This window comes from Agrococcus sp. GCM10030265 (assembly GCF_042666675.1).
Classification (GTDB): domain Bacteria; phylum Actinomycetota; class Actinomycetes; order Actinomycetales; family Microbacteriaceae; genus Agrococcus.
Genome location: NZ_JBHTCZ010000001.1, coordinates 666,718 through 720,581, shown reverse-complemented (window position 1 = coordinate 720,581; position 53,864 = coordinate 666,718). Strand labels below are relative to the sequence as shown.

Below are 53,864 nucleotides of genomic sequence, written 5' to 3'. Positions count from 1 at the left end.
GCTGCCCAACCTCCTCTCGGGCGTGCCGGGGCTCGGCTTCGTCGCCGGCATCTTCCCCGTCGTCGACGGGCTGTGGCCGATCTGGGATGCTCGTCGCCAGGCCATCCACGACAAGCTCGCCAAGACGTCCGTCGTGCGCGGCTGACCGCGTGCTGGTCGCAGCCGCCATCGGCGGCGTCGTCCTGCTGGGCTCGACGACGCAGCGCGTCGCAGGCATCGGCTTCGGCCTCGTCGCCTCGCCGATGCTCATGCTGCTGCTCGGCCCGCTGCAGGGCGTCGTCGTGGCGAACGTCTTCGGCCTCGGCACGGCGCTCGTCGCCTACCTCGGCGTCGTGCGACAGGTCGACTACCGCCGCATCCTGCCGATCGCGGCAGCCGCGATCGTCGCGATCGTGCCGGGTGCGCTGCTCGCGCGGTCGCTCGCCGGGCCGCATCTGTCGATCCTCGCCGGGTGCCTCGTGCTCGTCGCGCTGTCGATCAGCGTCGCCGCCCGCCGCATCCGCGGGCTCGACCGCTGGCCGGGGCTCGTCGCCGCAGGCGCCGCCGGCGGCGTCATGAACGTGCTGGCGGGCGTGGGCGGCCCGGCGATCACCGCCTACGCGATCGCGTCGCGGTGGGAGCACAGGGCATTCGTCACGAGCATGCAGGCGTACCTCGTCATCGTGTGCGCCGTGTCGCTCGTGACGCGCGGCGAGGTGCCTCGACTCTCGGTGCTCGAGTGGGTCGTGGCGCTCGCCGCGCTGGGCCTCGGCGCCGTCGTGGGCTCGTTCGCAGCGAGGCGCGTCGACCCGCGCGCCGGTCGCATCGCGTGCATCGCGGTGGCGACGCTCGGCGGCGTCGCCGTCATCGTCACGGGCGCCGTGCAGCTCGCGACCGCCTGATCGCGCGCCGTCACGAGCGCCGTGCAGCTCGCGACCGCGCGATCGCGCGCCCGGATGCGCACGCAGCGGCACCTCGCGTGCGCATTCCACGCGAAGGCCCGCTCCGTGCGCATCGCGGCGCCGCGACGCGACTCAGCGCTGCGGCGCGACGTGCAGCCAGTAGAACGACTGCGTGCCGAAGGTGAGCGAGAACCTGCCGTCCTCGGCGATCGTCGGGAACTGCCCGCCGCCGAAGAGGTCGTGCAGCTCGGAGCCTGCGAAGTCGGGAGCGTCGATCGTCACGTGCACCGGGTTGTGGCTGAAGGAGAAGACGCACAGCACGTCCTCCCGCTTCGGCCCGTGGTACGTGCCATCGCCCTCGTACGAGCGCACGAACGCGAGCACGCCCTCGTTGTCGGTCTCGAGCACGCGGATCGAGCCGAGGCCGAACACGGGATGCTGCCTGCGCACGTGGATGACGGAGCGCATCCAGTTGAGCAGGCTCGACGCCTGCGCCATCTGCGCCTCGACGTTCACCGACGTGTAGTGGTAGACGAGCGACTGCACGACGGGCAGGAAGAGCTTGCCGGGGTCGGCGCTCGAGAAGCCCGCGTTGCGGTCGGGCGTCCACTGCATCGGCGTGCGACTCGCGTCGCGGTCGTCGAGCCAGATGTTGTCGCCCATCCCGATCTCATCGCCGTAGTAGAGGAACGGGGATCCGGGCAGCGACATGAGGAGGGCGTTCGCCAGCTCGAGCTCGGCGCGCGAGTTGTCGAGCAGCGACGCGAGGCGGCGGCGGATGCCGACGTTCGACCGCATGCGCGGGTCGTACGCGTACCAGCCGTACATCGCCTGCCGGTACTCCTCGCTCACCATCTCGAGCGTGAGCTCGTCGTGGTTGCGCAGGAAGACGCCCCATGCCGAGCCCGGCGGCACCTCGACCTGCTCGGAGAGCACGCGTCGCAGCTCCTCGGCGTTCTGCGCTCGCAGGCTGTAGAAGATGCGGGGCATCGTCGGGAAGTCGAACGCCATGTGGCACTCGGGCTCCTCGGCGGTGCCGAAGTACTCGGCCGTCTCGGCGGGCCACTGGTTGGCCTCGGCGATGAGCACGCGCCCCGGGTACTCCTCGTCGACCATGCGTCGCAGGTCGCGCACGAACTGGTGGGTGGCGGGCTCGGACTCGCCGTTGCCCTCCTCCGACTCGTACAGGTACGGGATGGCGTCGAGCCGGATGCCGTCGACGCCGATGTCGAGCCAGAACCGCATGATGTCGTACACGGCGTCGTGCACGGCCGGGTTCTCGAAGTTCAGGTCGGGCTGGTGCGAGAAGAAGCGGTGCCAGTAGAACTGGCGGCGAACGCTGTCGAAGGCCCAGTTCGACGTCTCGGTGTCGACGAAGATGATGCGGACGTTCGGGTAGTCCTCGTCGGTGTCCCGCCACACGTAGAAGTCGCCGTACGGGCCCTCCGGGTCCTCGCGGGAGGCGAGGAACCAGGGGTGCTGGTCGGAGGTGTGGTTGATCGGCAGGTCGATCATGATGCGCATGTTGCGCGCGTGCGCCTCGGAGACGAAGTGCTTGAAGTCGTCGATCGTGCCGTACTCGGGCAGCACGGCCTCGAAGTCGGACACGTCGTAGCCGCCGTCCTTCAGCGGCGACTGGAAGAACGGCGGCACCCAGATGCCGTCGATCCCGAGCCACTGCAGGTAGTCGAGTCGCGACGTGAGCCCTTGGAAGTCACCGAACCCGTCGCCGTTCGAGTCGACGAACGAGCGCACCATCACCTCGTAGAAGACGCTCTTGCGGTGCCAGTCGGGGTCGAGCTGCAGGCCCGGCACGTGGCTGGCCCCGATGACGGGGATGGGTGCGGTGAACGACATGCTTCGATCCCTTCCGGCTACACGGCGGACGTCGTGCCAGCCAAGCACCCTCGGGGCGGGTTCGGCCAGCCGATGCGGTGGGGCTTGCGCTCGGGTGCGCCGACCGGTCACTGGTCGCTCGTGGGGCCCGACTGGTCGCTCGTGGGGGGTGACTGGTCGCTCGTGGGGCCCGACTGGTCGCTCGTGGGGGGGGGTGACTGGTCGCTCATTGCAACGAATGGCGACCAGTCGAGGCCCGCAGGTCGGTCGAGGCCCGCAGGTCAGTCGAGGCCCGCGGGTCGGTCGACGCGCTGCGCCCCGGGGTCCAGGCGGCGGGCGAGCAGCACCACCACGAGGCCGGCCACCACGAGCACGGCGAGCCCTGCCCGCAGGTCGACCGCATCCGAGAGCCCGCCGATGAGCGGGCTCGTGCCGAGGAAGCCGAGCCGCATGAGCCAGCTCACGACGGTGACGCCCGCGCCCTCGCTGAGCCCCGGGATGGATCCGGCGGCCGAGAAGGCGCTCGGCACGAGGGTCGCGCACCCGTAGCCCGCGAGCACGAAGCCGACCATGAGCAGCACGGGCTCCTGCGCGGCCACGATCGCGACGCCGCCGGCGGCCACGAGCGCGCCACCGATGCGCGCGACGGTGCCGCGCCCGAGGCGATGGATGAGCAGGTCGCCCGTGAAGCGCCCGATGCACTGGCTCGCGATCACGACGGTGAACGCGATGCCCGCGACCGACGCGTCGAGCCCTGCGAGGCGCACGCCGGACAGCGCGGCCCAGTTGTTCGCGACGTCCTCGACCGTGACGCCCGCGATCGCGATCACGACGATCGGCAGCACCACGACCGCCACGGCTCGCCAGCGCGCCCAGCCGCGGGGCCCCGCCTCCTCGTCGACGGGCGCCGCGGGCACGGGTCCGACGAGCCAGCCCGCGACCGCGACGAGGCCCACGCACACGGCGCCCGTGACGGCGAGGTGGATGCGCAGGTCGCCGCCCGTGGCGGCCACGGCGGTCGAGACGGCGCCGGAGCCCGCGGCGCCGAGGCTCCACAGCGCGTGCATCGAGCCGAGGATCGGCCGCCCGGCGCGCTGCTGCACGCGCAGGCCGGCGACGTTCTGCGCGACGTCGACGATCGCATCCGTGAAGCCGACGCCGAGGATGCACGCGGCGAGCATGACGCCGCTCGTCGACCAGCCGGCCGCCGCGACCGCGAGCGCGACGAGCACGGTGCCCGCCACGGCGACGGTGCGCGCGCCGAGGCGGCGGATGAGCGGGGCGGGCAGCGCGGACGACACGATCGCCCCGAGGGCGAAGCATGCGACCACGAGGCCGAACTCGAGCCCGCCGAGCCCGAGCCGGTCGGCGAGCTGCGGGTACCAGGGCAGCAGCGCCGCGAAGATCGCGCCGTTCGTCGCGAACATGAGGCCGGAGCCTGCGATGGGTCGGAGCGTCGATCGGATGGTCACGGCGTCACGCTACGCGGCAGGATGATCGCATGCAGCGATCAGAACGGCAGCGTTCGATCATCCGAGCGGTGGATTCGGGCCGCCGGACGATCGAGGATCTCTGCGCCCTCACGGGCGCCTCGGCCATCACGGTGCGCCGCGACCTCGCCGAGCTCGCCGAGATCGGGGCCCTCGCGCGTGTGCGCGGCGGCGCCGAGCCCATCGCGCACCGCGGCTCCGGCTTCCCGTTCGCGTTGCGCGCCGGCGAGCACGGCGGCGACAAGGCGTCGCTCGCGGCGGCTGCAGCAGCGCTCGTGCCCGACGACGCCTCGGTGCTCGTCGACAACGGCACCACCGCGGTCGCGGTCGCGCGCGCCCTGGCGGGTCGGCGCATCCGGGCGCTCGCGCTCTCGCTGCACGCCGCGGCCGCGCTGGGTGCCCGCCCGGGGGCCGAGGTGCGCGTGCCCGGCGGCACGATCGTGCACGACGACCTCTCGTTCGCCGGGGTCGGCGCGCTGCAGGCCGTGCGCGAGACGCGCTTCGACGTCGCGATCCTCGGCGCGTGCGCGGCGTCGCCCGAGTCGGGGCTCACCGTCGCGGGCTGGGAGGACGCGCAGGTGAAGCGCGAGGCGATCGCGCAGTCGAGGCGGGTCGTGCTCGTCGTCACGACCGACAAGCTCGAGCGCACGGCGGCGCACCGCTTCGCGACGTTCGACGACGTCGACGTCGTCGTGACGACCGCCGACGCCTCGGCCGACCTGCTGCACCCCATCCGTGCGGCGGGTGCCGAGCTCGTGCCCGTCAGGCCGGACCCGTCGAGCCACGGGCCACGAGCCGCGGCTCGATGAGCGTGTGCGACGTGTCGCCCGAGGGGGCCGCGAGGTCGGCGACGACCCAGTCGACGATGCGCTCGCCGTGCTCGCGCGGATCCTGGTGCACCGTCGTGAGGTCGAACGCCGCGGCGTACGAGTGGTCGTCGACGCCGACGACCGAGAGCTCCTCGGGCACGCGCATCCCGAGCGTGCGCGCCGCGAGCAGGATGCCCATGGCGATCTCGTCGGTCGCCGCGAAGATCGCGCGCGGGCGCGTCGGAGATCGCAGCAGCTCGACGGCGTGCTCGTGGGCGGCCGCGACCGTCGGGTCGTGCAGCCGCGTCGGCTCGGGCTCGAGCCCTGCGGCGCGCATCGCCCGCTGGTAGCCGCGCTCGCGGAGCCGCTCGGCGGCGAAGAGCGACTCGTCGAGCACGGTCGACCCTCCGACGTGCACGATGCGGCGATGCCCGAGGGCGAGGAGGTGCTCGGTCGCGATCGTGCCGACCCGCTCGTCGTCGAGGCACCACGAGCGCACGCCGGGCGCACCGTCGCCGAGCGCGACGGCGGGGATGCCGATGGACGCGAGCCGTGACACCTCGCGGTGCGTGAGGGCGAACGTCGTCGAGATCAGCGCGTCGATGTGGTGTCGCTGCAGGAACCGCTCGAAGACGCGCCCGCGCATCTCGGCACCGCGGCCGAGGTCGTAGAGCACGACGTCGAGGTCGTGCGCGAGGGCCGCCTCCGCGATGCCGCGCAGCAGCGTCGACACGTACCAGGTGTCGATCGCGGGGGCGAGCACGCCCAGCGCTCCCGACCGCCCGGTCGCGAGCGACACCGCGGCGGGCGAGGCGCGGAAGTCGAGCGCGGACGCGGCCCGCAGCACGCGCTGCCGCGTCGCATCCGCGACGGAGCCGCGACCCGAGAGCGCCCGCGACGCCGTGGCCTTCGACACGCCCGCGAGCCTCGCGACGTCATCGATGACGGCCATGGCGCTCCTTCGCGCATCCGGTTCCCGATCGCCGTCGGATGACGTGCAACCGGTTCCATTCTCTATCACGGGTTGGCAACGAACGCCTAGCAGCGGCCGCTCGCGCATTGCGGCATCCAGGGAGGTGAGTTAGCGTCAGGCTTGCTGTGGAACCGGTTCCGGTTCGGGCGAGGGCGCCCCAGTGGATGCCCTGCCTGTCTCGGGCGTCCGCAGCGCTTGCACCCATGGAGACAGGAGTTCCGATGAAGCGCTCCCAGCGCCGCCTGCTGATGCCGATCGGCATCGCGGGCATCACCGCGCTCGCACTCACCGGCTGCGTCGGCGACGAGCCGACCGGCGGCGGCTCCGGCGGCAACGCCGGCGGCGGCAGCGGCGACTGCAGCGACTACGAGGCATACGGCACGTTCGACGGGGCCGAGGTCAACGTCTACGGCACCATCGTCGAGACCGAGCAGGAGCAGCTCGAGGAGTCGTGGGCCGACTTCGAGGAGTGCACCGGCATCGACGTGGTCTACGAGGGCTCGACCGAGTTCGAGGCCCAGATCAACGTGCGCGTGCAGGGTGGCAACCCGCCCGACCTCGCGATCTTCCCGCAGCCCGGCCTGCTCGCATCCATCGCGTCGCAGCAGGGCGTCGCCTCGCCGCTGCTCCCCGCACCCGACTCCGTGGCCGAGAACGCCGCCGAGTTCTGGAGCGAGGACTGGCAGAACTACGGCACGGTCGACGGCACGCTCTACGGCGCCCCGCTCATGGCGAGCGTCAAGGGCTTCGTCTGGTACTCGCCGGCCATGTTCGAGGAGAACGGCTGGGAGATCCCGACGACGCTCGACGAGATGGACCAGCTCACCGCCGACATCGCCGAGTCCGGCGCCGCGACGCCGTGGTGCGTCGGCTTCGGCTCGGGCGAGGCCACCGGCTGGCCGGGCACCGACTGGCTCGAGGACTACATCCTGCGTCTGCACGGACCCGACGTGTACGACCAGTGGGTCAGCCACGAGATCCCCTTCGACGACCCGCGCATCGTCGAGGCCCTCGACCGCGTCGGCGACATCCTGAAGAACCCGGACTACGTCAACGGTGGCTTCGGCGACGTCTCGACGATCGCATCGACCGACTTCGGCGAGGCCGGCCTGCCCATCCTCGACGGCGAGTGCGCGCTGCACCACCAGGCCTCGTTCTACTCGGCCCAGTGGCCCGAGGGCACCGAGGTCGCCGAGGACGGCGACGTGTGGGCGTTCCTGACGCCCGGCGTCGAGGCCGACGCCAACGCCGTCACCGGCGGTGGCGAGATCGTCGCAGCCTTCTCCGACTCGGAGGAGACCGTGGCGGTGCAGACGTACCTCTCGAGCGACACCTGGGCGAACATCCGCGTCTCGATCGGTGGCGTGACGAGCGCCAACACCGGCCTCGACCCGGAGAACGCGCAGAGCCCGCTGCTGCAGCAGGCCGTCGAGATCCTGCAGGACGAGAACACGACGTTCCGCTTCGACGGATCCGACCTCATGCCGGGTGCCGTGGGCGCCGGCTCGCTGTGGACCGGCATGGTCGACTGGGTCGGCGGCGCCGACTCGCAGACCGTCCTGTCCACCGTCGAGGCCAGCTGGCCCTCCTGATGCACGACTGACGCCGGGGGTGGGTCCGCCCACCCCCGGCGTCATCCGCATCCGCTGACGAAGGGACGTCCATGACGACGCTCGACCTCCTCGGCAAGATCCTGCAGGTGCTCGCAGGGCTCGCCGGCTTCGCCGCCCTCATCGGGCTGCTGCTCGTGTCGCTCGACACGAGGCAGTCCGAACGACGCGGTGCCATCATCCGCACGCTCGTGATCGCCCTCATCGGCTGCCTCGTGCTCGTGGCGCCGCTGCTCATCCCTCGACTCGTGTCGAGCGCGCGCATCCCCATCCTCCTCGGCGGCGCGATCCTCGCGCTCGCCGCCGTGCTGTACGTCGCCGACGTCGTGCGGTCGGAGCGCACGGGCGCCGCCATCCGCGCCGGCGGCCCGCTGCTCGTGCTCGCGGTCGTGCTGCTCGTGCTGCCCGGCTACGTGTCGAGCGGCGTCGGGTCGTGGCTGTCGCCGCAGGTGACGCTCACGTTCGGCGCGCTCGCCGTCGTGCTCGCGATCGCGCTCGCAGCCGCCCAGCTCGTCGGAGGCCGTCTGCAGCGCGCGCTGACCGCCGGCGTGCCGCTCGTGCTCGTGGGCGTCGCGATGCTGCTCTTCCCCGTGCTCTACGGCGACGACGTGGCCCGCTGGCTCACGCCCGCCGCAGCCACGGCGATCGGCGCAGCCGGCATCGTCGCCGGCGTCGTCACCGCAGCCGTCGAGCTCGCCGCGCCCGGCCGCATCGCGCGCCACGTGCGACTCGTGACGATGCTCGCGCTGGCCGCCATGCTCGTCGTGCTCACCTTCGCGATCCCCGAGCTCGGCGCCTGGCCCTTCGCAGCCGCGATGCTCGTCGCCGTCGTCGGCCTCCTCCTGTACCTCGCCTCCGGCGACGACGAGTCGCGGCCGATGGTCGTCTTCCTCGTGCCCGCGGCGGCCCTGCTGGCCGTCGGCCTGCTGTACCCGGCCCTGCGCACCACGATGCTCGCGTTCACCGACAACACGGGCGCGTTCATCGGGCTCGAGAACTTCGTGTGGATGTTCACGCAGCGCGACGCGCTCATCACGCTCGGCAACACGGTCGCGTGGGTCATCCTCGTGCCGCTGCTGTCGACGGTGATCGGCCTCGCGTACGCCGTCTTCATCGACAAGAGCGCGGGCGAGAAGGTCTACAAGATGCTCGTCTTCCTGCCGATGGCGATCTCGTTCGTCGGTGCGGGCATCATCTGGCGCTTCATGTACGCCTACCGCGGCGGCGACCGCGAGCAGTTCGGCCTCGTCAACCAGATCATCGTCTGGTTCGGCGGCGAGCCGCAGCAGCTGCTGCAGAACGCCCCGTTCAACACGCTCGCGCTGATCGTCGTCATGATCTGGATCCAGACCGGCTTCGCCATGACGGTGCTGTCGGCGGCGATCAAGGGCATCGCGGTCGAGCAGCTCGAGGCGGCGGAGCTCGACGGCGCGACCCCGTGGCAGCGCTTCTGGAACGTGACGGTGCCCGGCATCCGCTCGTCGCTCGTCGTCGTCGTCACGACGATCTCGATCGCGACGCTCAAGGTGTTCGACATCGTCCGCACGATGACGGCCGGCAACTTCGACACGTCGGTCGTCGCCAACGAGATGTACACGCAGGCGTTCCGCGCAGGCGAGCCGGGACGAGGTGCGGCGCTCGCGCTCATCCTCTTCCTGCTCGTGCTGCCGATCGTCATCTACAACGTGCGCGTGCTGCGCCGGCAGAGGGAGATCCGATGACCCAGGCAGCCACCGTCCCCGACCCCGACATCCGCGACGTCGACGACGCGCTGAACACGGGTGGCCGCGCCGCCCGCGTGAAGCGCCGGCTGACGTCGCCGATCGCGACGGTCATCGCCCTCGTGATCGCCGTGCTGTGGACGATCCCCACGTTCGGCCTGCTCGTCTCGTCGTTCCGCCCGGCCGATCTCATCGCGACGACCGGCTGGTGGACGATCTTCCAGAACCCGGGCTTCACGTTCGACAACTACGCCGAGGTGCTCTTCTCGGGCTCCGGCGGGTCGCCGCAGCTGGGCGAGTACTTCGTGAACTCGCTGGCGATCGCGATCCCCGGCACCCTCATCCCGCTCGTGCTCGCCGCCCTGGCTGCGTACGCGTTCGCCTGGATCAAGTTCAAGGGCTCGTCGACGCTGTTCGTCGTGATCTTCGCGCTGCAGATCGTGCCGCTGCAGATGGCGCTCATCCCGCTGCTGCAGCTGTTCGTGACGTTCGTGCAGCCCGGCATGGAGTGGGTGTCGGAGATCTTCCCCGTCATCCCCGATCGGCAGTTCCTCTCGGTGTGGATCGCGCACTCGATCTTCGCGCTGCCGCTCGCCATCTTCCTGCTGCACAACTTCATCTCGGAGATCCCTGGCGAGGTCATCGAGGCGGCTCGCGTCGACGGCGCGGGGCACGGGCAGATCTTCCTGCGCATCGTGCTGCCGCTCGCGATGCCGGCGATCGCGTCGTTCGGCATCTTCCAGTTCCTCTGGGTGTGGAACGACCTGCTCGTGGCGCTCGTGTTCTCCACCGGCCAGCCCGACACGGCGCCGCTCACGCAGCGCCTCGCCGAGCTCGCGGGCTCCCGCGGCGAGGCGTGGGAGCGCCTGACGGCGGGCGCCTTCATCTCGCTCATCGTGCCGCTGCTCGTCTTCTTCGGGCTGCAGCGGTTCTTCGTGCGAGGGCTGCTCGCGGGCTCCGCCAAGGGGTAGTCGCACCTCGGAAGCGGGAGGAGGGGGTCGCCGTGAGGCGGCCCCCTCCTCGCTTCGCGTGCGGCGTGGGCCTGTGGATGGGCGATCCATCCACAGGTGGGCTGCGCGGGCCGCAGCCGAGCGAGGCTCCCCTCGTAGCGTCGCCGCGGCACGAGGAGGCCCCATGCGACGAACAGCCACGACGACCACCACCACCCACCCGCAGCGCGTCCGCGCGCGACGGCGAGCGGCCGGCGCGCTGCTCGCGAGCGCGCTCGTCGGCTGCGGCACGCTGCTGGGCACCGCGACCGCGGTGGCCGGCCCGCCTGCGCCGCCACCCATCCCGGGCCCGGCGACGACGACGCTGCCTGGCACGCTGCTCGAGGGCGGTGCGACCGACGCCGGCCGCACGACGCTGTTCGCCTACGCCGCGGCGGGCGACGAGGTCGTCGCGCGCATCGCGACGACGGGGCGCAGCCCCGCGGGCGCCCGGGTCGTCGTCACGGATCCATCGGGCGTCGTCGTGCACGACGACGCCGCACCCGCGGCGATCGCCGGCACGCACCTGGGCGGCGCCTGGACGGCGTCGGCCGACGGCGTGTGGTCGATCGCGGTGCTCGACGCGTCCCCGAGCAGCGGTGGCGAGGCCTCCCTCGCATGGGACGTGGGCGTCGTGCGCGGCGGCGCGTCGATCCCCGGTCGCGTGTGGACCGAGTCGCTCGCCGTCTACACGCCCGAGCCGACCACGATCGACGTGCACGCAGCGGCACCCGACGGCGCCGTGTACCGCGTGACGCTCGACGACTACGACGGCGTCGACTCGACGCTGCGCATGAACGACGTCGGCAACGCTCCCGTCGGCACGTGCGAGCCCGCGTTCCGCTCGGTGCCGATGCCGCACTCCCCCGAGGCCGAGGGCCTCGGCGCCGACCACTGGCAGCCGTCGGGTGCCGACTGCGCCGGGCTCTCGGCGTACCGGCTCTTCCTCGAGGCGCCGGCCGCCGACCTCCCGGCGTCGACGACCGCGTGGGCCGACGCCCGCACCGACGACACGTGGCTCTCGGCCACGTACGCCTCGCCCACGATCTCGTCCCTCGCGTTCGCGCGCGACGGCGCTGCGACGAACGCGGGCGTGCTCACGGGCGACCTCGTCGGGCAGCCCGGGCTCGTCCGCGTCGAGGTGGACGCGGACGGCGACGGCGCGTACGACGGGGCGGCCGACGTGGTCGACGAGGTGGCGGTGCTCGACCCCGGGCCCTTCGCCTGGTCGTGGGACGGTCTCGACGCCCGCGGGTCGCGCGTGCCCGTCGTCGCGTCGGGCATCGGGCTCCGCGCGTCGATGGCGCAGGTCTCGCCCGTGCACTTCCTGCGCATCGACGCGGAGGAGAGCGCAGGCGGCATCGAGGTGCAGGCGCTGCGTGGGCCCGCACCGGGGCCGGCGACGCTCCACTGGGACGACACGCAGCTGCTCGCATCGAGCGACGCACGCTCGTCGCGCACCCCGGCGCTCATCGGCAGCGACCCCGCGTCGACCTCGGCGGGCGGCGTGCACGGCTGGGAGCCCGGCAGCGGGCAGCCCAACCGCAACGACGGCGTGCACGGCTCGTGGGGCGACATGCGCGCGATCGACGACTGGGCGTTCGTCGAGGATCACGCCGAGGCGACCGTCGCGCTCGCGCCGCTCGCCGACCTGCGGATCGACAAGCGCGTCGACGCCGAGGTGCTCGTCGCCGACGACGGCAGCGCCGTGAGCGTGCGGTGGACGCTCGAGGTCGCGAACCTCGGCCCCGTCCCGGCGGCGCAGGCCACGGTCGTCGACGCCTACCCGGCCGAGCTCGACGTCGCCTCCGTCGTCGCGGATGCGCCCAGCCAGGGTGCGTTCGACGCGGCGACGGGCACGTGGAGCGTCGGCGACCTCGCACCGGGCGCACGCGCGACGCTCACGCTGCAGGGCACGGTGGCGACGACGCCCGGCACCAGGGCAGCGGTGGTCAACTCGGCCACCGTCTCGTCACCGGAGGCACCACTCGTGCCGGGCGGCTGCGAGCCGAACGAGGGCGTCGAGGCGGATGCCGACCGCTGCGACGTCGTCGAGACGCCCCTCGAGCCCGGCGCGGCGGTCCCGACGACGAGCCCGGAGCCGGCGAGCCCTGCATCGGCGACGACCGGGCCCGCGCCCGTCGCGCAGACGCCACCCACGGCGACGGGCACGGGGGGCGCGACCGAGGCCAGGAACCCCGCCGCGGGGCCGACGCTGCCCCGCACCGGCGGCGATGGCCCCGCCATCGCGATGCTGGCAGCCGCTGCGGCCGCGCTGCTCACGGGTGGCGCGGTGCTCGCCTGGCGCCGACGCGCACGCCGGCAGTGACGGCCGACGGCCCCGACCGCTCGGGTCGGGGCCGTCGACGCCGGGCGTTCGTCAGCGCGAGAACGTGCCGACGATGCGATTCTGCTCGAGGATGGCGTCGGCGTGCCGGTCGAGGAACGCCTCGCGCGTCGGCTCGCCCGAGATCGGCGACGAGAGCGCGTAGACCCACGCGTAGTAGCGGTGCGTGCCGTGACCGACCGGCGGCTGCGGCCCGTACCAGCCCGCCTCGCCGGCGCTCGTCGACGCGGCACGCCCGACCGACGGATCGAGCGGTCCGTCGACGGCGGGCAGGCCGTAGACCACCCAGTGCGTGAACCCGCGCGCCATCGGCGCATCCGGGTCGTGCACGACGAGCGCGAGCTCGACGGCATCCTCGGGCACGCCCGAGACGGCGAACCGCGGCACCTCGTTGCCGCCGTCCTTCGAGAGCCGGTCGGGCATGCGCCCGTCGGCCTCGTAGTCCTCGCTCGTGATGATCAGGTCGGCGACGTGCGGCCCCATGGCGTCCTCTCCGGTTCGACGTTCGGTGTGCGTCCATCGTGACTCGCGACGGGGATGCTCGCAGCGGGTTGCGCTCATCGCGTCGGGCTCTCCGACCAGCGGCTGCGCCGGCACTCCGAAGCGAGCTGCGCCGGCTCCGCAACCCCTTGGACGACGCGCGACGGATGAGGTTGGCTCTTCTCTCGACCGAAGGACCTCCATGGGCGTGTTCCACAACGGCGAGCTCGCCGAGCGACTCACCGACGACGACCTCGCGCTGCTGCGCGCCGTGGTCGCGGTGAAGCGCACGCAGGACGAGCCGTTCCTCGCATCCTTCGTCGACGGCGACGCCAACCTCGCTCGAGCGCACTGGCTGAGCCGCGCCTCGCGGGTGTGGTTCGAGTTCGACGCCCCGGGAGCGCACCCGGTCGACGGCTGGCATCTCGACCTGCAGCTCGCCGAGGCCGGCAGCGACCGCGGCGTGCACCTGCGCGTCTCCTAGCCCTGCGCGTCTCCTCGCTCCGCGTCTCGCGCTCAGGCTCCCGACGGGGCCCAGCCGTCGCTACGGCGTCGGCGTTCGGGCGTCGTACCGCAGGAACGATCCCTGCATCCGCGTCACGAGCACGACGAGCGCGACGATGCAGAGGCCACCGAGAAGCGGCGGGAACCAGAGCGCCACGAGCGATGCGGTGAGGCCCGCGTACAGGTCGCCCAGACGAGGCCCACCCGCGACGACCACCGTGAAGACGCCCTGCAACCGGCCGCGCATCTCGTCGGGCGAGGCCTGCAGCAGCATCGTCGACCGGAAGATCGCGCTGATCTCGTCGCTCGCGCCCATGCCCGCCATCGCGAGGCACGCGAAGGCGAGCGCGGGCCAGGCGACGCCGTCGAGCCCGTCGGTGACCGGCACATCCACCAGCGTCGTCACGAGCAGCACGACGCCGAGCAGCGCACCCGCGGTGCCGTAGAGCATGATCGCCCGCTGCACGGCGAGGCCGTGGCGATGCACGTGCGCCACGGGCCCCGAGAACAGGCTCGCGAGCAGCGTGCCGATCGCGCCTGCGGCCGTGAGCACGCCCACCGTGATCGCCCCGCCGCCGATGACGAGCGCGCCCACGGCCGGGAAGAGCACGTTCGGGCGGCCGAGCACCATCGCGATGACGTCGACCACGAACGACATGCGGATGTTCGGCGCATGCCGCAGGAACCGCATCCCGTCGCGCAGCGACTGCAGCCCGGGCTTCGCCACCTGGCCCTGCGGCGGCATCGCCGGCAGGCCGAGGATGCCGATGAACGCCACCGAGAACAGCACGGCGTCGACCGCGAACGTCAGCGGGAGGCCGACCGTCGCGGCGAGGACGCCGGCGAGCGCCGGGCCGATCGTCACCATGGCGCCGATCGCGATGCCGTTGAGCGCAGCCGCTCGCGTCAGCAGATGCGCAGGCACGATGCGCGGCGTGATGGCGCTGCGCGTCGCGCCCGACACCGTCGTCGCGACGGCGTTGATCGTGGCGAGCACGTAGAACGGCCACACCTCGACGCGCTGCCCCTCGCTCATCGCCCACGCGTCGTACGTCGACATGGCGACGATGCCGAGCACGGTGAGCCATCCGACGATCGCCGACACGAGCAGCACGCGCTTGCGGTCGAACGCATCTGCGAGCATCCCGCCCCACAGGCCCGCGACGATCATGGGGATGAGGCCGATGGGCCCGACGAGCGACACGGCGAGCGTCGACTCGGTGATGTCGTAGATCTGCAGGCCGACGGCGACGACCGTGACCATCGAGCCGATGCCGGAGATGGCGTTCGCGATCCACAGGCGGGCGAAGGCCGGGGATGCGCGCAGCGGCTCGAGGTCGACGAGGCGCTTGCGGCGCGGCTCCGCGGCGCGCGCGTCCGTGGGCTGCACGGGGCCGGGCTGGGCGATGGCGTCGGACGACGCCTCGAGGCCGGCGACCTGATGCTCGGGCTCCGCGGCGTCGCCGTGCGCGTGAGCATCGTCGCGCTGGGGGCCGGGGACGATGGGCACGCGTCCCGTCGTGGGGTCGCCACCGGAGTCCATCGTCACTGGATCGAGCCTAGGCCGTGGCGATGGGCCCCGCGCGTCGCGCCCGCGGCGCAGCGCCACGCAGGACGGCCCCGCACCCGAGCGGGGTGCGGGGCCGTCCTGCGGCGAGTCGGATCAGCCGACGGGCGCGACCGCCGGAGGCTCCACGAGCGTCGACTTCGGCTCCTCGATCTCGGGCAGGCGTGCGGCGACCTGCTCGCCGAGCCACGCATCCACGTTCGTCCAGTACGCGATCGCACGCTGACGGATCTCGGGGATGCGCGTCTTCGACACGTGGCCGACGATGTTGCCGACGAGCCGCTCGCGGGCCGCGTCGTCGAGCACGTCGCGCACGAGGGTGCGTGCCTGGCCGAAGTCGTCGTCCTCGGGGTGCAGCGTCGCCGCCGAGCGGATGAGCTCGCCGTCGGACTCCCAGCCGCGGTCGTCGCCGTGCGCTGCGGGGTCGGCGTGCGGGCCGCCGAAGGAGTTGGGCGCGTAGACCGGGGTGGCGGCCGAGCGGAAGCCGTGCCGCTGCGCGCCGTCCTTCGAGTACGAGTGCACCTCGGCCGCGTGCGGCCGGTTCACGGGCACCTCGGCGTGGTTCGTGCCCACGCGGTAGCGGTGCGCGTCGGCGTAGGAGAAGATGCGCGCCTGCAGCATCTTGTCGGGGCTCGCGGCGATGCCGGGCACGAAGTTCGAGGGCGCGAACGTCGCCTGCTCGATCTCGGCGAAGTAGTTCTCGGGGTTGCGGTTCAGCTCCATGCGTCCGACCTCGATGAGCGGGTAGTCGCCCTTCGGCCAGACCTTCGTGAGGTCGAACGGGTTGAAGCGGTACGACGCGGCGTCCTCGTACGGCATGACCTGCACGTGCAGCGTCCACGACGGGAAGTCGCGGCGGTCGATCGCCTCGTAGAGGTCGCGGATGTAGTAGTCGGCATCCGAGCCCGCGAGCTGGTCGGCGATCTCCTGCGACATGAACTCGTTGCCCTGGTCGGTCTCGAAGTGGTACTTGACCCAGAAGCGCTCACCCGCGGCGTTGATCCACTGGTAGGTGTGCGAGCCGAAGCCGTCCATGTGGCGCCACGAGGCCGGGAGGCCGCGGTCGCCCATGAGCCACGTCACCTGGTGCGCCGACTCGGGCTGCAGCGACCAGAAGTCCCACTGCATGTCGTGGTCGCGCAGGTTCGAGCCGGGCAGGCGCTTCTGCGAGCGGATGAAGTCGGGGAACTTGATGCCGTCCTTGATGAAGAAGACGGGGGTGTTGTTGCCGACGAGGTCGTAGTTGCCCTCGGTCGTGTAGAACTTCAGCGCGAAGCCGCGCGGGTCGCGCCACGTGTCGGGGCTGCCCTGCTCGCCGGCGACCGACGAGAAGCGTGCGAGCATCTCGGTCTCGGTGCCGGGCTGGAAGACGGCGGCGCGCGTGTACTGCGAGACGTCGTTCGTGACGGTGAAGGTGCCGAAGGCGCCGCCGCCCTTGGCGTGCACGACGCGCTCGGGCACGCGCTCTCGGTTGAACTGCGCGAGCTTCTCGACGAGGTAGTGGTCGGTGAGCGCGATGGCGCCATCGGCGCCGACCGACTGGGAGTGCTGGTCGCTCGCGACCGGTGCTCCGGAGTTGGTGGTGGTCCGCTGGGTCATGGTGTCCTCTGCTTCCTCGTAGGGGTCGTGGGGTCGATGGAGGGGTCGGTCGGCGCGATGCGGCGCGCCCGCCGTCGGCGCGCGACGGATGGGGTCAGCGCTCGTCGGCTGCGCAGTCGGCGCAGAGCCCCCAGAACGTCACCTCGGCCTGCACGATCGCGAAGCCCGCGGGCGCGGGAGCGTGGAGGCACGGGGCCTCGCCGGTGACGCAGTCGACGTCCTCGACGCGGCCGCAGCGCGAGCAGACGGCGTGGTGGTGGTTGTCGTCGACGCGCAGCTCGTATCGGGCGGGCGAGCGCGCGGGCTCGAAGCGACGCAGCACGCCTGCCTCGTGCAGCGCGCCGAGCACGTTGTGCACCGACTGCACCGAGATGCTCGGCTCGAGCAGGGCGACGCCGCGGTGGATGGTGTCGGCGTCGGCGTGCGGATGGGCCGCGAGCACGTCGAGCACGGCGAGCCGGCCGCGCGTGACGCGCAGGCCGCGCGTGCGCAGCATGCCCTCGTGGGCGACGCGCTGCGCGAGCACGGCATCCGACGCGTGCGCGGGTGCCTGGTCGACGAGCTCCATGACCCCATCCTGTCGCGTTAACGTGAACGACTCAAATCTACGGCGCGTCGCGCCTGTGGGTGCGGATGGGCGGTCGGTGCGAGACGGGCTGCGTCGCGGTGGGCTGCTCGCTGCGACGGCGCGCGAGTCGCGGCTCGACCATGAGCAGCACGAGGGCGACCGCGATCGGACCGTAGACGAGGGCATCGCTCGGCTCGACCGCCTCGCCGAGGAGCAGCGTCGACACGACGACGAGCAGCACGGGCTCGACGTAGGTGAGCAGCCCGAACAGCCCGAACGGCAGCAGCCGCGACGCCGACAGGTACATCCACAGGGCGACGCCGCTCACGACGCCCATGAGCAGCAGCACCGGCGCGTGCTCGGCGGTGGCGGCGAGCGCACCCGACGAGGCCGCGCCCGCGAGCACGGCGAGCGCGACGGGCACGAGCACCGCCTGCTCGAGCAGCGTCGAGCCGGGGCCGTCGAGCGCGAAGCGCCGGCGCAGGTCGAAGCAGACGGGGTAGCCGAGGGCCACGAGCGCGGTCGCGACGCCCACGGCCCCGCCGAGCACGAGCGCCGCGACGACGCCGACGGCCGCGGCCGCGACGGCCGCGCCCCGCAGCCGCGACAGCCGCTCGCCGTGCAGCACGACCCCCACGAGCACGAGCACGAGCGGCAGCAGCAGGTAGCCCGTCGCGGTCTCGAGCCCGTGGCCGGCGATGGGCGCCCAGCCGAAGAGCCACAGCTGCACCGACAGCAGCGCGGCATCCGCGACGAGCACGAGCGCGAGCGCAGGCCGACGCCGGATGCGCTGCACGACGCGCACGACGTCGCGCAGGCCGACGGTGAGGCCGAACAGCAGCACGAGCACGGGCAGCGTCGCGAGCACGCGCCACGCCACGATCTCGAGCCCGCCGAGCGGCGCGAGCATCGGCGGCAGCAGGAAGAGCACGCCGAAGAGCACCGAGGCGCCGACGGACGCGGCGACGCCGAGTGCCGTGCCGGAGGGCACGACGAGACGGCGGGTGGGCATGGCGGACCTTCGAGCGGGATGCGCGCGGCGGCGGCCGCAGACGCCCGCTCAGCCTACGAGCGGCAGGAGGCCGCGCATGCGAGGTGGTGGGTGGCGCGCGCACGGACGGCCGCCGCCCGACATGTCGTCGAGGGCGGCGGCCGTCGTGCGCGCGGCGTCAGCGCTGGGCGCGCGCGACGACTCCTGCGAGCACGAGCGCCGAGATGGCGACGCCGATGCCGAAGGCGAGCGGCTGCTCGTCGCGGAGCCTGCGGATGCGTCGGCCCACCGAGCGGGCGGCGTCGCCGATGGAGGACGAGTCACGCACCTCCTCGATGGCGTCGCGTGCCTCGCGGGCGCTGCGCTCGACGGTCTCGCGGCCGCGCTCGAGCACGTCCTCGGCGGGCCTGCTCGTGATGGGGCGCTCATCGGGCATGGTGCTGTCCTCTCGTCGGGGGTGGGGCTGGGTGGTGGTTCGGGCGCTCAGCGGGCGAGCTGCCCGGCGCGCGTGCGCGCGGCCTTCGCGAGGCGCCCGGCCTTCCTGCCGGCGTCCTTCCGCAGGCGCTTCGCCGTCGCGCGAGCGTCCTTCTGCAGCTGCCGAGCCTGCCGCTCGCGGCGCTTGCGGGTCTTCGGGTCGTTCCAGAGCCGCTCGACCTGGTGCCGCAGCGACTCGCGGGGCTCGAGCACGGGGCGGTTGGCTCGGGTGCCGAGCACGTAGCCGGCGACGGCGACGCCGGCGATGACGACGATCGTGGTGCGCATGATGGACGCCTCTCTGCCGTCAGCCGATGCGGCTGATCAGCTCGGTGATGAAGGGGATGATGTCGCCGACGCGGTCGACGGCGGCGTTGGCGGTGACGACGATCGGCCAGATCGAGCCGATGAGCGACGACACCCAGGCCGCGACGACGAACGTCCAGGAGAGCCAGGGGTACCGGGCGACCCCGGCGACGACGACGCAGCCGGCTGCGACGAGGAAGCCGACGACGATGGCGATCGCGATCTGCCCGACGGGGATCTGCAGCGCGCCCGGGACGACGGAGCCGGCCGCACCGACGAGGCCCATGACGGGCCCGAGCACGAGCAGTCCGTTGCCGACGACGAGGATGGCGCCGACGGCGGCGGCGATGAGACGTGGCGGGATGCGACGGCGCGCGGTGGATCGGCGCATGGGATCTCCTCCTGCGGGGAAGCGAACGGTGGGGTGCGGCCGCGCGGCGGCCTTCGGTCGGGCCATGGCCCGTGGTGTGTCGCCGATCGGTGCGAGCGCAACGGCGCTCGGCGTCAGGCGCTCGGCGTCAGGCGCACGGCGTCGGGCGCACCGATCGCGGAGCCGCTCATGCGACTCGCGACTCCTCGGCGTCATCGTCGTCCTGGCCGGGGATGTGCACGTCGGTCACCGTCACGTTCACCTCGGCGATCTCCATGCCCACGAGCTCGGTGATGCTGCGAGCCACGGCGCGACGCACGTCCTCGGCGACGACCTGGAGCCGCTCCGGGTACTCGACGACGATCGTGACGTCTGCGGCGACCTGCCGCTCGCCGACCTCGACCTCGATGCCCTGGCCCTGGTCGCGCCGACCGATCGCGTCGCGGACGCTGCCCACGAGGCGCGCTGCGCCGCCGCCGAGGTCGTGCACGCCGGGCACCTCGCGTGCCGCGATGCCTGCGATCTTCGCGACCACGGGGTCGGCGATGGTCGTGGTCCCGGTCGCTGCGCCCGCGGTGGCGGGGGTGGGGTCGATGGCCATGATGGCTCCTTCCGTCTGGTGGTTCGAGGTGCTTCGACGGTGAGACGTCGCGAGGAGGCGGATCGTCACGCTCGATCCCCCATCGATCTCGAAGCACCCCGGAGGACGCCCGGCAGCCTCAATGCCGAGCGATGGAGCGCACCGCGGGCGACGACGGCGAGCCGGGATGGCGAGGTCGACCTGACCGCCGGCGTCACCCGCGGCCGGCGACCTAGCGTCGTCGGGCTCGTCGCGCGACACGCCCGGGATGCGCGAATCCGCCCGTGCTGCAACCCCAGGCACCCGCATCCCCGATACGAGGGTGAAGGGGGCGCGTTGGGCGCCACCCGAGAGTCAGGAGAACCCGATGAAGGGAAAGCTCGCGATCGGCGGCGCTGCCGTCCTCGCCATGTCCGCGCTCGGTGCGGCACCCGCGCTCGCCGCCGAGGGCGACGCGACCGTGTCGGTGCTGCACGCCGTCCCCGGCCTCACCGTCGACGTCTACGTCAACGGCGCCGAGACCGTCCCCGACTTCCAGCCGGGCACCCTCACCGACCCGCTCATGCTCGCGCCCGGCGCGTACGACATCCAGGTCTTCGCCGACGGCGACGACCCCGCGACCGCGACGCCCGCGATCGAGGCCATGGACGTGCAGGTGCCGGCCAGCGCCAACGTCACGCTCGTCGCCCACCTCGACGCGAGCGGCGCACCGACGCTCGGCGCCTTCGTCAACGACACCGACCCCGTCGCCGCCGGACAGGCTCGCCTGACCGTGCGCCACCTGGCCGCCGCCCCGGCGGTCGACGTCCGCGCCAACGGCGCAGCCATCGTGCAGGCCCTCGAGAACCCGAACGAGGCGTCGCTCGAGACCGCTGCGGGCACCGTCGCCGCCGACGTCACCCTCGCCGGCACCTCCGACGTCGTCATCGGCCCGGCCGACCTCACGCTCGCCGAGGGCACGAACACGATCGTGACCGCATGGGGCAGCGCCGAGGACTCGACGCTGCAGCTCGCGGTGCAGACGGTCGAGGCGCACAGCGCACCCACCGGCGTGCCCTCGGGCCTCGGTGGCGCCGCAGACGACGCCGGCTCGACCGCCGGCATCCTGCTCGCCGTCGCGAGCGCGCTCGGCATCGCGGCGATCGTCGCCTGGCGTCGCACGGTGCTCGCCGAGGCGCGCACGCGCTGACGTCGCACGAACCAGCCCGGGCTCTCGCGTCCCAGCGCGGGGGCCCGGGCTCCTCACCGCCGGAGGTCTCCATGCGCATCCGCACGCGCCGCATCCTCGTCGCCGCCCTCGCGGTGGCTGCCGTCGCGCTGGCCGCGGTCGGCGTCGCCCGGCTCGCCGAGCCGGATGGGCAGCCGAGCACCGCGGCGACGCCGTCGACCGCTCAGCCGACGACCGCGAGCCCGAGCCCGAGCGCCAGCCCCGCACCGTCCGCGACGCCGACGCCGACCGTCGGCCGAGCGGATGCGGGGATCGGCGCGCAGCCCACCGCCACCGTCGACGCACCGGTCGAGGTGCGGGTGGCCGACGTCGGGCTCGACCTCGCCGTCGTACCCGTCGGGGTGCGCGGGGATGGGCAGATGGACGTGCCCGAGCTCGTGAGCGAGGTGGGCTGGTACCGCCACGGCCCCGCGCCGGGCGACGACGCGGGCTCCGCGGTGCTGTCCGCGCACGTCGACTCCGAGATCGGGCCGGCACCGATGGCGGCGCTCTTCGACGCGCAGCCCGGCTCGACCGTCGAGGTCGTCACGGCGAGCGGGCAGACGCTCGCGTACCGCATCGAGACCGTCGAGCAGCTCGGCAAGGAGCGGCTGCCGCTCGACGCGCTGTTCGCACGCGATGGCGACCACGTGCTGCGGCTCGTGACCTGCGCCGGAGCGTGGGATCCCGTGGCGCAGGCCTACGAGGACAACCTCGTGGTCACGGCCGTGCCCGCGAGTCCGTGAGCGAGGAGCCATGGGCTACGGTGAGCCCGTGACGACGGCGGAGGCGCTGGGCGACGACGCGGTCGCCGAGGCGTTCGTCGCGGGGCCGAGCGACGTCGGCCTGCGGCTCGCGTACGAGCGATGGGGCGGGCTCGTGCTCGCGCTGGCGCTGCGCGTGATGGAGCGGGCGGATGCCGAGGACGTCGTGCAGCAGACCTTCGTCTCGGCGTGGCGATCGCGCGACCGCTACGACCCGGCTGCCGGCCCGCTCGGGGCGTGGATCGTGCAGATCGCGCGGCGCCGCATCGCCGACCACTTCCGCGTCGCAGCCGTCACGCGTGAGCGAGCCGTCGATCCCGCCGACGCCCTCGACCGCGCCGATGCGGCCGGCGCGCCCGATCCGTCGGTCGTGGTGGCGGACGGCATCCTCGTGGAGGAGACCCTCGCCGCCATCGACGAGCCGCAGCGCACGATCGTGCGACTCGCCGTGCTGGAGGACCAATCGGCATCCAGCATCGCCGACCGCCTCGGACTCCCCGTAGGCACCGTGAAGAGCCACCTGTCGCGCACCCTGCGTCGACTGCGAGACCGTCTGGAGGGCACGCATGCAGCACATTCCGCATGACGATCTGGCCCTGCGCGCGGCGTCGCGCGTCGAGGGCGTCGGCGAGCTCGACGAGCACCTGCTCACCTGCGCGCAGTGCGCCGACGAGCTGGCGTCGCTGCAGCAGACGGTCGCGCGGGTGCGCGCCGAGAGCGTCGAGCCTGTGCCGCTGCCCGCTGGGCTGTGGGAGCGCATCGCCGCCGAGGTCGCCGACGACGAGCGCGCCGCGACGGTCGCCGCGGTGCCGGCCCCCCCGTCAGGGGGGCGCGACGAGCGCGTGGCGCCGGGCGACGCCGGGCTCGCGTCCGGCGCGGCCGATGCCACCGGCCCCGAGGCGACGCCCGGGTCCGGCACCCCCGCGCATCCACGCGAGTCGCTCGGCGCGCAGGCCTCCACGCGGGGTGCGCGACGCCGCAGGCTCGCACGCTTCTCGAGCCGTGCGCTCGTGGCCGCGTGCCTCGTGACGGCGCTCGTCATCGCAGGCGGCGTCGCGCTCGGCACGTGGATCGCGCAGCGCCCGCCGGCCGAGACGGTGCTCGCGAGCATCGCGCTCGACCCGCTCGCCGACGGGCTCGACGGCGCGTCCGCGCGCATCGTCGAGCGCGACGGGCATCGCGTGCTCGAGATCGACACGGGCGGCCTGCCGTCGGCCGATGGCGGGTACCTCGACGTGTGGCTCATCGACGCCGACGTCGAGGGCATGGTGAACGTGGGAATCCTCGACGGGGTCACGGGCGAGTACGTGCTGCCCGACGACCTCGACCTCGAGCGGTTCCCGATCGTCGACGTCTCGATCGAGCCGCTCGACGGCGACCCGACGCACAGCGGCGAGAGCGTCTGGCGCGGCTCGCTGGCCTGACGCATCCGGCGGCGGCGCGCTCGTCGACGCCCGCTCCCACCGAACTCCAAGCCACGCCAGTTGGCACTCTCAGGTCGAGAGTGCTAATCCTATGGACATGCCTCTCGGGGTCGCCCCGAGGGCGATCGCCACGACACCTGGTCCGGCGCGCAGGGCGACGGACCATCTGATCGACAGGAGGTGGTTGTCATGGCTCTGACCTTCGACCCGTTCCGCGAGATGGATCGCATGACGGCACGGCTGCTGACGGGCGGCGGCGCGCAGCGCACCGCATCCTGGATGCCGATGGATCTCTACCGGGCCGACGAGCACTACGTGGTGCACGTCGACCTGCCGGGCGTCGACCCCGGCTCCATCGACCTCGACGTCGACGCCACGACGCTCACCATCCAGGCGGAGCGCACGCTCGGAGCCGCGGATGGCGCGCACTGGCTCGCGCAGGAGCGCCCGGCCGGCCGGTTCACGAGGCAGCTGAGCCTCGGCGCCGACCTCGACCTCGACGCCATCCACGCCTCGTACGAGCACGGCGTGCTGACGCTCACCATCCCGGTCGCCGAGCGCTCGAGGCCGCGCAAGATCACCGTCGAGCACGCGGGCTCCGACCGCGCGATCACGCAGTCCTCCGCCGAGGAGCAGCCGCAGGATGCGTGAGCGCGAGCCGGCGACGACGCGCGAGGACGACGAGCTCGAGCCCGCGTCCGGCCGCTGGTCGCGGCTGATCGACTGCCGCTGACGACGCGTCGAGCCACGAGGGGCCGGGCAGCACCGCTGCCCGGCCCCTCGCGCGTGTCGACGCCGAGGCGACGGGCGCGACGCGACGTCGCCGCATCCGCTGCCAGGGCCTTGCACGCGGGCGGCGCGCAGCGCAGGCTCGTCTGCGGTGGAGGGAGCCCGCATGCTCGAGAGCCTGCTGTGGGGAGGCGTCGCGGCCGCGTCGCTGCTCGTCGGCGCGGCGCTCGCGCTGCTGCGGCGGTGGAGCGACGCCGCGCTCGGGTCGGTGCTCGCGTTCGGGGCGGGCGCCCTCATCGCGAGCATCGCGTTCGAGCTCGCCGAGGAGGGCTTCTCCGTCGGCGGGGCGGTGCCCGTCGCGATCGGGCTCGCGCTCGGCGCCGGCGCGTTCTTCGGCGCCGACCGGCTCGTGCGACGGATCGGGGCGCGTTCGTCGCAGGGCGCGGCCGGGCTGCCGCTCGCGGTCGGCGCATTGCTCGACGGCGTGCCCGAGCAGGCGGTGCTCGGCATCGGCATCGCCGCTGGTGACGGCGTGAGCGCGGCCCTCGTCGTCGCGATCGTCGTCTCGAACCTGCCCGAGGCGATCGGCTCCTCCGCCGACATGCTGCGCGCCGGGTCGTCGCGTGCGCATGTGCTGCTGCTGTGGAGCGCCGTCGCGATCGCATGCGTGCTCGCGACGCTCGTCGGCACGCTCATCGCGGATGCGGCGAGCCCGGCGGTGCAGGCGGGCATCGATGGCTTCGCAGCGGGTGCGCTGCTCGTCATGCTCATCGACGCGATGGTGCCCGAGGCGCGCGAGAAGGCGAAGGACTGGGCAGGCCTCGCGACGGTGCTCGGCTTCGCGATCGGCGCCGGTCTGTCGCTGCTCGGCTGAGCCACGGGCGCCGACGCGGCCGCAGCGGGTGCGGCCGCGCGAGCCTCAGCCCAGCGCGCCCGCCGCGAGCACCGCCAGCGGGCAGGCGAGCACGGTCGTCGTCAGCACGATGGTGCGCACGACGCCGCCGACCGACGTGTACGACGATGCGATGGCGTACATGTTCTGCGCCGAGGGCAGGCAGGCGATGACGACGAGCGCGAGCAGCTCGAGCCCGTCGACGCCGAGGAGCAGCCCGAATCCGAGCGACGCCGCCGGCAGCAGCAGCAGCTTGCCGATGAGCGGCAGCACGACGATGGCCGTCTCGGTGCGTAGCGGCGCGAGCGGCCGCGCACCGCGCAGCGACATGCCGAACGCGAGCAGGAGCATGGGGATCGACGCATCCGCGAGCAGGTCGAAGGGCATGAGCACGGCGTCCGGGATGACGGTGCCCGACAGCATGACGGCGGCACCCACGATCGCCGCGGGCACCACGGGGGTCGCGAACGGGCGCAGCGCGCGACGCCACCACGGCTGCCGACCGCCGTCGTGCGACGCGGCGGTGGCGATGCCCATCGTGACGGGCGCGAGCACGAGCACCTGCAGCAGGATCGTCGGCGCGAGGAACGACGTCGTGCCGAGGATCGAGGTCGCGAGCGGTATGCCGATGTTGCCGGAGTTCGTGAACCCGGTCGACGTCGCGAGCACCGCGACCGCCGTGGGCGAGCGACGCACGCGAGCCTGCGACAGCAGCGCCCCGGCCGTCACGACGATCGTGAGCGCGATGGGCGCGATGGTCGCGAGCGTGTACGTCGACAGCAGCACGCTCGGGTCGGCGCGCGCGAGCACGACGAACGTGAGGCCCGGCATGCCGACGAGCAGGGTGAGGCGGTTGAGGATGCGCTCGGCCTCGGGCCCGACGACGTCGAGGCGACGCACGAGGTAGCCGATGGCGATGACGACGGAGACGCCCGCGAACGCGAGGGCGGCGTTCGCCATGTTCTCGAGGTCCACGCGGGACGCCTCCGGTCCGTCGCGGGCTGGTGCCCCTCGATCCTGCCAGTCGGCGCGCCCGGGCCGACCGCGGTGGGAGCGACGTCGGCGCGGCGTCGGCTCGCGTCCGTGGGGATGCACGACGAAGGGGCCGGGCAGCGATGCTGCCCGGCCCCTCGTGCCTCCGCGACCGCGGGCGATGCCGCCGGCGGCGTGCGGATGGGGTCAGCGGCCGTCGACGCCCTGGGTGCGGTCGTGGCCCTTGTGGACGCCGGCCTTCGCGAGGCCGCGGCTGATGATGTAGGCCGCGGTCACGCCGGCGACGTACATCCAGGCGTGGTCGGCGCCGAAGCCCTGGCCGTCGTCGCCGTTGTCGACGACTGCGGCTGCGATGAGGATCGCGGCGGACACGACCAGCCAGACGTAGAACTCGGTCGTCTTCAGCGCGGACTTCGTCTCGCTCCAGCCGCGGTGCACGACGGTGTCGGTGCGGGCGGGGGTCGCTGCGGTGCTTGCCATGATGTCTCCTGATGCTCGGGGGCCGCGAGTGCTTCTGCGGCTCGTCCCTTAGTCTGACACCAAGTTGCTAACCAGGTTAGTTTCCTACATTCGGTTGCATCTCTCCGGGAGCCGTGTCACACTGCGGACGCGCATGGAATGCAGGCGAGGATCGTCCCTGAGCGCGACCGGATCGGAGCACCATGGAGGACACGACGCCCACCGGCCCGCTCCGGCCCATCACGCTCCGGCACGCACGCTCCGCCGCGGGAGCCGAGGCGATCGCGCACCTGACCTCCTTGAGCGCCAGCGTCCGAGAGGCTGACGAGCGTGCGCTGCAGGCGCTGCAGATGCGCTCCCTCGACGCGCTGGCGCTGTCGCACCTCGTCGAGGCCGAGCAGGCCGGTCAGCGCCTCAGCCCGTCGCAGCTCTCGCGCCTGCTGAAGGTCTCGACGGCAGCGATCACGAAGCTCGTGGATCGACTCGTGGCCGCAGGACGCGTCGAGCGCCGGCCGAACCCGCGCGACCGACGCGGCGTCGTCCTCGCCCCCGTCGGATCCGCGATCGAGGACGTCGCCACCGCGTACGGCCACGTGCACACGCCCGTCGTGGATGCGATCGACGAGCTCACCGACGAGGAGGCCGCCGTCGTGGGGCGCTTCGCGGCGCGACTCGCCGAGGCGCTCCAGCGCACGGCGCTGCAGACCTGAGCGGCGCGACCCGCCCGCCTGCCTCGCGACGACGCGCACGCTGGCCTCGAGCCGCCCCACGGGCGTACCGTGCCAGCATGAGCAACGCAGCCCTCCCCTTCGGCACGCCGTCCGAGCCCGGCCTCGACCCTCTCGAGGATGCGATCGAGCAGGCGCTCGCCGAGGCCGGCCTCCGCGCAGGCGGCGCGGGCGAGACGCAGGCGCTCGCCGGCGACGAGCCCGAGCCGTCGGCAGCGGACGCGGGCGACGTCGCGGCGCCCGCAGACGCCGACTGACGCGACCGCGGCGGACGCGATCCGCCAGCGCGGCGGACGCCATCCGCGCCCCGGGCGATCGGCGCGCCGGGTCAGAGCACCGGCGCAGCCTCCCCGGCCGCGATCCTCGCGGCATCCTCGCGCGAGAGGAGCACGAGCCCGCGTGGCGTGTTCGACATCTCCGCCAGCACGCGCAGCCATTGCTCGTCGAGCCGGTGCACCCGCGAGCTCGAGAACGAGTACTCGATGGGGATGGCGGGCGACGCCCACAGCGACACGCGACCGGATCCGGCGTGCAGGTCGACGACCCAGGAGATGAGGAAGCACTCGTGCCTGCGCAGCTTCGCGGTGGCCACCGCGCGCACGTGCGCCAGCAGGTCGTCGTCCATCTCGTACGTCGTGGAACCCGCGTAGATCAACCTGCCCATGATGCGACGGTACGACCGAGACGCCGAAGTGGTTCACGACGTGCACCATCTTCGGGCCGCCGCCGACCCGATCCTCCCCATCTCCTGGCGCAGCCGCTCCGAACAGATGGTTGGAGGGAGGCACGCGTGGGGACGTTCCGCTGCGACGGTCGCGTCGAGCCGATGCGCGACGTCGACCTCGCCCACCTCGAGCGAACCATCGTCGAGACGCTGCTCGAGCGCGGTCGCGTGCTCGTCACGGTCGTGGATGGCGACGGGCGCCATCCCGTGCCGTATCCCATCGGTCGTGCATCGGTGCTGCAGTTCGAACGCGACGCGCTCGTCGACGTCGACGTCGACGAGGATCGGATCGCGATCATGCGGCAGGTGGCGCGCGATGACGCGGGCATCCTCGCGCCGCGCGCCGGCTGAGCTCAGGAGGCCCGGTCCTGCTGGCCGTCCGCGAGCCGCTGCGTGCGCAGGTCGACGAGCTCGCACAGGCGCTCGAGGAAGGCGACGACGGTGTCGGCGTCGTGCTGCGACAGCTCGTCCGCCATCCGTCGGATGTCGTCGGTGAGGTCGTCGTCGCCGTCGAGGTGGTCGTTGCGGTCGACGGGCAGCAGGATCTTGCTGCGGCCGTCGACCGGGTGCGGGCGCACCGTCACGAGCCCCTCGGCGAGGAAGCGTGCGACGAGCGCGGTGATCGCGGAGCGCGACAGCCCGATGAACTCGCCGAGCTCGCTCGGCGTCGCCGGGTCGTCGTTGTCGGCACGCTCGAAGACGAACCGCAGCGCGGCGCGCTCGATGGGGCTCGGCTCCGCCGACGACTCCCGCCTGCGCTCGAGGCGGGCCTCGGCGAGTCGGAGCCGTTCCACGGCCTCGGCGACCGGGTGCAGCACGTGCTGTCGGCGCGGCGTCTCATCCATGGTTGCCTCCCTCGTCGAGCATGCTCATCGCAGGTCACCGCCTCTGCCCCGTGGCGCGGCGCACGCGGATGTGCATCACGCACGCCGGCACCCGCCCGCGATGCGCGCGGGTGCCGGGGCGCGGGCGGTCGCGCGGTCAGGGCACGAGCACGATCTTGCCGCGCACGGCGTTCGCGACGTTGAGACGCTGCGCCTCGACCGCATCCGCCAGCGGCATCACCTGTGCGATCTCGACGTCGAACGAGCCCTGCGCCATGCGCCCGAGCACCACGTCGTACGCCTCGTGGCGCAGCGCGATCGTGCGCTCCGAGAGCGGCTCGGGCTTGCCGCCGAGCCATCCCTGCACGCCGAGCGCGGCGGCCGCCTCGCTCCACACGATCGTGCCGATGCGGTGCGGATCGGCGACGAGCTGCGCCGACACCGCCATCGACTCCTCGCTGCCGACGCAGTCGTAGACGACGTCGACGCCGCCGGGAGCGACCTCGCGCACGCGGTCGAGCAGGCCCGGCCCGTACGCGACGGGCGTGGCACCCAGCTCGCGCACGCGATCGTGGTTCGCCTCGCTCGCCGTCGCGACGACCGTCGCCCCCTGCAGCACGGCGAGCTGGATCGCGGCCTGGCCGACGGCGCCGGAGCCCGCGTGGATCAGGAGCGTCTCGCCGGCGCGCAGCTCGAGCTCGACGAGCCCCTGGTACGCCGTCGAGGCGGGGATGCCCATCGCGGCGCCCTGCTCGAACGACACGCCCTCGGGCAGGCGATGCAGCTGCTGCGGGGTCGCGACCGTGTGGGTCGCGTACGCACCGGCGGCGCCCTGCACGACGACGCGATCGCCGACCGTCCAGCCCTCGACGCCCTCGCCGACCTCCACGACCTCGCCGGCCGCGTCGCCACCCGGCACGCGGGGCGTCGTGATCTCGCCGGACGGGCGAGCGCCCGAGCGCAGCTTCGAGTCGAGCGGGTTCACGCCGGCGGCGCGCACCGCCACCACGATCCGGCCGGCATCGGCGTCGGGCTGCGGCACCTCCACGAGGTGCATGACCTCGGGCTCGCCGAACTCGGTGTACTGGATCTGCTGCGCCATGGCGTCGCTCCTCGTCTCGGTGTCGGCACCAGTCTGGCGCGGATGCCGTCGCCTCGGCAGGGCGCCGTCGCGCTCGACGAGGCCGTCGGCGTCGCGGTGGGCGCCCTGCGGCGCGCACGAGCGAAGGGGCCGACGGCGACCGTCGACCCCTCCACCGCGTGGCACCGCTAGCGCTGCGTCTCCCCCTGCACGGCGTCGCGGGCGTCCTGCGCGTCGGAGCGCACGCTCTGCGCCTCGTCGGTCGCGGTCGAGCGCACCGACTCCGCCGCGTCGCGCGCCGTCTCCTGCACGGCCTGCGCAGCCTCCTGCGCGGGCTCCTTCAGGTCCTCGGCGAGGCCCTGGGCGACGTGCTTCGCCTCGTCGATCATCGGCTCGGCAGCCTCCTTCGCCTGCGCGGCGAGCTGCTTCTCCTTGTCGCTCGCAGGGACGAGCGAGGCGAGGAGGAGCCCGGCGCCGAAGGCGATGAGCCCGACGGCGACGGCGTTGCCCTGCGCCTTCTCGGCTGCCTTGCGAGGCGCGTCCGAGAGCGAGTCGCCCGCGGAGCCTGCGGCGCCGTGCACCGCATCCTTCGCGTCGGACGCCGCGCCGAAGACGCGGTCCTTGACGCCCTCGAAGCGGCCTCGCAGCTTCTCCTTCTCGCGGTCGACGACCTTCGAGGGCGTGACCTTGTCGGCGAGCGCATCGACGTCGAGGCCGAGCTCGGAGCGCGTGCGCTCGATGTTCGCGCGGATCTCGTCCGGATCGGACGTGTCGTAGGTGCTCATCGGTTCTCCTCGTTCTTCTTGACGGTGTCCGGGATCTTCTTCAGCGAGTCGACGGTCTGCGGCATGCCCTCGACCTCCTTGAGCTTCGAGCGCCCGACGGCGAACAGGATGCCGGCGACGATGCCCCAGAGGACGGCGACCACGACGCCCGACCAGCCGTTGCCGATCAGGGTGCCGAGCGCCCACCAGAGCGCGATCGAGAGGAACAGCACGGCCATGGCGCCGGCGTATCCGGCGCCGCCGAGCAGCCCGGCGCCCTTGCCCGCGCGGCTGGCGGACTGCTTCAGCTCGGCCTTCGCGAGCTCGACCTCCTGACGCATGAGCGTCGAGATGTCGCGAGAGACCTCACCGAGCAGGTCGCCGAGCGACGTGCTCGCGGCCTTCTCCTCGGAGGGGGTGTGGTGCGGATCCGTCATGGCCGCGACCCGTCGTCGAACGGCGAGCCCTGACCGGGTGCCGGGGGCGGGGGCACGACCGGCGTCGCGGGTGCCGCATGGGCTCCGCCTGCCGGAGGTGCGTACGTGGGCGTGCCACCGAGGCCCGAGCCGGGCACGGTGCCGCTCGCCTCGTAGCCCGACGTGGCGGGCACGGTGGTGGCACCGGCCGCGGGCACGGGGGCCGCTGCATGCTGCGCGGGCGAGCCCATCGCGGCGCTCGCCTCTCGCTCGTCCTTCGCCTCGCTCGCGAGGCTGCGGATGAGACGTCCGCCGACGAGGCCGGCGACGGCGCAGATCGCGATGAAGGTGCCGGGCTTGCGCCTGGCGAAGCGCTTCACGTCGTCGAGCACGTCGGCGGGCTCACGGCTCTCGAGCCACGAGGCCACGCCGCTCGCGCGGGTCGCCAGCATCGAGACGAGCTCGGAGGCGATGCCCTGCTGCTCCGACGACTGCGCCATGCGGTCGAGGTCGCCGCCGATGCCGTGGAGGCCCTCGGCAGCGCGTGCCTGCTGCGTGCTGGCCTGCTCCCGCAGCTGCGCCGTCGTCTCGGAGTAGAGCGCCTTCGCCTGCTGCTTCGCCTCGCTGGCGACGCCCGCCGCCTCGGCCTTCGCCGTGCCTGCGACGGTGCGCGCGGAGTCGGCAGCCGATCCGCCGAGCTGCGATGCCTGCTGCTTCGCGGTGTCGGCGACGTCGCGAGCCGTGTCGGCTGCGCCCGCGCCACCAGCACCCGGCTGCGGCGGGTGGGTGGAGGATGCGTCAGTCATGTCGTGTCCTTTCCGCATGTGGTGGAGCACGATCCGTCGCACTCCAGGGGGCCAAGACTGCGCCGGAGGCGCTCGTCCGGTCATGCCCGTGTCGCGGATCGCCCCGAGGGGCTACCATCGCCGCGCGACGCCGTGCGGCCGACGTCGCAGGTACCACACGGAGCCCCTGCGGCGCATCGGCCTTCTGCTGCCGGCGCCTGTCGCGGATCGTCGCACGTCGCAGGGCGAGCTGCGACGAGGGGACGACCATGGCCGAGCGACGCGACACGACGACCGACGACGCGAAGGCACGGCGGCGCGACGAGCCGTCGCCCGACGACGCTCGCAAGCCCGACGACCCCACCGACGTCGCGGCACCCGCATGGGGCTACGTCCTGCGGCGCACGCTCGCCGAGTTCTCGAAGGACCGCTGCACGCATCTCGCGGCGGCGCTCACGTACTACGCGCTGCTCTCGCTCTTCCCGGCGATCCTCGCGCTCGTGTCGACGCTCGGGCTCTTCGGGCAGAGCCAGCAGACGGTGGATGCGCTGCTCGGCATCGTCGAGTCGGCGGGCGGCAGCGGCGTCGCCGACACGCTGCGCGATCCCCTCACGCAGCTCGCCGAGTCCCCGGGTGCGGGGCTCGCCTTCGTCATCGGGCTCGCGGGAGCCATCTGGTCGGCCTCCGGCTACGTCACGGCGTTCGCGCACGCGATGAACGTCATCTACGAGGTCGAGGAGGGGCGTCCGATCTGGAAGCTGCGCCCCATCATGCTCGCGATCACGGTGCTGCTGCTGCTCATAGCGATGATCATGGCGCTGCTGCTCGTCATCTCGGGCCCGGTCGCCGAGTCGCTGGGCGACGCGCTGGGGCTCGGCGAGGTCGCCGTGACGGTGTGGAGCATCGCGAAGTGGCCCGTGCTCGTCGCGTTCGCGGTGCTGCTCATCGCGGTGCTGTACCACGCGACGCCGAACGTGCAGCAGCCGAAGATGCGGTGGATCAGCCCCGGCGGCATCGTCGGCCTGCTCGTGCTGGCCCTCGCGTCGCTCGGCTTCTTCTTCTACGTCGCGAACTTCAGCAGCTACGACCGCACGTACGGCAGCATCGGCGGCGTCATCGTGTTGCTGCTGTGGCTGTGGATCGTCAACCTCGCGCTGCTCGTCGGCGCCGAGTTCGACGCCGAGCTCGAGCGCGGACGCCAGCTGCAGGGCGGCATCGATGCCGAGGAGGACATCCAGCTGCCGCCGCGCGACACCCGCCAGATCGAGAAGCAGCAGCGCAAGGACGAGCGGCTCGTCGAGCAGGCGCGCGAGCTGCGCCGCACGAAGGGTCGGCAGCGCGACGACTGACCCCGCGGCGCGGCCCTCCGTCGCGACGCAGTGGCTCGACCGGCGACCTCCGCAGCCGCCGCGGCGCGTCGCGGCACGAGCGGGCCGCCGGGTCAGCCCGCGAGCGCCTCGACCACGGGCAGCACCGCCGCGGCGCTCCACGCCTGCGGGCGGCAGGAGGCGGGATACGCGACGGGCGCGGGCAGGTCGTCGCCGGAGAGGAGCTCGGGCATGCGCCACGAGAACGCCTCCGCCGCGTCGAGCAGTCGACCCGCGAGCGCGGCGGCCTCCGCGCGCAGCCCCGCACGCAGCATCCCCTCGATCACGACGCCCGTGTCGTGCGGCCACACCGAGCCGCAGTGGTACGACAGCGGCCAGAACGCGCCCTCGTCGGATGCCATGGTGCGCAGGCCCCAGGGGGTCGCGAAGGCCGGCGACACGAGCTGCGCGGCGAGCAGCGCCTCCTCGTCGGCGGTGAGGATGCCGGTGCCGATGCACTGCCCCATGTTCGACGTGCGCGAGTCGACGGGCACGCCCTCGCCGTCGAGCGCGATGGCCAGGAGGCGGCGGCCGTCGCGCTCGACCCAGAACCGGTCGCGGAAGCGCTCGGCGAGGTCGTCCGCCCATGCGCGCCACGCGTCGCCGGCGCCGTCGCCGTCGAGGGCGTCGAGCAGGCCGGCACCCAGCACGGCGGCCTCGTGCGCCTGCGCCTGCACCTCCGCGAGCGCGATCGGCCCGTCGGCGATGCGGCCGTCGTGGAAGCGGATCGAGTCGCCCGAGTCCTTCCACCCCTGGTTCGCGAGCCCGGTGCCGAGCTCGTCGCGGTAGTGCAGGAAGCCCGTGCCGCCCGGGTCGCCGCAGTCGCGCATCCACGCGAGGGCCGCCTCGAGCGTCGGCCGCAGCGCGCGCACGTCGTCGAGCGACACGGCGCCCGCCGCGCGCGCGCGCCCCAGCAGCACGACCCACAGCGGCGTCGCGTCGACGGTGCCGTAGTACACGGGCGGCAGCACGATGCCCTCGCCGGGCATCGTGAAGACCCCGTCGCGGATCTCGTGCAGGATCTTGCCGGGCTGCTCGGCGGATGCGGCATCCACCCGCCGCCCCTGCAGCCGCGCGAGCGTGCGCAGCGTGCCGAGCGCGAGCCCGCGGTCGACGGGCAGCAGCAGGCGGGCCGCGATGAGGGCGTCGCGCCCGAAGAGCGTCAGGAACCAGGGGGCGCCTGCTGCGAGGAAGGGCTCGTCGCCGTGCTCGGGGCGGGTCATGACGAGCGCGTCGAGGTCGGCGAGCGCGAGCCGCGCCCAGCGATCGAGCCTCGCGTCGCCCGTCGCGGGCACGCGAGCGAGCACCGCGTCGCCGCGATGCGGTGCGACGACCTGTCGCGCATCCGACATGCGCATGCGCAGCGCCACCTCGGTCGAGCCGCCCGCGGGCACGTGCACCGCCCACGAGAGCGACGCCGTGCGGCCGAGCACCGCGACCTCCGCGCCGGAGGCGTCGAGCTCGAGCGTGCGGGATGCGTGGGTCGCGACGACGGCGTCGGCGCGCGCCTCGACGGCCGGTGCGGCCGTGCCGGGTGCTCCGGACTTCACCGACTGCAGGTCGTCGGCGGAGAGCGCGACGACGAACGTCACGGTCGTGTCGACGTGATGGTCGAGCGCGTTGTCGAGGGCGACGTGCTCGACGACCTCGCCGGGCGTGACGACGCGTCTGCGGGCGACGCGCACGCGCGGATCCGGCGTCGCCCCGTCGTCGACGCCGCGTGCGACCGCGTGGAAGACGGCCTCGGATGCGGTCGCCGAGGCCCCGATGGGCTCGGGCACCTCGCCGCCCACCTCGACGTGCAGCGCGTCGACGAGCCTCGCGTCGCCGTGGAAGACGCCGTGGATCGGCATCGCGCCGAGGTCGCCCGTGGGCGCCGACCAGACCTGCGTGGGGGCGTGGAGCACGACGAGCTCCTCGTGCAGCAGCGGCTGCCTGCCGTGCGCGCTGTGGGTCACCGTCGACCTCCGGATGTCTGGGGCTGGCGTGCATGAGAGACCGTACGCTACGGTGCTTGGAACGATCAAATGGATCGATCGAATCTCCGTCGCGACGGCGGGATGCGATGCACGAGGAGGTGCGGGCAGATGGGAGCGACGCTCAGCGACGTGGCGGCGAAGGCCGGTGTCTCGCGACAGACCGTGTCGAACGCCATCAACACGCCCCGCATCGTGCACCCCGCGACGCTCGAGCGCGTCATGGCTGCCGTCGACGAGCTCGGCTACGCCCCGAACCTCCACGCCAGACGCCTGCGCACGTCGGCGGCCCGCACGATCGGCATCCGCCTCGAGCGCCACGACGACGGCATCCACGGCGTCCTGCTCGACCGATTCCTGCACGCCGTCACCGAGCAGGCCGCCGGCCTCGACCGCCACGTGCTCGTCTTCACCGCCGACGACGCCGACGGCGAGGTCGCCCAGATCCGCTCGCTCGCGCAGCGCAGCCTCGCCGACGCGTTCATCCTCACCTCCACCGACCACCGCGACCGCCGCATCGACGCGCTCGCCGCCGCCGGCATCCCGTTCGTCGCGTTCGGTCGGCCGTGGGACGAGGGCGCGGCCGAGCACGCATGGGTCGACGTCGACGGCCGCGCAGGCACGCGGGAGGCGACCCAGGCGTGCCTCGCGAGCGGCGAGCGCGTCGCCTTCCTCGGCTGGCCGACCGGCTCGGGCGCCGGCGACGAGCGCCGCGCCGGCTGGCGCGACGCCATGGAGGCCGCAGGCCTCCCCACCGACCTCGACCGAGCCGTCGTCGACGACCCGGGGCTGGCCCAGGACGCCGCGGCCGAGCTGCTCGCGGCCGGCGCGACGAGCATCGTCTGTGCCTCCGACACCCTGGCCCTCGGCGCCATCGGAGCCCTCGCGCGCGCCGACGCATCCGCACCCGTCGTCGGCTTCGACGACACGGGCGTCGCAGCCGGGCTCGGCTTCTCGAGCGTCGATCAGTCGCTGCCCGACGTCGCGAGCGCCGTGCTCGAGCTGCTGCACGGCGGGCCCGCCCACCGACTCGTGACCCCGCGCCTGCACCGGCGCGCACATCCACGCTGGGGACTCCCGGCACAGCGGTCGGCGCATGCCGACGGAGAGGTTGCATCATGATGCATCGCAGGAGGCAAGGACGCGCCCTGCAGGTCGCAGGGGTCGCCGGCATCGCGGCGCTCGCGCTCGCAGGCTGCTCGGGTGGCGGAGGCGGCGGCAGCAGCGACGAGCCGCTGCAGATCCTCATCGGCTCGTCGGGCGACGCCGAGACCGCAGCCGTCGAGGAGGCCGTCGCGGCGTGGAGCGAGGAGTCGGGCGTCGACGCCGAGGTCGTCGTCGCGTCCGACCTCGGCCAGGAGCTCGCGCAGGGCTTCGCCGGCGACATCCCGCCCGACCTCTTCTACATGTCGTGGGATCAGTTCCAGACGTACGCCGCCGACGACTACCTCGAGCCGTATGCGGCCGGCCTCGACAACGCGGGCGACTTCTACCCCGCGCTCGCCGACGCCTTCTCGTACGACGGCGAGCTCGTCTGCGACCCGAAGGACTTCTCGACCCTCGGCCTCGTCATCAACACCGACCTGTGGGCGGCGGCGGGGCTCACCGACGCCGACGTGCCCACCGACTGGGAGTCGCTCGCGACGGTCGCGCAGCGCCTCACGACCGGCGGCACCGTCGGCCTGTCGATGGGCGCCGAGTACGCGCGCGTCGGCGCGTTCATGGAGCAGGCGGGCGGCGGCCTCCTCACCGACGGCGAGGTCACGGCCGACAGCCCCGAGAACGTCGAGGCGCTCACCTACCTGCAGGGCCTGCTCTCCGCGGGCTCGCTCGCATGGCCCGCCGACCTCGGCGCCGGCTGGGGCGGCGAGGCGTTCGGCAACGGCCAGGCCGCGATGGTCATCGAGGGTCCCTGGATCGCGGGCGCGCTCGAGAACGACTTCCCCGACGTGCAGTACCAGGTCGTCGAGCTCCCCGAGGGCCCCGCAGGCCCCGGCACCTTCACCTTCTCGAACTGCTGGGGCATCCCCGAGGGCGCCGACACGGCCGAGGACGCGGCGAGCCTCGTCGAGTTCCTGACGAGCGACGAGCAGCAGCTCGCCTTCTCCGACGCGTTCGGCGTCATCCCGTCGACGGAGTCCGCAGCGGCGACCTACGCCGAGACGTATCCCGAGAACGCGGCATTCGTCGCCGGTGCCGAGTACGCCGTGAGCCCCATCGCCTTCCCGGGCGCCTCGGAGGTCGTCGGCGAGCTCAACACCGTCGTGCCGACCCTCGCGACCGCCGACCCGCAGGAGATCCTCACGACCCTGCAGGGTCAGCTCGAGGACGCCTACGCAGAGGTGGAGTGACCGCATGACCTCGCGTGCTCCCGCGACGGCGCGGGCGCGGCGTCGCGGGAGCACGCGCGGCGGCGAGACGGGTGCGGGCTGGCTGTTCGTCAGCCCCGCCCTCGTCATCGTCGGCGTGTTCCTGATCGCGCCGATCCTGCTCGCGCTGTGGGTGTCGTTCACCGACTGGAACGGCCGCAACTCGCCCCTGCTCAACGACCGCGTCGACGTCATCGGGCTCGACAACTACGCCGCGATCACCACCGAGGATCGCCTGACGCGCGACCTGTTCGGCAGGGCGCTGCGCAACAACCTCTTCTACGTGCTGCTCGTCGTGCCGCTGCAGACGGCGCTCGCGCTCTTCCTCGCCGTGCAGGTGAACCGGAGGCTGCTCAAGGCGAAGGGCTTCTTCCGCACCGCCTTCTACTTCCCCTCCGTGACGTCGTCGATCGCCATCACGGGCGTCTTCCTCTTCCTCTTCCAGGCGTCGGGTGCCGTGAACGCCGTGCTGTCGTGGCTGCAGGTCGACGGCCCGAACTGGATGGCCGATCCCCGCGGCCTCGTCCACGTCGTCGTCGGCGCACTCGGCGGCGGGCAGCCAGGCGGATGGGACGAGCCCGGATTCCTGGGCGTCAGCGCATGGGAGTGGGCGGCGGGCCCGTCGGTCGCGCAGTGCGTGCTCATCGTCATGGCGGTCTTCACGACGTCGGGCACGTTCATGCTGCTCTTCCTCGCGGGCCTGCAGTCGATCGGCGCCGAGGTGGGCGAGGCGGCGATCATGGATGGCGCGAGCCCGCGCCAGGCGTTCTTCGGCGTCACGCTGCCCATGCTGAAGCCCGTGCTCTTCACGGTGCTGACCCTCGGCCTCATCGGCACGTGGCAGGTCTTCGACCAGGTGTACCTCACGCGCGGCACGCCCGCGGCGGCCACGCTCACGAGCCCTGCGTACATGGCGTACGACCAGGCGTTCACCGAGAACGAGCCCGGCATCGCCGCGGCGATCGCCTTCGTGCTCTTCCTCATCATCATCGCCTTCTCGCTGCTGCAGCGGTTCGTGCTGCGCGATCGCGACGAGCCGTCGACGCCGTTCTGGCGACGCGGCCCCCGCACGATCGCGAGCGCCGACGGCGGCGTCGCGCAGGGCACCGCCCGGCTGAGAGCCGGGCCCACCGAGAAGGGGGTCGGAGGATGAGGCAGCGCCTCAGCGCCGGACTCGTCGCCGGCTACGTCGTGCTGGTGCTGCTGGCCGTCGCCTACCTGTACCCGTTCCTCATCTCGGTCGCGTCGTCGTTCAAGACGGATGGCGAGGCGGTCGCCGAGCCCCTGTCGCTCATCCCGCAGACGCCGACGTTCGCCGCCTACGAGCGGCTCTTCACCGGCACCGACATCGGGCTGTGGGGCGTCAACTCCGTCATCGTCACGCTGTGCGTGACGGTCGGTCGCGTGTTCTTCGACTCGCTCGCCGGCTACGCGCTGTCGCGGCTTCGGTTCCGGGGGCGCTCGGCGGTCTTCGGGCTCTTCATCGGCGTCATGGCCGTGCCCACGGTGGTGCTCATGGTGCCGAGGTTCCTCGTGCTGAAGGAGCTCGCGCTCTACGACACGTACGCGGGCATGATCATCCCGCTGCTCGCCGACGCGGCCGGCATCTTCATCATGAAGCAGTTCTTCGACGCCATCCCCGTGTCGATCGAGGAGGCGGCGCGCATCGACGGCGCCGGCGTGTTCCGCACGTTCTGGTCGGTGACGCTGCCGATGGCGTCGCCGGCGCTCGTCACGCTCACGATCCTCTCGTTCCAGGGTTCGTGGAACGAGTTCGCGCACTTCGTGATCTCGCGGCAGAGCCCGGAGCTCAGCACGCTGACGACGGGCGTCGCGTCGCTCGTGTCCGGCCAGCTCGGCGCCGGGAGCCAGTTCCCGTTGAAGCTGGCGGCCGCGGTGCTGATGACGATCCCCGTCGCGGTCGTGTTCTTCATCTTCCAGCGCCGCATCATGTCGACGACCGAGGGGGCGGAGAAGGGGTAGAGGCGGCCACGATCGCTCGTGGCCGCCTCTGGTCGTGCGCCGTCGCGGGTCAGCCGCGGCTGAGGGACAGGCTGTACGCCGTCCCGCCGTCGCTGCCGATGCCGCTCAGCTGCATCGACGCGAGGTCGGCGGCGCCCGTGTAGACGATGTCGACGAACGAGCCGTCGTCGCGGTTCTGGATCTCGGTGATCGTCATGGTGAGCGTGCCGTCGACGACGACCCACACGTCGGAGGGAGAGTCGAATGCGTCGCCGTTGAAGTCGGCGAAGTCGACGGTGCCGTCGGCGTTCAGCGTGAACGTCACGTCGGCCACCATCGGGTCGGAGCCCGTCCAGGTGGTGCCCGCGAGGGCCGTGTCGCCCTCGCTCTCGGTCTCGACGACGACGGACTCGGTGGGAGTGGACGAGGCGCTCGGGGTGCTCGAGGGGCTCGAGCACGCGGCGAGCGCGAACGCTGCGAGGGCGGCCGCGAGGATGGCGACGGGGCGTGCGATGGTCATGGTCGTGTGTGTCCTTTCGGTGCGCGCAAGGGAGGCGCCTGGGCGAGGCTACGAGCCCGATCCCGCCTGGATGCGGCGCTCGGCGACGATCGTCGACCGCAGGTGACACGGAGCCGGCGAACGCAGCAGCGGCGGTGGCGAATCCGCCACCGCCGCTGCTGTCGAACGGGTCGCTACGCGGTCGTCGATCGACGACGTGCCACGAGCGCGCCGGCGAGGATGAGCGCCGCAGCGACGGCGAGCGCGCCCACGAGCAGCTCGGCACCGGTCCGCGGGAGCGCGCCGGAGCCGCTCGACGCGGGGCCGCGCACGCCGGAGCCGCTCGATGCCTCGTCGGTCGGGGCGGGGGCGGTCGGCGTCGGGTTCGTCGTGATGGTGTTCGTCACCACGACGACCTCGAGCGCCTCCTCCGAGCCGATGACGACCGTGCTGGTCGACAGGCGTGCGGACTGCCACGTCGCCCCCTGGACGGCTGCGGGAGCCGCCTCCGTGAGGGTCACGACCGCCCCGATGGGCAGCGCGGGCGACGTCGCGACCGTGCCGTCGGCCGACAGGGTGAGCGAGCCGGATCCGGCGGCGAAGCCCGTGCCCGCCGGGTAGGCGTAGTCGAGCGTGAAGGTCGCGTCGTCGGCGACGAGCGCCGCACCGCTGCCGGTGACGACCTTCGACGCCGAGAACGTGCCCGTGCCGAGGGTGAGCTCGTTCGTCACCGTGACGGTCGCGCTCTCGCCCGTGCCGATCGTGAGCGTGGACGTCGAGAGCACGGGAGCGCTCCAACCCGCGTCCTCGACCGGGGCGGGCGTCTCCTCGACCAGGGTGACGACCGCGCCCACCGGCAGCGCCGGCGAGGTCACGACCGTGCCGTCGGCAGGCAGCGTGAGCGAGCCCGATCCGGCGGGGAAGCCCGTGCCCGCCGGGTACGAGTACGTGAGCGTGAACGTCGCGTCGTCGGGCACGAGCTCGGCGCCCGAGCCGGTGACGACCTTCGACGCCGAGAACGTGCCCGTCGCGAGGGTGATCGTGTTGGTCACCGTGACCGCCACGGGCGTGCCCGAGCCGATCGTCACCGTCGACGGCGAGATCACCGGCGTGCCCCAGGACGCGTTCGCGACGGCCGCGGGGGTCGCCTCCGACAGCGTCAGGACCGCGCCGATCGGCAGCGCCGTCGACGTCGCGACGGTGCCGTCGGCGAGGAGCGTCAGCGAGCCGGAGCCCGCGGCGAAGCCCGAGCCGGCGGGGTAGGAGTACTCCAGCGTGAACGTCGCGTCGCCCGGCACGAGCGCCGCACCCGTTCCCGTCACGACCTTCGACGCGGTGAAGGTGCCCGTCGCCAGCGTGATCGTGTTGGTGACCGTGACCGCCACGGGCGTGCCCGAGCCGATCGTCACGGTCGACGGCGAGATCACGGGCGTGCCCCACGATGCGTTGCCGATCGCCGCGGGAGTCGCCTCCGACAGCGTGAGCACCGCGCCGAGCGGCAGCGCCGTCGACGTCGCGACGGTGCCGTTCGCGAGCAGGGTGAGCGAGCCGGAGCCCGCCGCGAAGCCCGTGCCCGCGGGGTAGGAGTAGCTCAGGGTGAACGCCGTGTCGCCGGGCACGAGCGAGGCGCCCGAGCCGGTCACGACCTTCGACGCCGTGAACGTGCCCGTCTGCAGCGTCGCCTGGTTGGTGAGCGTGACGTTCGTGGTCGTCGCGCCGACGATGGCGAACGTGTTCTGCGAGTAGATCGGCGCCGACCACGTCACGTTCGACGGCGAGGTGGGCGTCGTCTCGGTGATCGTGACGATCGATCCCGTCGGCAGGTCGGCGCTCGTCCACGTGCCGTCCTCGACCACGCTGAAGGTGCCCTGCGTCACGACGCCCGATGGCGTCGTCGCGGTGTACGTCCCGGTGAAGGTCAGACCCGGCACGGGCGTGCCGCCGCTCCAGATGACGTCCTTCGAGATGCGGAACCGCCCGACGTTCTCACCCTCGCCGGTGCCGCCACCGCCCTGTCGGGCGACCGAGGTCGCGACCGTCTGGGAGGCCTGGCCCTCGATCGCGACGTCTGCCTCGTTCGTGTAGTCGGTGCTGCCGCCGTCGTCGGTCGTGTCGACGGAGAAGACGACCTTGTAGAACCAGCCGGGCTGCGACTCGAAGGTCGCGACCGTGTCGCCGTTGGCGTCGACGGACACCTGCAGGCCGGCCTGGGCCGGCAGGAACTGGAAGTTGATCGGACCCGTGGCATCGACCTGGTTCGTGCCCTGGAGTCGGACGCGCGGCGCGCCGCTCTCGAGGACCGGAGCCTGGTTCGGGCCGAGTCGGTCGACGACGGTCACGGTCTCGCCGCCCACCATGCCCGTCGCGGGTGCCTTCACGACCACGTACCAGTCGATCGCGTCGGTCGCGGCGAAGTACTCGCCGTACTTCGAGGTGCCGATGCCCGTGAACACGCAGTCGGGGCACGGGTTCACGGGGGGCGTGACGGTGACGGTCGTCGTGAGCCCCTGGCCGAAGTCGTAGGTGACCTGGGTGTTCTGGGTGACGGTGGTGTTCACGTACACGTCGAAGAAGAACGTGCCGCTGACGTTCAGCGGGTTCGCCGTCAGGTAGGCCGGGTCGATGTCGCAGTAGATCTGGGTGCCGGTGACGGTGCACTGGCCCATCGCGATGCCCTGCGGGTCGAGCAGGGGGAAGCTGTCGGTGAAGCCCAGCAGCGCGGGCGGCAGATCGACCGAGAAGCCTGCCGGCGACGGGGCGTTGTCGGGCAGCGACCAGGTGCCGGTCAGCTCGGCGCCCGCCTGGGAGGCGATCGTCGACTGCGTGAACGTGAGCGAGTCGACGCTCGCGGTCGACGTGTACGGCGGCGCGGCGACGGCGGCGGGTGCCGCGATCAGCGTCACGAACGCGACCGCCGCCGCGGTGATGATGGCGCCGACGCGAGTGCGCCAGCCTTGCAAGGTATTCACGAGCCTGCCTCCAAGGAGCTCAGCGCGAACGGATGCGCTCGCTGTCGATTGAGAAAGGTGAGGGGTCGTCACCTCTCGAGGACGATAGCGAGATGGAGCACGCGCTCCGCCCGAGCGTCAGACAGCGTCAACCACAGGTGACAAGAGACCCGCTGCGGCGTACCCCGAACCGTCGAAGCCCCGCGCACCGGAGCCGTGCCTCGCGACCTCGTCGAGCGCGGCGTCGCGAGCCTCGCGGACCGCGTCGCGCAGCCACCCGAGGGCCTGCGCGAGCATCGCGGCATCCCCCTCGGGGTCGAGCGCGAACGCCGCGTGCACCATGGCGGCATGCAGTCGCACGACCTGCGTCGTGCGGCGGCGATCGCTGTTGCCCATCGCGAGGTGCAGCGAGCGGGCCAGCGCCCACCACCACGCATCGCTGTCCTCGCCGCCGGGCCGGAGGTGCCGCATCGACGGACGGAGGCGGTACAGCGACGCGACCGCGTCGTGGAAGAGATCCTCGGACGCGACGTCGCGATGCTGCAGCAGCACGGCCTGGTTGATGCGATCGAGCATCCGCCTGCCGTTCTCGGCCCGGACGGCGACGATGATGTGCACGCGATCCGCGAAGTGCCGGTACACCGAGCCGATCGTCGCGCTCGTGTCGCCGTCGAGCAGGAGCCCGGTGGTGAACCGCTCCGCGCCGACGTCGCCGATGATGCGCTCGGCGGCCTCGACGATCTCGCGGCGCGACACGGCGGGCGGTGGGGTGATCTCGACGCTCACGATGGCTCCTCGACTCTGGCGTGCGCTCAGTGTCGCGACCGCGCCGCGGCCGGGAGGCGCTTCTCGAGCGGTTCATCAACCTCGGTTGACTACTGTGCCCCGCGTTCGTTGAGGAGGTTCGCGAGCTGCACGCGGTTGTCGACGTCGAGCTTCGTCATGACGCGCGACACGTACGTCTTCACCGTGTTGACGCTGAGGTTCAGCTCCCTGCTGATGTCGGCGTTGTTGGCGCCCGTCGCCACGAGGTTGGCGACGACGGACTCGCGATCGGTGAGCACGCGCCGCGTGCGGTGCCCGCCATGGGGAGGCGATCCGACGATGACGTCGCGCAGATGGCCCGCCGGCGCGGTCTTCGGCACGAACGCATCGGCGCCGGCGTTGCGTGCGTGGTCGCCGAACTCGGCGCCCACCGTGCTCGACATCAGCACGATCCGCACGTCGGGATGCCGGTCGCGGATCGAGGCGATCATCGCGACGCCGTTCAGCGTGCGCATCCGCACGTCGCTCAGGATGACGTCGACGGGCGTGCGCGCCAGCTCCGGCAGCACCTCGGCGCCGTCCGACGCCTCCGCCTCGACCGAGATCTCGGGCATGGAGCGGAAGAGCAGGCGCAGGCCGACGCGCACCAGCGGATCGTCGTCGACGATCATCACTCGAACCTGCGGCGCCATCGTCAGCGATCGACGGGGAGCATGAGGTTCACGGCGAATCTCGACTCGTCGGCGGTGATGGTGAGCTCGCCGCCCAGCAGCCGCGCGCGTTCGCGCAGCGCCACGAGCCCGATGCCGGTGGAGATGATGCACTCCCGGGGCACGAGCGGGCGATCGTTCACGATGTGCGCCTCGAGCAGGTTCGGCTCCTCCATCTGCACGGTGATCGACACCGTGCCGTCTCGGCCGTGCTTGAGCGCGTTCGTCGTGCACTCGGCGAGGAAGTCGCCGACCGTCACGGTGACCTCGGCCGGTGCCGCGGCCAGCGCACCGAAGTCGATGTCCTGCTCGAGCGTCATCGATGCGTGGCGCGCGGCGTGCGCGAAGCGCTGCAGCAGCGCGCCGAGGTCGCGTTCGGGCTCGCTGGCGGCGTCGGGCTCCGAGTGCAGCGTCGTCAGGATCTTCTCCAGATCCTCGGCGATGCCGTCCGTGGCCCGCAGCAGGTCGGTCGTCGTGTCGTCGATCTCCTGGTCGCTCAGCAGTCGCTGGTGCTGCAGCACCGACCCGTAGATGTGCACGACCGCCAGGTGGCGTCCGATGCTGTCGTGCAGCACGTGCGCGATGCGGAGCCGCTCCTGCGCGCGCACCTCGGCGACCTCCACGGCATGGTGCTCCTGCGCGGTCGCGACCTGGAGGTCGGCGGCCTCGCGGCGCGCGCTGATCCTGCCGAGCGCCGCACCCGACGCCGCCGACCCGACGACGGTCAGCGCGTAGACGAGTGCGATGACGGCGACGTCCCCCGCGGAGCGCTCGGGCCCCAGGAGGAGCACCCACACGCCGACCTGCACGACGCAGGTCAGCACGGCGCCGACGTTGATCGCCACCTGCTGCCGCGCGCTGCCGTAGACGCCCGCCAGGAACAGCAGGCTCAGCATCGCGGGGATGCCGACGAGCGACGCCGCGTTGCCCGCGAGGACGAGGACGGCCGCGAGGGCGAGCGACGAGCGATGCAGGGGCAGCGCGGCGGACGCCAGGAGCCCAGCTCCCAGCGCGAGCACCCACTGCTCCGGGGTCGCGGCGGCGTGGGTGAGGATCGTGAACATCGCCACGCCGAGGCCGAGGATGCCCACGACGAGCAGGGCGGTCGCTCGAGGCGACGTGCGATAGGTGCGGTCGTTGATGCTCAGCCCCCTTGCTGCGCGACCCTGCTCCGCCCGTTGCTGGGTTTTGCTCATCGTGCGGCCTCGATGACCACGTGTCAATGCTCCGTGCGAACTCCACTGTGCGCCTCGCATGGGCGCCGAGCCCGGCGCTCGAGCCGAACACTCAACCGAAGTTGACAGATTCGATGCTCGACGGCCGCCCGAGGACCTCCTCGACCTAGCGTCTGGCGCATGTGCGCATCCACGACGATGGGGGCCGGTGCCGACGCCGCCCTGGACGCCGACTCGCCCTTCACCGACTTCCTCGAGCCGCCGCGCTTCGACGTCAGGCTCCGAGGCTTCCGCGACCGCCTCATCGACGCTCGGCGCTCCCACCCGGACGCAGCGGGCTCGCTGGAGGACCTCGTGCGCGTGCTCGTGGCCTCCTACCGCGACGATGCGGTCTTCCGCGAGGCGATGTCCGTGCTGCCCCACGCGGTGAGCCTCGGCCACTCGCGCGCCGACGCCGTGCTCGCCGTCGTCGAGGGGTGCAGCTCGGGGCCCGTCGACCTCGCCGCCGCACGCCGCATCCTCGCCCTCGTGCACGCCGCCTTCTCGCCGTGCGAGTGGCTCGCGCCCGACGACCTGATCGCAGCGGCCGTCGCCGTCGCGCGCGACGCCCACGCGTCCGCCTTCCCCGACGCCCACGATGCGATCCGACCGACCCCTCCCTCCCTTCCCCGCACACCAGCACCAGGAGACATGTCCGCATGAGCACCAGCACCGACACGCGCGACCGCGCGCTGCCACCCGTCGCCATCCCGATCACCCGCACCCGATGGACGCCCGCGAAGATCGCGCTGTGGGCGGGCATCGCCCTGCTCGGCGGCGTCGCCTGGACGATGCTCGCGCTCGTGCGCGGCGAGACGGTGAATGCGATCTGGTTCGTGTTCGCGGCGGTGTGCACGTACCTGATCGGGTATCGGTTCTACTCGAAGGTGATCGAGCGGCGCATCGCGAGGCCGGACGATCTGCGGGCGACGCCTGCGGAGCATCTGGCGAACGGGAAGGACTTCGTGCCGACCGACCGTCGGGTGCTGTTCGGGCATCACTTCGCGGCGATCGCGGGCGCGGGTCCGCTCGTGGGCCCGGTGCTGGCGGCGCAGATGGGGTACCTGCCCGGCACGATCTGGATCATCGTGGGCGTCGTGCTCGCCGGTGCGGTGCAGGACTACCTGGTGATGTTCTTCTCGATGCGACGCGGCGGCAGGTCGCTGGGGCAGATGGCGCGCGACGAGCTCGGCCGCGTCGGCGGGACGGCTGCGATCGTGGCGACGCTGCTCATCATGATCATCATCACCGCGATCCTCGCGCTCGTGGTGGTGAACGCGCTCGGCGAGAGCCCGTGGGGCGTGTTCTCGGTGGCGATGACGATCCCGATCGCGCTGTTCATGGGCGCGTACCTGCGGTGGATCCGGCCGGGCCGGATCACCGAGGTCTCGATCATCGGGTTCGTGCTGCTCATGGCCGCGATCATCGGCGGCGGCGCCGTCGCCGAGACCCAGTGGGGCCAGGACGTCTTCACCCTCGACCGCACCACCATCGCCTGGGGCATCATCGTCTACGGCTTCGTGGCAGCCGTGCTGCCCGTGTGGGTGCTGCTCGCGCCGCGCGACTACCTCTCCACCTTCATGAAGATCGGCGTCATCGTTGCGCTGGCTGCGGCGATCGTCATCGTGCGCCCCGAGATCGAGGTCCCCGCGTTCAGCGAGTTCGCCGGCGGCAGCACCGGTCCCGTGTGGGCGGGGAGCCTGTTCCCGTTCCTGTTCGTGACGATCGCATGCGGCGCCCTGTCGGGGTTCCACGCGCTCATCTCCTCGGGCACGACGCCGAAGATGGTCGAGAAGGAGCGCCAGACGCGGTTCATCGGCTACGGCGGCATGCTCATGGAGTCGTTCGTCGCGATCATGGCCCTCGTCGCCGCCCTGTCGATCGACCGCGGCGTCTACTTCGCCATGAACGCCTCGGCGGCGGCGACCGGCGGCACCATCGAGGGCGCCGTCGCCTTCGTGAACGGACTGGGCCTCACCGGCGTCTCGGTCACGCCCGAGCTGCTGCAGGGCACGGCGGATGCCGTGGGCGAGGAGTCGATCGTGTCGCGCACCGGTGGTGCGCCCACGCTCGCGCTCGGACTCGCCAACATCATGCAGCAGTGGATCGGCGGGGCGTCGATGATGTCGTTCTGGTACCACTTCGCGATCATGTTCGAGGCGCTGTTCATCCTCACCGCCGTCGACGCGGGCACCCGCGTCGCGCGCTTCATGCTGCAGGACTCCATCGGCAACGTCGCGAAGCGCTTCAAGGACACCTCCTGGAGGCTCGGCGCCTGGATCTGCACCGCCATCATGGTCGCCGGCTGGGGCGCCGTCCTCCTCATGGGCGTCACCGACCCCCTCGGCGGCATCAACACCCTCTTCCCCCTCTTCGGCATCGCCAACCAGCTGCTCGCCGCCATCGCCCTCGCCATCGTCCTCACCATCGTCGCCCGCCGCGGCACCTGGCGATGGCTCTGGATCGTCGCCCTGCCGTTGGCGTTCGTGACCGTCATCACCGTCACGGCGTCGATGCTGAAGATCTTCTCCCCCGTCCCCGCCGTCGGCTACTGGGCCAACCACATGGCCTTCCGCGACGCCCTCGCAGCCGGCGAGGAGTCCTTCGGCACCGCAGGCACCGTCGAGGCCATGGAGGCCGTCGTCCGCAACACCGCGGTCCAAGGCACCCTCTCCATCATCTTCGTCAGCCTCGCGATCATCGTCATCACCACCAGCGTCATCGCCGTCACCCGCGCCTACCGCACCCGCGAGATCATCGACCGCGAAGACCCACCCACCCCCTCCCACCGCTTCGCACCCGCCGGCATCATCGCCACCAAGGAGGAACGCGAGGTGCAGCGCCTCTGGGACGCGCTGCCCGAGGACCAGCGCCCGTCTCGCGGGCACTGACGACCAGCTGACGGACGCTCCGCGTCGCACGTCAGCCGCGATGCCGACCGCGTCGCGCGCGATGGCCTTCACGAGGGGGTCTGCCATCGCGCGCGGCGCGGTCGTCCGTCGTCCGTCGTCGACGACGCGGGCCGACGGCCCGCCCATGGACGTCTCGAGCGGACGTGGACGGCAGGCGGCGGCGCCGCCACGACGTGAGGCAGGGGGCGGTGCATGGCACCGCCCCCTGCGAGCACGGTCAGCGCGCGAGGTCTGCGCGCCCGTTCAGCGCGTCCGGTCAGCGCGCGCGGTCTACGTGCCCGTTCAGCGCGCCCGTTCAGCGCGCGCGGCGCAGCACCAGCACCGAGACGATCGCGACCACGGCGCCCAGGGCGATGCCGGGCAGCAGCCACGGCCGATCCGCATGCACGTCGGCGACGCGCTGCCCGATCGCAGGCCCCACCTCGTCGGCCGGCACGACGTCGCCCTCCGGCCAGTCCTCGGGATCCGTGGGCGAAGGCTGCACGCCCGGCACCTCCCGGTCGAAGTCCTCCGACACCGGCTCGGTCTGCGTTCGCGCGTCCTTCGGCTCGGACGTGGCGTCGTGCTCAGCCATGGTCGGCCCCTCTCGTGGCGGTGCTTCGTGTGTCACGAGGCTCGCGCCGGATGCCGTGCGGGTGCAGGGCGTCGACAGGAGTGCGCGCTGACGCTATGCGGGGTCGGGCGAGGCGACGACCGACCGCTGCGGCACGACGCATCGCAGCAGCATGCCCGCCTCGCTGCGCGCCTCCGCGAGCTGCAGGTCGAGGTGCCACTCGTCGAGCGGCGCGAGGTCGGCGTCGTCGTAGACGAAGCGGAGCGCCGAGCGTCGCGTGATCCAGTGGGAGCGGCGCGCGTCGCGGGCGTCGCCGAGGTCGACGAAGGTGGCGAGGAAGGGCTCGTCGACCGAGCGCTGCACGAGCGCCACCGCCTGCAGGATCTGCAGGTCGGCGTCGCTGAGCCGCTGCTCGGTGTCGCCGGCGTAGAAGATGCCCATGCGCCTCCCTCGATCAGGATGCGAGCCAACCTCAGTTTCATCCGAGACGCTCCAGGATTGTGGGAAGTGCGCAATCGGCTGCGGCCTCCAGCATCCTCGTGCTGACGCATCCGACATCCGAGGCGTCGGCACGGCCTCACCCGGTGAGCAGATCCTGCTCCTCGACCGCCTCGAGCGAGAGCACCTTGTAGCCCTGGTGCTCGAAGAACACCGTCATGCGGTCGTCCTCGATCGACATGACCGTGCCATCGCCCCAGCTGCGATGCGTGACCTGCTGCTCGAGGTCGAAGCGCCCCGACGACCCGGCCGAGGTCTCGGCCTCGCCAGCCGCAGCGCGCGCGGCGTCGGCGTCGTCGTCGCCCGCCCGACAGCGATCGCACTCGCCGCACGGCTCGGGGAGCTCCTGCCCGAAGTACTCGAGCAGCGTGCGCCGCCTGCATCGCCGCGTCTCGGCGTACGCCCGCAGCATCTCGATGCGCGACTCGTCGATCCGCTCCCGATCCCGCGCGCGATCCAACGCCGCCGAGACCGCCTCCCTGGCATCCACGCCCGTGCGCGCACGGACGCCGTCGCGATCCATGCGCACGGACGCCGTGTCGACGAGGAGGGACAGCAGCGCCGTCAGTCGACGCGGCGAGACGCCGGTCTCGTCGGCGAGACGGCGCCTCGAACGCGGGCGTCGACCGACGGCCGACACGATCGACGCGAGCTCGCGCCTGCTCGGCGCCTTCGTCGCGAAGTAGCGGCGCAGCGAGAGATCCTCCGGGCGGTAGTGCAGCGTGGCCGTGGCATCCGCCCCGTCGCGGCCGGCGCGGCCGACCTCCTGGAAGTAGGCGTCGATCGACTCCGGCACGTCGGCGTGCACGACGAAGCGCACGTCGGGCTTGTCGATGCCCATGCCGAACGCCGACGTCGCCACGACGACGTCGACGTCGCCCTCGTGGAAGCGCCGATGCACCTCCTCCCGCGCCTTCGCCGCCATGCCGCCGTGATAGACGAGGCTGCGCAGACCCCGCTCGGCGAGAGCCTCCGCGTAGCGCTGCGTGCCCGCGCGCGTCGACGCGTACAGCAGCCCGGGCGTCGGCAGCGCCGCCACCTGGTCGACGACCGCGGCGCGCTTCGCGTCGTCGTCGACGTGGCGCACGACCGACAGCGCGATGCCCGGGCGATCGAGGTCACCCACGAGGACCGACGCCTCCGGGATGCCCAGCCGCTCGACGATCTCGTCGCGCACCGGCGCGGATGCCGTCGCCGTGAGCGCGACGATCGGCGGGCGTCCGAGACGCTCGGCGACGGAGCCGAGCAGCAGGTAGTCGGGCCGGAAGTCATGCCCCCACGCCGCGATGCAATGCGCCTCGTCGACGACGAGCAGCGCGACCTCGAGCTCGGCGAGACCCTCGACGACCTCGGGCTTCGCGAGCTGCTCGGGCGCGAGGAGCACGTGCTGCGCATCGCCGTCGCGCAACCGCTGCCACGACTCCTGCCGCACACGCTCGCCGCCCGCCGAGTTCAGCACCACGGCTCCGTCGAGCCGCGGCGCCTCCTCGATGCGGAGCCGCTGATCCTCCTGCAGCGCGATGAGCGGCGACACCACGACGGTCACGCCCGGCCGCATCGCGGCAGCCACCTGGTAGATGGCGGTCTTGCCCGAGCCGGTCGCCCAGATCGCCAGCACGTCGCCGCCCGCCACGACGAGCTCGATCGCCTCCAGCTGCTGGGGATGCAGCGCGTCGATCCCGAGCGACTCGCGCGCGATGCGCTCGATCTCCGACCGTGCCGCCGTACCCGCTCCGCCCACGCTGCCTCCTCATCCGGTGCACCCACTCCATCGACACCGAGCCGCCCACGGCAATCCGGGCCGAGGGGGTTGCGAGGTCGAGCCACGCGCGACACGCGACCCGCGACGGCAGGCGCCGAGGGTTCGCAAGCGCATCCCGGCGGGGAAGTCCAGCCCTACCTCGCACGGATGCCGGAGACGAGGATCCGAGATGAGGACGGACGATCCACGATGGAAGGCGACTGCGATGACCGATGCACGAGACCACGAGCCCTTCGGCTCCGACACGGGCCCCGAGGGCGCGACGATCGCCGACTGGACCGACCTCGGCCGCGAGATGTGGTCGTACCTCACGGGCCGCAACGCGGTCGTGAACTACACCTTCGACGACATGCTCATCGAGGTGCCGCGCGACATCGGGCCCGACTCGCCGCGCGCGACCTGGCGCGTGCACGGCACGCTGCGCGTGACGACGAGCGACGACGCCTCGGGCTCGCAGCGCTCGGAGTGAGCGGCTCGTGATCCGATTCGACATCGACCTCTCGGTCGAGCAGCAGGGCGAGGGCGACGACGACGGACTCGTCGCCACCGTCGCCGCCGCGGGCACCGAGATCGTGGTCACGGTCGACGACGCGTCGCGGCTGCCGAACGGTGGCCGGCGGATGCTGCACGACCTCGCGGCCTTCGCCGACGACCTCGCCGGCCAGGGCGTGTCGGTGCGGATCGACGGCCCCGACGGCATGCTCGTGGCGTTCGGCGACGTGCACGCCAACGCCGTGCAGCGCCTCGTCACCGGGTCGCAGCACGTGCGCGTCGGGAGCCCCGCGGCCCTCGTCCGCGTCGGCCGCGGTGCCCGGCAGCCGACGATCGCGGCACCGCCGACGACGATGCTGCCCATCGCGCCGACGCTCGGCCGCCGCATCCGTCGCCGCCCGACGACGACGCATGCGGCGCCGGGCTCCGGACGTCCGCGGCTCGTCTTCGCGGTCGGCACGGGCACGTGGGACGACGCGGTGCCGTACGAGCTCGACCTCACGAGCGAGCGCACGCGCGTCGGCTCGGGACCCGACGTCGACCTGCGACTGCCGGGCCTCGAGCCGCTGCACGCCGAGATCGTGCACCGCGACGACGACGAGTACGTGCTCGTGGCCCACGGACCCATCGGCGGCGGCGCCGCGTCGCGCGACTCGGCAGCGGCAGCCGAGCGGATCCTGCGCACGGGGGCCCGCATCGAGATGGGGCCGTGGCGCCTCGCGTACCTGCGCGAGGAGTGGGCCGACCACGGCCGCCCCTACGGCGGCAGGCAGGGCGGCGAGCTGTCGTACCAGCGCAGGCAGCCGCCGCGGCGCACGGCGGGCGACGAGGGGCGCTGAGAGCATCGAGCGGCGGCGTGCGAGCCGCGACCGGCCGCGGCGCCGCGGAGTTGCCCCGCACGCCGCGGGCGCGGGATCGTAGGGACGTGCGCCCCATCCGGATCGCGACGTCGAGCGTCGCAGCCCTCGCGGCCCTGACGCTCGTCGCGTGCGGCGGCGGCTCGGACGAGCCGGGGCCCACCGCATCCGAGCCCACCGCCGGCCCCGAGCTGCGGATGCTCGTCGACGGCTCGCCCGCCGAGGTCGATGCGCTGCAGGAGGCGGTCGACGCGTGGAGCGACGAGTCGGGCTCGCCCGTGCGCATCGTGCTCGCGAGCGACCTCGAGCAGCAGCTCGCCGAGTCGTTCGCGAACGCGAACCCGCCCGACGTCTTCGCGCTGCCGACGACCCGCCTCGAGCGCTACGAGGGCTACCTCGAGCCGTACGGGCCGTTCGCCGACGCCGATGCGCTGCACCCCTGGCTGCTCGACGTCGTCGGCGACGGGGCCGGGCTGCAGTGCGTGCCCCGCTCGGTCGACGCCGTGACGCTCGCGATCGACGAGCAGGCGTGGGCGGATGCGGGGCTCGGCGACGCCGACCTGCCGACGACGCACGAGCAGCTCGAGGCCGTGGCCGAGCGGCTCGCCTCCGACGAGCAGCCGGGCGTCGTGATCGACCCCGACGCGGCGCACCTGGGCGTGCTGCTCGCGCAGGCGGGTGGTGCGCTCGTCGACGAGACGGGAGCCGTCGCCGACTCGGAGGCGAACGCCGCAGCGCTCGAGGCCGTGCAGCGGATGCGCGGCGCCGGCTCGCTCGCATGGCCCGCCGACGTCGGTGCGGGCTCGGCAGCCGAGGCGTTCGCACGCGGCGACGCCGCCATGGCGTACGTCGGGCTCGACGCGCTGCTCGCCGCCGAGGCCGCGGCGCCCGCACCCAGCGAGACGTCGGCCACGCCGGAGCCCGAGGAGGCGGAGCCGTCGGAGCCTGCCGACCCGTCGACCTCCGCCGACCCTGCCGGCCCCTCCGCCTCTGCCGACCCCTCGGCCTCCGCCGACCCTACCGACCCCTCGGCCTCCGCCGACCCCTCCGCCTCGCCCGACGCCTCCGCATCGGCCGAGCCGGATGACGCGTCAC

General features: G+C 72.8%; 57 protein-coding genes (2 of these 57 only partly in view). 28 read left to right on the top strand and 29 right to left on the bottom strand.

Features of this window, described 5'->3' with window-relative positions; all coding sequences use genetic code 11:
• Both ACFQPP_RS03525 and ACFQPP_RS03520 read left to right on the top strand, forming a co-directional pair.
• Positions 1-145, top strand: the final stretch of a protein-coding gene (locus ACFQPP_RS03525; RefSeq protein WP_376915132.1) for an RDD family protein. It extends 674 nt beyond the left edge of the window; the window shows 145 of its 819 coding nt (coding positions 675-819); its start codon lies off the left edge, out of view; its stop codon occupies positions 143-145.
• Between the two features lie 4 nt (positions 146-149).
• The gene (locus ACFQPP_RS03520; RefSeq protein WP_376915131.1) at positions 150-881 is read left to right on the top strand and encodes a TSUP family transporter; all 732 of its coding nucleotides are present in this window, start codon (positions 150-152) and stop codon (positions 879-881) included.
• Between the two features lie 132 nt (positions 882-1,013).
• Here the strand turns inward: ACFQPP_RS03520 and treS are convergent, their stop codons facing one another.
• Together treS and ACFQPP_RS03510 are read right to left on the bottom strand one after the other, a co-directional pair.
• Positions 1,014-2,738 (bottom strand): maltose alpha-D-glucosyltransferase, encoded by a 1,725-nt coding sequence (gene treS, locus ACFQPP_RS03515; protein ID WP_376915130.1) that lies wholly within the window; start codon positions 2,736-2,738, stop codon positions 1,014-1,016.
• Positions 2,739-2,998: 260 nt separating this feature from the next.
• Positions 2,999-4,189 (bottom strand): MFS transporter, encoded by a 1,191-nt coding sequence (locus ACFQPP_RS03510; RefSeq protein WP_376915129.1) that lies wholly within the window; start codon positions 4,187-4,189, stop codon positions 2,999-3,001.
• 29 nt (positions 4,190-4,218) lie between these two features.
• Between ACFQPP_RS03510 and ACFQPP_RS03505 the strand changes: the two genes are divergently transcribed.
• Positions 4,219-5,016, top strand: coding sequence for a DeoR/GlpR family DNA-binding transcription regulator (locus ACFQPP_RS03505; protein ID WP_376915128.1), 798 nt, complete (start codon positions 4,219-4,221; stop codon positions 5,014-5,016).
• On the opposite strand, the gene ACFQPP_RS03500 is transcribed toward ACFQPP_RS03505, so the two are convergent.
• Positions 4,970-5,968: a LacI family DNA-binding transcriptional regulator gene (locus ACFQPP_RS03500; protein WP_376915127.1), complete on the bottom strand. Its 999-nt coding sequence runs from the start codon at positions 5,966-5,968 to the stop codon at positions 4,970-4,972. The two genes, ACFQPP_RS03505 and ACFQPP_RS03500, sit on opposite strands and share 47 nt — an antisense overlap.
• Positions 5,969-6,210: 242 nt before the next feature.
• Here ACFQPP_RS03500 and ACFQPP_RS03495 point away from each other — a divergent pair, with 242 nt between their 5' ends.
• From ACFQPP_RS03495 to ACFQPP_RS03480, 4 genes are all read left to right on the top strand, one after another.
• Positions 6,211-7,581, top strand: a complete 1,371-nt coding sequence (locus ACFQPP_RS03495; RefSeq protein ID WP_376915126.1) for an ABC transporter substrate-binding protein — start codon at positions 6,211-6,213, stop codon at positions 7,579-7,581.
• An 833-nt stretch (positions 7,582-8,414) separates the two neighbouring features.
• On the top strand, positions 8,415-9,320 hold the full coding sequence (locus ACFQPP_RS03490; protein ID WP_376915297.1) for a carbohydrate ABC transporter permease: 906 nt from the start codon (positions 8,415-8,417) through the stop codon (positions 9,318-9,320).
• A complete protein-coding gene (locus ACFQPP_RS03485; RefSeq protein WP_376915125.1) occupies positions 9,317-10,291 on the top strand; it encodes a carbohydrate ABC transporter permease in 975 nt (324 codons plus the stop codon). The genes ACFQPP_RS03490 and ACFQPP_RS03485 overlap by 4 nt, the downstream gene beginning before the upstream one ends.
• A 163-nt stretch (positions 10,292-10,454) precedes the next feature.
• Positions 10,455-12,638: an LPXTG cell wall anchor domain-containing protein gene (locus tag ACFQPP_RS03480; RefSeq protein WP_376915124.1), complete on the top strand. Its 2,184-nt coding sequence runs from the start codon at positions 10,455-10,457 to the stop codon at positions 12,636-12,638.
• Between the two features lie 51 nt (positions 12,639-12,689).
• Here the strand turns inward: ACFQPP_RS03480 and ACFQPP_RS03475 are convergent, their stop codons facing one another.
• A complete protein-coding gene (locus ACFQPP_RS03475) occupies positions 12,690-13,139 on the bottom strand; it encodes a YbhB/YbcL family Raf kinase inhibitor-like protein (RefSeq protein ID WP_376915123.1) in 450 nt (149 codons plus the stop codon).
• 199 nt (positions 13,140-13,338) lie between these two features.
• Here ACFQPP_RS03475 and ACFQPP_RS03470 point away from each other — a divergent pair, with 199 nt between their 5' ends.
• Positions 13,339-13,620 (top strand): hypothetical protein, encoded by a 282-nt coding sequence (locus tag ACFQPP_RS03470; protein WP_376915122.1) that lies wholly within the window; start codon positions 13,339-13,341, stop codon positions 13,618-13,620.
• Positions 13,621-13,680: 60 nt separating this feature from the next.
• Here the strand turns inward: ACFQPP_RS03470 and ACFQPP_RS03465 are convergent, their stop codons facing one another.
• From ACFQPP_RS03465 to ACFQPP_RS03430, 8 genes are all read right to left on the bottom strand, one after another.
• Entirely contained in the window at positions 13,681-15,183 is a 1,503-nt protein-coding gene (locus ACFQPP_RS03465; RefSeq protein ID WP_376915296.1) for an MFS transporter, read from the bottom strand.
• Between the two features lie 120 nt (positions 15,184-15,303).
• Entirely contained in the window at positions 15,304-16,806 is a 1,503-nt protein-coding gene (locus tag ACFQPP_RS03460; RefSeq protein WP_376915121.1) for a catalase, read from the bottom strand.
• Positions 16,807-16,900: 94 nt separating this feature from the next.
• On the bottom strand, positions 16,901-17,302 hold the full coding sequence (locus tag ACFQPP_RS03455; protein WP_376915295.1) for a Fur family transcriptional regulator: 402 nt from the start codon (positions 17,300-17,302) through the stop codon (positions 16,901-16,903).
• 109 nt (positions 17,303-17,411) lie between these two features.
• Positions 17,412-18,386: an EamA family transporter RarD gene (rarD, locus tag ACFQPP_RS03450; protein ID WP_376915120.1), complete on the bottom strand. Its 975-nt coding sequence runs from the start codon at positions 18,384-18,386 to the stop codon at positions 17,412-17,414.
• Positions 18,387-18,543: 157 nt separating this feature from the next.
• On the bottom strand, positions 18,544-18,801 hold the full coding sequence (locus tag ACFQPP_RS03445) for a hypothetical protein (RefSeq protein WP_376915119.1): 258 nt from the start codon (positions 18,799-18,801) through the stop codon (positions 18,544-18,546).
• 47 nt (positions 18,802-18,848) lie between these two features.
• On the bottom strand, positions 18,849-19,127 hold the full coding sequence (locus ACFQPP_RS03440; RefSeq protein WP_376915118.1) for a hypothetical protein: 279 nt from the start codon (positions 19,125-19,127) through the stop codon (positions 18,849-18,851).
• Between the two features lie 19 nt (positions 19,128-19,146).
• Positions 19,147-19,536, bottom strand: a complete 390-nt coding sequence (locus ACFQPP_RS03435; protein WP_376915117.1) for a hypothetical protein — start codon at positions 19,534-19,536, stop codon at positions 19,147-19,149.
• Positions 19,537-19,702: 166 nt separating this feature from the next.
• The gene (locus ACFQPP_RS03430; RefSeq protein ID WP_376915116.1) at positions 19,703-20,116 is read right to left on the bottom strand and encodes an Asp23/Gls24 family envelope stress response protein; all 414 of its coding nucleotides are present in this window, start codon (positions 20,114-20,116) and stop codon (positions 19,703-19,705) included.
• 346 nt (positions 20,117-20,462) lie between these two features.
• Between ACFQPP_RS03430 and ACFQPP_RS03425 the strand changes: the two genes are divergently transcribed.
• The 6 genes from ACFQPP_RS03425 (at position 20,463) to ACFQPP_RS03400 (ending at position 25,093) form a co-directional block, all read left to right on the top strand.
• Positions 20,463-21,284 (top strand): DUF4397 domain-containing protein, encoded by an 822-nt coding sequence (locus ACFQPP_RS03425; protein ID WP_376915115.1) that lies wholly within the window; start codon positions 20,463-20,465, stop codon positions 21,282-21,284.
• 71 nt (positions 21,285-21,355) lie between these two features.
• Entirely contained in the window at positions 21,356-22,048 is a 693-nt protein-coding gene (locus ACFQPP_RS03420; RefSeq protein WP_376915114.1) for a class F sortase, read from the top strand.
• A gap of 28 nt (positions 22,049-22,076) precedes the next feature.
• Positions 22,077-22,652, top strand: coding sequence for an RNA polymerase sigma factor (locus ACFQPP_RS03415; protein WP_376915112.1), 576 nt, complete (start codon positions 22,077-22,079; stop codon positions 22,650-22,652).
• Positions 22,633-23,490: an anti-sigma factor domain-containing protein gene (locus tag ACFQPP_RS03410; RefSeq protein WP_376915111.1), complete on the top strand. Its 858-nt coding sequence runs from the start codon at positions 22,633-22,635 to the stop codon at positions 23,488-23,490. Before ACFQPP_RS03415 ends, ACFQPP_RS03410 begins: the two co-directional genes overlap by 20 nt.
• Before the next feature lie 189 nt (positions 23,491-23,679).
• Positions 23,680-24,141 (top strand): Hsp20/alpha crystallin family protein, encoded by a 462-nt coding sequence (locus ACFQPP_RS03405; protein ID WP_376915110.1) that lies wholly within the window; start codon positions 23,680-23,682, stop codon positions 24,139-24,141.
• A gap of 244 nt (positions 24,142-24,385) precedes the next feature.
• Complete coding sequence (locus tag ACFQPP_RS03400; RefSeq protein ID WP_376915109.1) at positions 24,386-25,093, top strand: ZIP family metal transporter; 708 nt, start codon at positions 24,386-24,388, stop codon at positions 25,091-25,093.
• A gap of 45 nt (positions 25,094-25,138) precedes the next feature.
• On the opposite strand, the gene ACFQPP_RS03395 is transcribed toward ACFQPP_RS03400, so the two are convergent.
• Together ACFQPP_RS03395 and ACFQPP_RS03390 are read right to left on the bottom strand one after the other, a co-directional pair.
• Positions 25,139-26,086, bottom strand: coding sequence for an AEC family transporter (locus ACFQPP_RS03395; RefSeq protein ID WP_376915108.1), 948 nt, complete (start codon positions 26,084-26,086; stop codon positions 25,139-25,141).
• Between the two features lie 204 nt (positions 26,087-26,290).
• Positions 26,291-26,584, bottom strand: coding sequence for a hypothetical protein (locus tag ACFQPP_RS03390; protein ID WP_376915107.1), 294 nt, complete (start codon positions 26,582-26,584; stop codon positions 26,291-26,293).
• Between the two features lie 329 nt (positions 26,585-26,913).
• Here ACFQPP_RS03390 and ACFQPP_RS03385 point away from each other — a divergent pair, with 329 nt between their 5' ends.
• Together ACFQPP_RS03385 and ACFQPP_RS03380 are read left to right on the top strand one after the other, a co-directional pair.
• Entirely contained in the window at positions 26,914-27,273 is a 360-nt protein-coding gene (locus ACFQPP_RS03385) for a MarR family winged helix-turn-helix transcriptional regulator (RefSeq protein ID WP_376915106.1), read from the top strand.
• A gap of 77 nt (positions 27,274-27,350) precedes the next feature.
• The gene (locus tag ACFQPP_RS03380) at positions 27,351-27,548 is read left to right on the top strand and encodes a hypothetical protein (protein WP_376915105.1); all 198 of its coding nucleotides are present in this window, start codon (positions 27,351-27,353) and stop codon (positions 27,546-27,548) included.
• Between the two features lie 71 nt (positions 27,549-27,619).
• On the opposite strand, the gene ACFQPP_RS03375 is transcribed toward ACFQPP_RS03380, so the two are convergent.
• Entirely contained in the window at positions 27,620-27,955 is a 336-nt protein-coding gene (locus ACFQPP_RS03375) for a hypothetical protein (RefSeq protein ID WP_376915104.1), read from the bottom strand.
• 162 nt (positions 27,956-28,117) lie between these two features.
• On the opposite strand from ACFQPP_RS03375, the gene ACFQPP_RS03370 reads away from it, so the two are divergent.
• Positions 28,118-28,366 (top strand): hypothetical protein, encoded by a 249-nt coding sequence (locus ACFQPP_RS03370; RefSeq protein WP_376915103.1) that lies wholly within the window; start codon positions 28,118-28,120, stop codon positions 28,364-28,366.
• Positions 28,367-28,368: 2 nt separating this feature from the next.
• Here ACFQPP_RS03370 and ACFQPP_RS03365 read toward each other — a convergent pair whose 3' ends face one another.
• Both ACFQPP_RS03365 and ACFQPP_RS03360 read right to left on the bottom strand, forming a co-directional pair.
• A complete protein-coding gene (locus ACFQPP_RS03365; RefSeq protein ID WP_376915102.1) occupies positions 28,369-28,860 on the bottom strand; it encodes a MarR family winged helix-turn-helix transcriptional regulator in 492 nt (163 codons plus the stop codon).
• A gap of 136 nt (positions 28,861-28,996) precedes the next feature.
• A complete protein-coding gene (locus ACFQPP_RS03360) occupies positions 28,997-29,941 on the bottom strand; it encodes an NADP-dependent oxidoreductase (protein ID WP_376915101.1) in 945 nt (314 codons plus the stop codon).
• A 42-nt stretch (positions 29,942-29,983) separates the two neighbouring features.
• Between ACFQPP_RS03360 and ACFQPP_RS03355 the strand changes: the two genes are divergently transcribed.
• Positions 29,984-30,112, top strand: coding sequence for a hypothetical protein (locus tag ACFQPP_RS03355; protein ID WP_376915100.1), 129 nt, complete (start codon positions 29,984-29,986; stop codon positions 30,110-30,112).
• On the opposite strand, the gene ACFQPP_RS03350 is transcribed toward ACFQPP_RS03355, so the two are convergent.
• Genes ACFQPP_RS03350 through ACFQPP_RS03340 form a run of 3 tightly spaced genes read right to left on the bottom strand, consistent with a single transcriptional unit; the run spans position 30,109 to position 31,906 of the window.
• On the bottom strand, positions 30,109-30,705 hold the full coding sequence (locus ACFQPP_RS03350; protein WP_376915099.1) for a DUF3618 domain-containing protein: 597 nt from the start codon (positions 30,703-30,705) through the stop codon (positions 30,109-30,111). The two genes, ACFQPP_RS03355 and ACFQPP_RS03350, sit on opposite strands and share 4 nt — an antisense overlap.
• Positions 30,702-31,121, bottom strand: coding sequence for a phage holin family protein (locus ACFQPP_RS03345; RefSeq protein ID WP_376915098.1), 420 nt, complete (start codon positions 31,119-31,121; stop codon positions 30,702-30,704). Before ACFQPP_RS03345 ends, ACFQPP_RS03350 begins: the two co-directional genes overlap by 4 nt.
• On the bottom strand, positions 31,118-31,906 hold the full coding sequence (locus ACFQPP_RS03340; protein ID WP_376915097.1) for a hypothetical protein: 789 nt from the start codon (positions 31,904-31,906) through the stop codon (positions 31,118-31,120). The genes ACFQPP_RS03345 and ACFQPP_RS03340 overlap by 4 nt, the downstream gene beginning before the upstream one ends.
• A 248-nt stretch (positions 31,907-32,154) precedes the next feature.
• Between ACFQPP_RS03340 and ACFQPP_RS03335 the strand changes: the two genes are divergently transcribed.
• Complete coding sequence (locus ACFQPP_RS03335; protein ID WP_376915096.1) at positions 32,155-33,234, top strand: YihY/virulence factor BrkB family protein; 1,080 nt, start codon at positions 32,155-32,157, stop codon at positions 33,232-33,234.
• A 92-nt stretch (positions 33,235-33,326) separates the two neighbouring features.
• On the opposite strand, the gene ACFQPP_RS03330 is transcribed toward ACFQPP_RS03335, so the two are convergent.
• A complete protein-coding gene (locus ACFQPP_RS03330; RefSeq protein WP_376915095.1) occupies positions 33,327-35,210 on the bottom strand; it encodes a glycogen debranching N-terminal domain-containing protein in 1,884 nt (627 codons plus the stop codon).
• Positions 35,211-35,339: 129 nt separating this feature from the next.
• Between ACFQPP_RS03330 and ACFQPP_RS03325 the strand changes: the two genes are divergently transcribed.
• The 4 genes from ACFQPP_RS03325 to ACFQPP_RS03310 are packed head-to-tail and all read left to right on the top strand — an operon-like array spanning position 35,340 to position 39,580.
• Entirely contained in the window at positions 35,340-36,350 is a 1,011-nt protein-coding gene (locus ACFQPP_RS03325; RefSeq protein WP_376915094.1) for a LacI family DNA-binding transcriptional regulator, read from the top strand.
• The gene (locus ACFQPP_RS03320; protein ID WP_376915093.1) at positions 36,347-37,579 is read left to right on the top strand and encodes an extracellular solute-binding protein; all 1,233 of its coding nucleotides are present in this window, start codon (positions 36,347-36,349) and stop codon (positions 37,577-37,579) included. The genes ACFQPP_RS03325 and ACFQPP_RS03320 overlap by 4 nt, the downstream gene beginning before the upstream one ends.
• 4 nt (positions 37,580-37,583) lie before the next feature.
• A complete protein-coding gene (locus ACFQPP_RS03315; RefSeq protein ID WP_376915092.1) occupies positions 37,584-38,750 on the top strand; it encodes a carbohydrate ABC transporter permease in 1,167 nt (388 codons plus the stop codon).
• A complete protein-coding gene (locus ACFQPP_RS03310; protein ID WP_376915091.1) occupies positions 38,747-39,580 on the top strand; it encodes a carbohydrate ABC transporter permease in 834 nt (277 codons plus the stop codon). The genes ACFQPP_RS03315 and ACFQPP_RS03310 overlap by 4 nt, the downstream gene beginning before the upstream one ends.
• Before the next feature lie 49 nt (positions 39,581-39,629).
• On the opposite strand, the gene ACFQPP_RS03305 is transcribed toward ACFQPP_RS03310, so the two are convergent.
• The 5 genes from ACFQPP_RS03305 to ACFQPP_RS03285 all read right to left on the bottom strand — a co-directional run bounded on the left by ACFQPP_RS03305 (position 39,630) and on the right by ACFQPP_RS03285 (position 45,677).
• Positions 39,630-40,079, bottom strand: coding sequence for a hypothetical protein (locus ACFQPP_RS03305; protein ID WP_376915090.1), 450 nt, complete (start codon positions 40,077-40,079; stop codon positions 39,630-39,632).
• 173 nt (positions 40,080-40,252) lie between these two features.
• A complete protein-coding gene (locus ACFQPP_RS03300) occupies positions 40,253-43,018 on the bottom strand; it encodes a DUF5979 domain-containing protein (RefSeq protein ID WP_376915089.1) in 2,766 nt (921 codons plus the stop codon).
• Positions 43,019-43,144: 126 nt separating this feature from the next.
• A complete protein-coding gene (locus ACFQPP_RS03295; protein ID WP_376915088.1) occupies positions 43,145-43,792 on the bottom strand; it encodes a hypothetical protein in 648 nt (215 codons plus the stop codon).
• Positions 43,793-43,881: 89 nt separating this feature from the next.
• Positions 43,882-44,442, bottom strand: coding sequence for a response regulator (locus ACFQPP_RS03290; protein WP_376915087.1), 561 nt, complete (start codon positions 44,440-44,442; stop codon positions 43,882-43,884).
• Positions 44,443-44,465: 23 nt separating this feature from the next.
• Positions 44,466-45,677, bottom strand: coding sequence for a sensor histidine kinase (locus ACFQPP_RS03285; protein ID WP_376915086.1), 1,212 nt, complete (start codon positions 45,675-45,677; stop codon positions 44,466-44,468).
• 159 nt (positions 45,678-45,836) lie between these two features.
• Between ACFQPP_RS03285 and ACFQPP_RS03280 the strand changes: the two genes are divergently transcribed.
• Both ACFQPP_RS03280 and ACFQPP_RS03275 read left to right on the top strand, forming a co-directional pair.
• Positions 45,837-46,358, top strand: coding sequence for a hypothetical protein (locus ACFQPP_RS03280; RefSeq protein ID WP_376915085.1), 522 nt, complete (start codon positions 45,837-45,839; stop codon positions 46,356-46,358).
• Positions 46,355-48,586: a carbon starvation CstA family protein gene (locus ACFQPP_RS03275; RefSeq protein ID WP_376915084.1), complete on the top strand. Its 2,232-nt coding sequence runs from the start codon at positions 46,355-46,357 to the stop codon at positions 48,584-48,586. Before ACFQPP_RS03280 ends, ACFQPP_RS03275 begins: the two co-directional genes overlap by 4 nt.
• 316 nt (positions 48,587-48,902) lie before the next feature.
• Here the strand turns inward: ACFQPP_RS03275 and ACFQPP_RS03270 are convergent, their stop codons facing one another.
• From ACFQPP_RS03270 to ACFQPP_RS03260, 3 genes are all read right to left on the bottom strand, one after another.
• A complete protein-coding gene (locus tag ACFQPP_RS03270; RefSeq protein ID WP_376915083.1) occupies positions 48,903-49,181 on the bottom strand; it encodes a hypothetical protein in 279 nt (92 codons plus the stop codon).
• 93 nt (positions 49,182-49,274) lie between these two features.
• A complete protein-coding gene (locus ACFQPP_RS03265; protein WP_376915082.1) occupies positions 49,275-49,601 on the bottom strand; it encodes a hypothetical protein in 327 nt (108 codons plus the stop codon).
• A gap of 136 nt (positions 49,602-49,737) precedes the next feature.
• A complete protein-coding gene (locus ACFQPP_RS03260; protein WP_376915081.1) occupies positions 49,738-51,399 on the bottom strand; it encodes a RecQ family ATP-dependent DNA helicase in 1,662 nt (553 codons plus the stop codon).
• Positions 51,400-51,625: 226 nt separating this feature from the next.
• Between ACFQPP_RS03260 and ACFQPP_RS03255 the strand changes: the two genes are divergently transcribed.
• From ACFQPP_RS03255 to ACFQPP_RS03245, 3 genes are all read left to right on the top strand, one after another.
• Complete coding sequence (locus tag ACFQPP_RS03255) at positions 51,626-51,889, top strand: hypothetical protein (protein WP_376915080.1); 264 nt, start codon at positions 51,626-51,628, stop codon at positions 51,887-51,889.
• Between the two features lie 7 nt (positions 51,890-51,896).
• On the top strand, positions 51,897-52,751 hold the full coding sequence (locus ACFQPP_RS03250; protein ID WP_376915079.1) for an FHA domain-containing protein: 855 nt from the start codon (positions 51,897-51,899) through the stop codon (positions 52,749-52,751).
• Between the two features lie 86 nt (positions 52,752-52,837).
• Positions 52,838-53,864 carry the 5' portion of a hypothetical protein gene (locus tag ACFQPP_RS03245; protein WP_376915078.1) on the top strand. It continues 431 nt past the right edge of the window, so 1,027 of the gene's 1,458 nt are visible here — the first part of the coding sequence; the start codon lies at positions 52,838-52,840; its stop codon lies beyond the right edge, outside the window.

What these genes read in the sequence shown, in the direction of transcription:
- ACFQPP_RS03355 (WP_376915100.1), top strand. Translation starts at nt 29,984, where the DNA reads ATGCCGTCGCCTCGGCAGGGCGCCGTCGCGCTCGACGAGGCCGTCGGC.
- ACFQPP_RS03370 (WP_376915103.1), top strand. Translation starts at nt 28,118, where the DNA reads ATGCGCGACGTCGACCTCGCCCACCTCGAGCGAACCATCGTCGAGACG.
- ACFQPP_RS03425 (WP_376915115.1), top strand. Translation starts at nt 20,463, where the DNA reads ATGAAGGGAAAGCTCGCGATCGGCGGCGCTGCCGTCCTCGCCATGTCC.
- ACFQPP_RS03305 (WP_376915090.1), bottom strand. Translation starts at nt 40,079, where the DNA reads ATGACCATCGCACGCCCCGTCGCCATCCTCGCGGCCGCCCTCGCAGCG.
- ACFQPP_RS03315 (WP_376915092.1), top strand. Translation starts at nt 37,584, where the DNA reads ATGACCTCGCGTGCTCCCGCGACGGCGCGGGCGCGGCGTCGCGGGAGC.
- ACFQPP_RS03390 (WP_376915107.1), bottom strand. Translation starts at nt 26,584, where the DNA reads ATGGCAAGCACCGCAGCGACCCCCGCCCGCACCGACACCGTCGTGCAC.
- ACFQPP_RS03460 (WP_376915121.1), bottom strand. Translation starts at nt 16,806, where the DNA reads ATGACCCAGCGGACCACCACCAACTCCGGAGCACCGGTCGCGAGCGAC.
- ACFQPP_RS03320 (WP_376915093.1), top strand. Translation starts at nt 36,347, where the DNA reads ATGATGCATCGCAGGAGGCAAGGACGCGCCCTGCAGGTCGCAGGGGTC.
- ACFQPP_RS03265 (WP_376915082.1), bottom strand. Translation starts at nt 49,601, where the DNA reads ATGGGCATCTTCTACGCCGGCGACACCGAGCAGCGGCTCAGCGACGCC.
- ACFQPP_RS03270 (WP_376915083.1), bottom strand. Translation starts at nt 49,181, where the DNA reads ATGGCTGAGCACGACGCCACGTCCGAGCCGAAGGACGCGCGAACGCAG.
- ACFQPP_RS03435 (WP_376915117.1), bottom strand. Translation starts at nt 19,536, where the DNA reads ATGCGCCGATCCACCGCGCGCCGTCGCATCCCGCCACGTCTCATCGCC.
- ACFQPP_RS03335 (WP_376915096.1), top strand. Translation starts at nt 32,155, where the DNA reads ATGGCCGAGCGACGCGACACGACGACCGACGACGCGAAGGCACGGCGG.
- ACFQPP_RS03375 (WP_376915104.1), bottom strand. Translation starts at nt 27,955, where the DNA reads ATGGGCAGGTTGATCTACGCGGGTTCCACGACGTACGAGATGGACGAC.
- ACFQPP_RS03380 (WP_376915105.1), top strand. Translation starts at nt 27,351, where the DNA reads ATGAGCAACGCAGCCCTCCCCTTCGGCACGCCGTCCGAGCCCGGCCTC.
- ACFQPP_RS03385 (WP_376915106.1), top strand. Translation starts at nt 26,914, where the DNA reads ATGCGCTCCCTCGACGCGCTGGCGCTGTCGCACCTCGTCGAGGCCGAG.
- ACFQPP_RS03280 (WP_376915085.1), top strand. Translation starts at nt 45,837, where the DNA reads ATGTGCGCATCCACGACGATGGGGGCCGGTGCCGACGCCGCCCTGGAC.
- rarD (WP_376915120.1), bottom strand. Translation starts at nt 18,386, where the DNA reads ATGCCCACCCGCCGTCTCGTCGTGCCCTCCGGCACGGCACTCGGCGTC.
- ACFQPP_RS03440 (WP_376915118.1), bottom strand. Translation starts at nt 19,127, where the DNA reads ATGCGCACCACGATCGTCGTCATCGCCGGCGTCGCCGTCGCCGGCTAC.
- ACFQPP_RS03350 (WP_376915099.1), bottom strand. Translation starts at nt 30,705, where the DNA reads ATGAGCACCTACGACACGTCCGATCCGGACGAGATCCGCGCGAACATC.
- ACFQPP_RS03410 (WP_376915111.1), top strand. Translation starts at nt 22,633, where the DNA reads ATGCAGCACATTCCGCATGACGATCTGGCCCTGCGCGCGGCGTCGCGC.
- ACFQPP_RS03420 (WP_376915114.1), top strand. Translation starts at nt 21,356, where the DNA reads ATGCGCATCCGCACGCGCCGCATCCTCGTCGCCGCCCTCGCGGTGGCT.
- ACFQPP_RS03505 (WP_376915128.1), top strand. Translation starts at nt 4,219, where the DNA reads ATGCAGCGATCAGAACGGCAGCGTTCGATCATCCGAGCGGTGGATTCG.
- ACFQPP_RS03345 (WP_376915098.1), bottom strand. Translation starts at nt 31,121, where the DNA reads ATGACGGATCCGCACCACACCCCCTCCGAGGAGAAGGCCGCGAGCACG.
- ACFQPP_RS03365 (WP_376915102.1), bottom strand. Translation starts at nt 28,860, where the DNA reads ATGGATGAGACGCCGCGCCGACAGCACGTGCTGCACCCGGTCGCCGAG.
- ACFQPP_RS03405 (WP_376915110.1), top strand. Translation starts at nt 23,680, where the DNA reads ATGGCTCTGACCTTCGACCCGTTCCGCGAGATGGATCGCATGACGGCA.
- ACFQPP_RS03430 (WP_376915116.1), bottom strand. Translation starts at nt 20,116, where the DNA reads ATGGCCATCGACCCCACCCCCGCCACCGCGGGCGCAGCGACCGGGACC.
- ACFQPP_RS03480 (WP_376915124.1), top strand. Translation starts at nt 10,455, where the DNA reads ATGCGACGAACAGCCACGACGACCACCACCACCCACCCGCAGCGCGTC.
- ACFQPP_RS03485 (WP_376915125.1), top strand. Translation starts at nt 9,317, where the DNA reads ATGACCCAGGCAGCCACCGTCCCCGACCCCGACATCCGCGACGTCGAC.
- ACFQPP_RS03465 (WP_376915296.1), bottom strand. Translation starts at nt 15,183, where the DNA reads ATGGACTCCGGTGGCGACCCCACGACGGGACGCGTGCCCATCGTCCCC.
- ACFQPP_RS03255 (WP_376915080.1), top strand. Translation starts at nt 51,626, where the DNA reads ATGACCGATGCACGAGACCACGAGCCCTTCGGCTCCGACACGGGCCCC.
- ACFQPP_RS03400 (WP_376915109.1), top strand. Translation starts at nt 24,386, where the DNA reads ATGCTCGAGAGCCTGCTGTGGGGAGGCGTCGCGGCCGCGTCGCTGCTC.
- treS (WP_376915130.1), bottom strand. Translation starts at nt 2,738, where the DNA reads ATGTCGTTCACCGCACCCATCCCCGTCATCGGGGCCAGCCACGTGCCG.
- ACFQPP_RS03360 (WP_376915101.1), bottom strand. Translation starts at nt 29,941, where the DNA reads ATGGCGCAGCAGATCCAGTACACCGAGTTCGGCGAGCCCGAGGTCATG.
- ACFQPP_RS03445 (WP_376915119.1), bottom strand. Translation starts at nt 18,801, where the DNA reads ATGCCCGATGAGCGCCCCATCACGAGCAGGCCCGCCGAGGACGTGCTC.
- ACFQPP_RS03340 (WP_376915097.1), bottom strand. Translation starts at nt 31,906, where the DNA reads ATGACTGACGCATCCTCCACCCACCCGCCGCAGCCGGGTGCTGGTGGC.
- ACFQPP_RS03275 (WP_376915084.1), top strand. Translation starts at nt 46,355, where the DNA reads ATGAGCACCAGCACCGACACGCGCGACCGCGCGCTGCCACCCGTCGCC.
- ACFQPP_RS03285 (WP_376915086.1), bottom strand. Translation starts at nt 45,677, where the DNA reads ATGAGCAAAACCCAGCAACGGGCGGAGCAGGGTCGCGCAGCAAGGGGG.
- ACFQPP_RS03470 (WP_376915122.1), top strand. Translation starts at nt 13,339, where the DNA reads ATGGGCGTGTTCCACAACGGCGAGCTCGCCGAGCGACTCACCGACGAC.
- ACFQPP_RS03495 (WP_376915126.1), top strand. Translation starts at nt 6,211, where the DNA reads ATGAAGCGCTCCCAGCGCCGCCTGCTGATGCCGATCGGCATCGCGGGC.
- ACFQPP_RS03475 (WP_376915123.1), bottom strand. Translation starts at nt 13,139, where the DNA reads ATGGGGCCGCACGTCGCCGACCTGATCATCACGAGCGAGGACTACGAG.
- ACFQPP_RS03290 (WP_376915087.1), bottom strand. Translation starts at nt 44,442, where the DNA reads ATGATCGTCGACGACGATCCGCTGGTGCGCGTCGGCCTGCGCCTGCTC.
- ACFQPP_RS03490 (WP_376915297.1), top strand. Translation starts at nt 8,415, where the DNA reads ATGCTCGTCGCCGTCGTCGGCCTCCTCCTGTACCTCGCCTCCGGCGAC.
- ACFQPP_RS03310 (WP_376915091.1), top strand. Translation starts at nt 38,747, where the DNA reads ATGAGGCAGCGCCTCAGCGCCGGACTCGTCGCCGGCTACGTCGTGCTG.
- ACFQPP_RS03500 (WP_376915127.1), bottom strand. Translation starts at nt 5,968, where the DNA reads ATGGCCGTCATCGATGACGTCGCGAGGCTCGCGGGCGTGTCGAAGGCC.
- ACFQPP_RS03325 (WP_376915094.1), top strand. Translation starts at nt 35,340, where the DNA reads ATGGGAGCGACGCTCAGCGACGTGGCGGCGAAGGCCGGTGTCTCGCGA.
- ACFQPP_RS03455 (WP_376915295.1), bottom strand. Translation starts at nt 17,302, where the DNA reads ATGCTGCGCACGCGCGGCCTGCGCGTCACGCGCGGCCGGCTCGCCGTG.